Raw genomic sequence first — 52,475 nt, 5'->3', positions numbered from 1 at the left:
CTAGCGGGTCGCCGCAGGCGTGGCCACGAGGGTGGCACCCGCCGGCTCTTGCTCCACCGCTCCAAATCCCAATCCCCCCACATCCACTTCTACAATGCCCAGCCACGCCCACCGGATGCACCGATGACCCAGCCCCGCCCCGGCACGCTCCATGTCGTCGCCACCCCCATCGGTCACCGCGACGATATCGCCGCCCGCGCCATCGAGACGCTGCGGCGGGTGAAGGTCATCGCCGCGGAAGACACCCGGCACACCCGCCCGCTCTTGCAGCACCTCGGCATCGACACGCCACTGGTGGCCCTGCACGACCACAACGAGCGCACCGCCGTCGACGGCCTCGTCGAACGCATGCGAGCCGGAGACGACGTGGCGCTGGTGTCCGATGCGGGCACGCCCCTGATCAGCGACCCGGGCTTCCGCCTGGTGCGTGCCGCCCGCGCGGCCGGACTGAAGGTCAGCCCCGTACCCGGTCCCAGCGCCGTGATCGCCGCGCTGTCGGTGGCCGGCCTGCCCAGCGACCGCTTCGTCTTCGAGGGGTTTCTGGCGGCCAAGGCCGGGGCCCGGCGGGCGCGCCTCGCCGAGCTTGCCGGTGAGTCGCGCACGCTCATCTTCTACGAGTCGTCGCATCGCATCCTCGAATCCCTGGAAGACATGCGGGAGGCGTTCGGTGCCGACCGCGAAGCCGTGGTCGCGCGTGAGCTGACCAAGATGTTCGAAACGGTGCTGGACGGCTCGCTGGCGGCGCTGGTCGAGCGCGTGGCGGCCGACCCGAACCAGCAGCGCGGCGAGTTCGTGGTGATGGTGGCCGGTCGCGAGGCCGGCGAAGACGAGCGCCTGGCGGAGGGACTGCGTGTCTTCGCCATCCTGAAGGACGAACTGCCGCCCGCCCGGGCGGCCAAGCTCGCCGCCGCCATCACCGGCGCGCCACGCAAGGCGCTCTACGGGACGTAAGCTCCGTCCTGCCTCACGCGGGCCTCGCAGGGCGATGGGCTATCATCCGGTCGTTTCGGCGCCGCCAGGGGGCCGACGTGCCCATCAAGGAATCACTAGCGATGCGACCGATTCGTGCCTCGATCCTCGGCCTCCTGATCTGCGCCGGCCTGGCCGGCTGCGTGACCCAGGGCGGCGTCCAGCCACAGGGTGCCGCTCCTTCGGGTGAGGCGACGCAGGCGGCGCAGGCCATGTACATCAAGGGCCAGTTCGACCAGGCCGCCCAGGCCTACCTCGCCCTGGCCGCGCAGGACGGCGATCGCCGCGACTACTACAAGCTGCTGGCTGCCGAGTCGTACCGCCAGGAAGGCGCTCTGGATCGGGCCGCGCCCATCGTGGCCGATATCCGCCGCACGCGGCTGGAAGGCGAAGACTCGCTGCGACTGGACGCGCTGCGCGCCGAAATCGCCCTGAAGAACAACGATCCGGCCACGGCGCTGTCGCTGACTGGCAAGCCCGCGACCCGCGTATCGCCGCAGGTGGCGCAGCGGCTGGCCGAGCTTCGCGCGCGTGCGCAGGCCGCGTCGAACGACCCGTGGAGCGCGGCGCAAACCCGGGTGGAGCTGGACGGCCAGTTGCGCGGCATCGACCGCGAGCAGAACCGCCAGCAGATCCTCGCCCTGCTGACCGGCCTGGGCGCACAGCCGCTGGCCGACCGCAGCGCCGCCCTGTCCGCCAACGACCCCATGAAGCCGTGGGTGGTGGAAGCGCAGTCGCAGCTCGGCAGCGTGTCCCGCTCGCCGGCCGTGCTCGACCAGGCCGTGGGCACGGTCAGCGGCGACAAGGGCGTGAGGGAAGGCTATAAGGTGCCCGGCAAGGTGGCCCTGCTACTGCCGTTGAGTGGCCCGCTCGCCGGTGCCGGCGCCGCCATCCGGGACGGCTTCTTTACCAACTACGTGGATGCCGGTCGCACCGGTGCCGCGCGTCCGGAGGTTGCCGTGTACGACTCGGGCAACGACGCCGCGCACGCGGTGGCTGCCTACGACAAGGCCGTAGCCGAGGGCGCGCGCTTCGTTGTCGGCCCGCTCAACCGTGACGGCGTGTCGGCCATCTTTGCCAAGGGCGCGTTGCCCGCGCCGATGCTCACGCTGAACTATCCCAACGACAACAAGAACCTGCCGCCGTCGGGCGCGAATGAATTCGGCCTGTTGCCGGAGACCGAAGGCGCGCAGGTGGCCGACCACATGGCCGACCGTGGCATGAAGACGGCCACCGTCATCGTGTCCACGGACGATTTCGCCCGTCGTGCTGGCAATGCCTTCAAGGCGGAGTGGCAGGCGCGCGGCGGTACGCTGGCGGCCCAGATCACCCTCGACTCCGGCAGCATCGACTTCGCCTCGCAGCTGTCCGAGCCGGTCGGCCAGGACCCCGACACCAGCGGCGTCTTCATCAGCATGAAGCCGCCCCAGGCACGCCTGCTGATCCCGCAGCTGCGCCTGGCCAAGGACACCCTGCCCGTCTTCGCCACCTCCCATGTCTATGGGGGCAGCGACGATCCGACCGCGGATCGCGACCTGGAAGGCGTGGAATTCTGCGACGCGCCCTGGCTGTTCGACGCCCAGCCGGGTCTCGCCCGGCGCAGCGAGCTGAGCAACGCCATTCCGGCAACGCGCGGCGTCACCGCACGCCTGTTCGCCTTCGGCATGGATGCCTGGGGCCTGGTGCCCTACATCGACTGGATGCGCGGCCACCCGGGCAGCTACCTGCCGGGCGCGACGGGCCAGCTGGTGGCGGATGAGTTCGGCCGGGTACGGCGCGTACTCATCTGGGCGCGCTTCGCCGACGGCGTGGCCCGTCCGGTCGCGGGTAGCCTGGAGCTCGAAGCGCCGGCCACGGCCCCCAGCGTGGAAAGCGGCGGGGCCTGATCCCGCCGGCGCGAACCGGGAGGTTCGCGTGACCGCACCAACGAAGACCGCCACACCGCGCCGCGCCACCGGAGATCGTTTCGAGGGCGCGGCGTTGTCGTTTCTGCGAGCCAGCGGCCTGCGACTGGTGCAGGCCAACTTCCTCTGCCGCCATGGCGAGATCGACCTGATCATGCGCGAAGGCCCGATCCTGGTCTTCGTCGAGGTGCGCTACCGACGCAATGCCCGCTTCGGCGGCGCCGCGGCCTCGGTCACCGCCGCCAAGCGCCGCAAGCTGATCAGCGCCGCACACCTGTGGCTGGGCTGGCATCCGCACGACGCCCATCGTCCGTGTCGTTTCGACGTGCTGGCCTTCGAAGGCGATACCGCGGAGTGGATACGCGGCGCGTTCGACGCGGGGTGAGGGACGCGGGTTCGAGGGTTCGTCGTTGTAGGAGCGCACGCACGTGCGCGAACCCTCAGCGTATATAAGGCGAACGATGCCGTACTCATGCGGGATGCGGGCGGTTTTGGGCGTCTGACGAGCGCACGTCGGATGCACGGAAACGCTGGCTCGTTTAGACGTTTGGCTTCATTCGCCTCGGTTCGGGGCTGAGGGTTCGCGCACGTGCGTGCGCTCCTACCCACCCCAGCCGGATGCCCCCCCCAGCCGGATGCCCCCCGCCGGATGCGCCGTCATGGCGGTCCCGGCGGGTCAGGTGGCGCGGGAAAACCTGTCGGCGGGCATCGAGGCCAGGTCGCCGATGGCGTCGATCGTGATATCCGGCGGAGTGGCTTCGAGGTCGGCGCCGGCCGCCGCCGCGTAGTGGCCCTGCCTGACGAAGACGGTGGTGACCTTGTCGCCCATGAGCTTCTTCATTGCCACGAGGATGCGCGGCTTGTCGTCGACCATGACGTAATGGTCGGCCGGGTAGCGACGTTGCATGTCGTCGAGCATGTCCTCCTTGTGCACGTAGATCAGTACGTCGCCGCGGAAGGCGTCCCACAGGCCGGCGCGGCGAATCTTGCGCGGCTGGAACACCGTGTCGCCATCGGACATGACCACCGGCCGTCCCATCGTGCGTACATGGTCCACGGCCTCCAGCGCGCCGGTGAAACGACGTTCGTCGAACGGGTAATCGAGGAGGAAGAAGGCGAGGTCCATGTACGGCGTGGCGCCGTCGTTGCCGCGCAACCGCTGCAGCGCGCCGAGGTAGTCCGCGTAGCCGACCTGGCTGCGGATCTCCTTGTCGATGGCGTTGTAACGGTCGCGGCCGTCGACACCGACGGCATGCTCGAGGCGCGCCGCGAGGTCGGCGCCGAAGCGGTCGTTGTCGAGCAGCGTGTTGTCGACGTCGAACAGGAAAACGAGGGAATCGTGGGGCACGGGGCATCCTTAGCGCGGGTACGTCGACCGTTGTACATGGGGCCCGGTCATGCCGATGCGAAGCCCCCGATCGATCATGCCCTGCGCGGCGGTACCAGCGACAGCCGCTTGCCGCCGGCCGCCTTGTTCGGCGCCAGCAGCCGTTCGATCTCGTCGGGCGGCAGCGGTCGCGAATAAAGAAAGCCCTGCCCTTCCTGGCAACCGGCACGCAGCAGGAATTCGTGCTGCGCCTCGGTTTCGATGCCTTCGGCGATGGTATGCAGGTCAAGGCTGCGCGCGATGGCCACCATCGCCTCGGTGATCGCCACATCGTTGCCGTTGTCCGGCAGGCCGGTGACGAATGAACGGTCGATCTTGAGATACGCCACCGCGGGCAGCTTGAGGTAGGCCAGCGACGAATAGCCGGTACCGAAGTCGTCGATGGCCACGCCCACACCCAGGTCGTGCAAGGACTGCATCGAGCGCTCGGTGTCTTCACCCAGGCGCAGGATCGCGCTTTCGGTCAATTCCACCAGCAGGCGCTCCGGCGCGATGCCAGCCGTGCGCAGCGCCTCGCTCACGGCCGGCAGGAAGTCCGGATGGCCGAAGGAACTTGCGGACACGTTCACCGCCATGCGCAGCGACGGCAGGTGGGCATCGTCCCAACGCTTCAATTGCGCACACGCGGCACCCAGCACCCAATGGTCGATCTGGCGGATCAGGCCCAGGCTTTCCGCGATGGGAATGAACTCGTCCGGCGGCACGTTGCCGCGGTCGGGGTGGCGCCAGCGGATAAGGGCTTCCACCGCCACGATGCGTCCGGTTTTCATTTCCACGCTGGGCTGGAACACCAGCACGAATTCCTTGCGCGACAGCGCCTGGCGCAGTTCGGACGCCAGCTTGAGGCGGCGTCGCGCATCGGCGTGCATCTTCGGCGTGTAGAACCGAAGCGCGTTGCGTTCCTCGGTCTTGGCCACGTACATGGCGGCGTCGGCATGCGCGATCAGCGTGACCGCGTCGTTGCCGTCCAGCGGGTAACCGGCGATGCCGATGCTGGCGCTGACGAACAGCTCGTAGTCGCCCAGGTCGAACGGCCGGGCGAGCGCGGCAAGGATCGCCTCGGCCACCGTGAGGGCTTCCTCGCGCGAGCGCAGGTCGGCGAGCAGCACGGTGAACTCGTCGCCGCCGATGCGCCCGGCAACATCGTGCGGCGCGAGCTGGGCGCGGATGCGCTCGGCCACACGCATCAGCAGGGCGTCGCCGGTGGCGTGACTGTAGCTGTCGTTCACCACCTTGAAAGCGTCCAGGTCGACGAACAGCACGGCGACCGCCCCGCGCTGGTGGGCGGCCCGCGTGATGCCCTCGGCGCAGCGCCGTTCGAATTCCGAGCGGGTCACCAGGCCCGTCAACGGGTCGTGGTTGACCATGTGCTGCAGGCGCTGGCGGTCGGCCTTACGCGCGGTGATGTCGGAGACGACGGCCACGTAGTGCTGCGGGCGCCCTTCGCTGTCGCGGATGGTGCTGATGCTGAGCATCTCCGGATAGGTGGTGCCGTCGGCGCGCCGGCTCTCCACCTCGCCCAGCCAGTTGCCGCCGGCCGCGATGTCGTCCCAGAGGCTTTGCGGCAGCGGACGGCCGTCGGGCAGGCTGCGGGTCGCGTCGAAGCGTGTGCGACGCAACGCCTGCAGCGGGATGCCGGTGAGCTTGGTGTGCGCCGCGTTGGCCGTCGTCACCCGCCGGTCGGCATCGGCGATGATGACGCCCTCGGCGATGCTGGCCAGCGCTTCGGAGGCGATCTTGCGCTCCTGCTCCATGGCCACCCGGTCGGAAATGTCCCGCACGATAGCCTGCGATACGTGACGCGAGCCCCACACGACGAGGCTGCTCTGGGTCTCCACCGGCCGCACGCTGCCGTCGCCGTTGCGCAGCGAACCCACGCCGGCATACACCGATCCCTCGACGAACAGGCTGGCCAGCCGGATGCCGATCAGCTCACCCGGCTGGCAACCGGCCCACGCGGCGGCGCGATGGTTGGCGTCCAGGATGCGCCCCGAGGCCTCGTCCACCATGTAGATCGCATCCGCGGCGCTGTCGAACAGCAGGCTGTAGCGTTCCTCGGTCCCGCGGATGCTGGCGAGTATCCGCTGGGCCATGCGCAGCCATAGCAGTGACGCCAGCGCCGCCACACCCAGCACGGTGAAGAACAGCACCCGCCCCAGCCACGAGGCGCCGTTGGCGATATACAGCGAGAAGGCCTTCGCGCGCGGTTCGATGTAGCTGTTGAGCGCACCGATGCGTCGGCGCTCGTCATCCAGGAGCTGCTGTGACGGCACGCCGCCGCTGTAGGCGTGCTCCAGGCGGTTGGCGATCTGGTCGATCTCCGCCAGGCTGCTGTCCACCGAGCGCCACTGGGCGATGGCTTCGCGGACATAGGGCATGCCGTCGAAGTGACGAAAAATGAAGACCATGCCGGGAATGGCCTCGGGGATGACACCGCCCTGGGCGAAACCCTCTTCCACGGCCTCCTTGCTGTAGCGGCCGCTGGCAATGGCGTCGCGGGACCCGCGGTCGGCCATCAGCACGGCGAAGTTGCGGCGGAAGTCGGCCAGGTCGCCCGGGCGGCCATGCGCGGCATATTCGTCCAGGTCGATCACCGCCTGTTTCTGCGCCTTGGCCCAAAGACTCTCGCCGTTGAGGAAACCGGCGAGAGCCACCTGGGTCTGCAGGGCAACCCACGTCAACGCGAGAACGAGGCCCACGACGGCCACGAGCGCATAGGCCAGCGGCCTGAGGCGCCTCGACAGCGGTTGGGGGTGAATGGCATCTACACGACGCATCGCTTCCTCGGGTCTCGCACTAACCTGATATTGCGCTATAAGACGCCCAACATGCGAGTTACGCGGCAACCACGTTCGACGTGCGAACCGGGGCCGCGCCATCCATGCAACGGTCGAGCGTGATGCTCATGCCCACGTAACTGCGACGGACACACTCCCTGATGTGCTCGATCCGGTCCACCGGGGGGTTCGATCCCAGCAGGGTACAGACGATCTCGAGCGCTTCCCATGGATGGGTATCGTCATACGCCGCGTGAAGCTGAAGCCAACGCAGGCCGGCTTTACGGCCCGAAATCGGCAGGCTCGCCGCGTAGGCCTGGCTGTCGTAGATGATCTGCGACCAGTCCCCGGTCGCCCCTTCCACGGCGTAGTTGGTAGCCGCGATGCCTGCGGCGAGGGAATCGTCCCGGCTGACCTCCTCGCACCAGTTGGCCAGCACCTGGCTGCCCTTGGGCGGCTCGGCCGTCAGGACGTCCTGGCGCGACACGCCGGCGGACTCGGCCCAGTTGAGCCAGTACTCGGCGTGGTTCTGCTCCACGCGGATATTGCGCACCAGCCAGCGGCGGGCCAGGTCGTCGCCCGGGCTGCGGCCGTACCGCGTCTTGAGCAGGCTGTGCGACATGTAGCCCGGAAACCGCTCGATGACCGGCCACACACCGACCATGAAGTTACGAGTGGTCACCGGATCGAGCGTCGCCGTCTTCATCGCTTCCCACATGTCGTGGCGGACGAGTTGTCGTCGGGCATCCTCGCAAGAGGACACCATGTCCTGGGTCCAGGTGGGGTAGCTGGCGATATCGGTCTGTGGCCCCGTGAGTTCGAAGCGTGCGTTCATAGTGGATCTCCCTAAAGATCTGCTAGCCATGGATGGAAGGTCCGGACAGGCCGGGGTTGACCCGCGGCCCGCCCGTGCCGACCCCCTTGCGGGGCCGGACGATCATTAGGGCACAACCCCGGTTGGGCTTTCCTGCGGGTCGGTGCATGCCGCCTGGCGCATCGGTCATGCACACACGGGACGGTTCCCGGTTTATGGTGGGCGCCCTTTCCTTCGTAGGACTCGTCCATGGCAAACCTCCACCGGATTCTCGCGACCGCCATTTCCTGCGGCCTCGCTTCCGCCGCGGCGATCGCCGCGCAGCCCGTGGGCGTCGATCTCAAGGGCATGGACCGTTCGGTGCAGCCCGGCGACGACTTCGACGGCTTCGCCAACGGCAACTGGCGCAAGACCGCGCAGATCCCGGCCGACCGTGCCAGCACCGGCGTGTTCCTCGAGGTGTTCGAGAAGGCCGAGAAACGCAACGCCGAGCTGATCAAGGCCGCGGGCGGAGGCAATCCGGCGGCGGGCAGCAACCAGCGCCTGATCGCCGATTACTACAAGGCGTACATGGACCAGGCGGCGATCGAGAAGGCCGGCCTGGCCCCGCTCAAACCCGCACTGGACGCGATCGACGCGATCGGGGACAAGGCCGCCCTGTCGACCGCCCTGGGCGCGCAGCTGCGCGCCGACGTCGACCCGATCAACGCGACCAACCTCGACACTGGTCACCTGCTCGGCCTGTTCGTCGCCCAGGGCCTCGAGGATCCGACGCGCAACATGCCCTACCTGCTGCAGGGCGGCCTGGGCATGCCCAATCGCGACTACTACCTGAAAACCGACAAGGACATGGTCGACACACGGACGAAGTACGCCGCCTACGTCGAGGCGGTGCTGAAGCAGTCCGGCACGCCGGACGCCTCCGCCAAGGCGAAGGCCGTCATGGCCCTGGAGACGAAGATCGCCCAGGCGCAGGAATCCATCGTGGACAGCGAGGACATCCACAAGGCGAACAACCCGTGGCCGCGCACCGCCTTCGCCAGCAAGGCGCCCGGCATCGACTGGAACGCGTATTTCAAGGCGGCCGCGCTCGACGACCAGCCGACCTTCATCGTCTGGCAGCCCGGCACGGTGACGAAGTTCGCCGCGCTGGTCGCCAGTGAGCCGCTGGACACCTGGAAGGCCTGGCTGCGTTTCCACACTATCAACGAGAACGCGTCCGGCCTGCTGCCCAAGGTGTACGACGACCTCGCCTTCGGCTTCTACGGCAAGGTACTCACGGGCACGCCACAGCAGCGCGACCGCTGGAAGCGTGGCATCGGCCGCGTCGACAGCGACCTGGGCGATGCCGTGGGCCAGATCTACGTGAAGCAATACTTCCCGGCGTCGTCGCGCAGCGAAGTGCAGGACATGGTGAAGAACATCCTGAAGGCATTCGATGCGCGCGTCGACACGCTCGCCTGGATGTCACCCGCCACCCGGCAGAAGGCCAAGGCCAAGATCGCCACCATCAAGGTCGGCGTGGGCTACCCGGACACCTGGCGCGACTACTCGACGCTGGAGATTCGTCCGGATGATGCGCTGGGCAATCACCAGCGCGCCGAACTGGCCGAATACCGCCACCAGGTGGCCAAGCTGGACAAGCCGGTGGACCGCGACGAATGGTGGATGACACCGCAGACGGTCAACGCGGTGAACCTGCCGCTGCAGAACGCGCTGAACTTCCCGGCAGCCATCCTGGAAGCGCCGTTCTTCGATCCGAAAGCGGACGCCGCATCCAACTACGGATCGATCGGCGCCGTGATCGGGCACGAGATCAGCCACAGCTTCGACAACACCGGTGCCGAGTTCGACGCGCAGGGCCGCCTCGCCAACTGGTGGACCGACGCCGACCAGAAGCACTTCAAGGATGCGGGCCAGCGCCTGGTCGAACAGTTCAACGCCTACGAACCGCTGCCCGGCCTGCACATCAACGGCCAACAGACCCTGGGCGAGAACATCGCCGATCTTTCCGGACTCACCATCGCCTATGCCGCCTACAAGGAAAGCCTCCACGGCAAGCCCGCCCCGGTGATCGACGGCCTGGACGGCGACCAGCGCTTCTTTCTTGCCTTCGCGCAATCGTGGCGCAGCAAGACCCGCGACGCGGCAATGCGCGCCCAGGTGATCGGCGATGGCCACGCACCCGGCGAGTTCCGCGCGCAGACGGTGCGCAACCTCGACCCCTGGTACGACGCGTTCAAGGCGAAGCCCGGGCAGAAGCTGTACCTCGATCCGAAGCAGCGCGTCAAAATCTGGTAAGCAACCGCCGCCGGCGTCCCAACGCGCCGGCGGCGGCACAACGTCAACGCCCTGCACAACGACAAAGCCCTGGACAACGACGACGTCCTGAACAACGACGACGCCATGTAGGAGCGCGCGCATGCGCGCGACATGTGTTCGCGACACCCCCGGAGCTGGCGCGCCACCCCGATGGTCACAGCGAAACGATGTCGCGCGCATGCGCGCGTTCCTACAGCGTTCGAGGCCTACGAGTGAGGCGGCGTTCCAGGGCTTGCAGCGCACCGTCCAGGGTCAGTGCCAGTGCACCGACCAGCAGGGCGCCCTGGATCACGTAAGCGGTGTTGTTGCCGACCAGGCCCTCGACGATGGGCGAGCCCAGCGTCGTGGCACCGACGGTCGAACCGATGGTCGCCGTGCCCACGCCGACGATGGCCGACAGACGTACGCCGGCCATGATCGGCCCGACGGCCAGCGGCAGTTCGATCTCCCGCAGGCGCCGCCAGCGGCCGTAGCCCATGCCGTCGGCGGCATGCAGCGCAGCCGCGGGTACATTGTCCAGCCCCGCGACGGCCTGTCCGAGCACCGGAAGCACGCCGTACAACGCCAGGGCCAGCAAGGTCGGCGCCGCGCCGAAGCCGAGCAGCGGTACGGCGATGGCCAACACCGCCACCGGTGGAAACGTCTGCCCGATCACCGCCACCGCACGCACCGTGGGCAGCAGCGACCGGCCGACCGGACGCGTCACCAGCACACCGAGGGACAGCCCGGCGATCGTCGCGACCGCGGTGGCAACGAGCACCAGCCCCAGGTGGGACAGGGTCAGCATGGCGAACGACGTACGCACGTAGACCGGATGACTCAGCGCCGGCCATCCCGCATGGAACACCGGTGCCGCGTGCGGCAGCACCAGCACCAACGCCAGCAGGACCACGGCGGGCAGCAGCCCCCTCATGCAGGCGGCGCCACGAGGTCGCCCAGGCGGACCACGCCCACCCGGCGGCCGCCCTCGTCCACCGGCAGGCAGTCACGCCCCTGCGCAAGCATGGCCGCCAGCGCGTCCTGCAGCGACGTGTCGATATCCAGCGGGTCACCGTCCACGGACTCACCGCCGCGCAGCACCTCGCGCACCGACCGCACGGCCAGCTCACGCAGGCGCACCCGCGCACCGCCGACGAACGTGCGCACGCGATCGTCCGCCGGCTCGCGGATCAGTTGCAACGGCGTGCCCACCTGGGCCAGCCTGCCCTCCAGCATCAGGCCGATCCGGTCGCCGAGGCCGAACGCCTCGTCCATGTCGTGCGTGACGAACAGCAACGTGGTGCCGCTGTCGCGCTGTATCGCCTTGAGGCTGCGTTGCAGGGATTCACGCGTGAGCGGATCCAGTGCGCCGAACGGCTCGTCCATCAGCACGACCGGGGGGCGGGCAGCCAGGGCGCGCGCCACGCCGACACGCTGTTGCTGCCCACCGGACAGCGTATCGGGATAACGATCCACCATGCCGGGCTCGTCCAGGTGCAGCAGGTCGATCAGTTCGCCGACGCGGGCACGTATGTCGGCATCGCTCCAACCGAGCAGGCGCGGCACCGTGGCGATGTTTTCGCCCACGGTGCGATGGGGAAACAGGCCGACCGACTGGATGGCGTAACCGATGCCCCGGCGCAGCGTTTCCGCATCGACCGTCGCGACATCCTTGCCGTCCACACGCACCCTGCCCGCGTCCACCCGTTCCAGCCGGTTGACGGTGCGCAGCAGCGTGGACTTGCCCGAACCCGATGGCCCGACCAGGACGAAGAACTCGCCCGCTTCGATACGCAGCGAGAGATCGTCGATGACGACCTGCGTACCGTACGACGTGCGAACGTGCTCGAACTCGATCATGCAGGGCGCTCCGTCAGCACGAGCAACGATTGGAAGAAAAGATCGACCGCCAGCGCCAGTGCGATGATGGTCAGCGTACCCAGCAGCACCATGTCCGTCGCACCCTGGCCGATGCCGAGGAAAACGAACCGGCCCAGCCCACCCGCGCCGATCAGGGCGGCAACCGCCGCCAGCCCCACCGTCTGCACCGCCACGATGCGCAAGCCGGCCAGCAGCACAGGCCAGCCCAGCGGCAATTGCACGCGCAGCAGCACCTGCCGCCGGGTCATGCCCAGGCCGCGCGCCGCCTCGCGCGTGTCCGCCGCCGTGGCATCCAGCCCGGCCACGGTGTAGCGGACCACCGGCAACAGCGCATACAGCACCAGCGCGAACACCGCCGGTGCGGCCCCCGTGCCACCGAAACCCAGCGCACCCAGCGCGGGCCACCTGCCGGCCAGCCACGCGAACGGCCCGATCAACAAGGCGAACAAGGCCAGTGAGGGCACCGTCTGCAGGAACGCCAGCACGCCGACCAGCGCCCCGTCGGTACGCCGCGTTCGCCATGCCCACCAGCCCAGCGGCGCACCGATCGGCAGCGCTATCGCCAGCGTGGCGGCCGCGAGCAGCACATGCGTCAGCAGGGCTTCGGCGAACGGCGCGTGTTGCGCCGCGTATTCGCGCAGCAACGCCAGGCTATCGAACGTCCCGGCCATCGCCATACCGGCCAGTGCCACCGGCACGCCGACCCACGCAAGCACTCGCACCGGCCGGGACATCGCGGCCAGCCGGTCCAGCAACAGCAAGGTCGCCGCGAGCCACATCACCCAGAACCCGGTGCCCAGCTGGATACGCGTGCCGGTCGCGGCGCCCTCCAGCAGGGCCCGCGCGTCCATGCCGGCCAGCAGCGGCAAGCCGACCACACCGGCCCACGCCAATACCGCGGTGATGAACGTGCGCCCCGGCACGCGCACCGTGCCCAACGCGCCCGCCAGGAGCCACACCGCCGCCAGCGCCCACACGTGCGGACTGGCCGCGGGACCGCTGAGAAGGCGGTTCGGCGCGACATGCAGGAAGTCGGCGAACACGGCGGCAAGCGCTCCCGCTCCCGTCAGCACGATCACCGGCAACGCCGCACCCCGCACCGTCACAACAGGCCCTGCGTGCGCAAGTAATCCGCCGCCACGGCCGATGCCTGCTCGCCACCGATCTGCGTGCGCGCGTTGAGCCGGCGCAACACCTCGACGGTCAGCGGCCTGAATGCGGCTTCCAGGGAAGCTCGCATGGCCGGGTAGCGCCGTAGCGTCTCGTCGCGCACCACAGCGGCTGGCTGATAGACCATTTCCACATGCTTCGGATCGTCGAGCACGACCAGTCCGGTGACGGCCAGTGCGCCGTCCGTGGAATAGACCATGCTGGCATTGACGCCGGAGGTTCCTTCGGCCGCGGCCTTGATCGTGGCGGACGTGTCGCCGCCGGCCAGTACCAGCAACTGGTCGCCACGCAACGTGAATCCATACGCCGACTGGAACGCCGGCAACGCGGCATCGCTTTCCACGAACTCGGCCGATCCGGCAAGGTAGACATCGCCACCCCCACGCACCCAGCGCGAGAAGTCGTCGAGCGTGCGCAGCCCGCGGGCATGGGCAAGGTCGGCGCGCACGCCGATTGCCCAGTGATTGTCGGCCGGCGCGGGGCGCAGCCAGACCAGCCGGTTCGCCGCCGCATCCAGCGATGCGGCAAGGGCCCACGCCTGCGCCGCGTCACGAAAGGCCGGGTCGCTTTCCCGATGGAAGAAGAAGGCGGCGTTGCCGGTATATTCCGGATAGACGTCCAGATCGCCATTGAGCAGGGCCCGGCGCACGATCGAGGTGGGACCCAGCTGCGTACGATCGATTACGGGAATGCCCGCATGGCGCAGCACCTGCAGCACGATCTGGCCAAGCACCGCGCCTTCGTTGTCCGCCTTGGAACCCACCCGCACGGGCGGCTGTGCCTGTGCCTGCACCGCGAAAACAGCCGCGAAGGCCATCGCGCCCCACAGCAACGGCGACAGCCACGAGCCGCGGCAGAGACGCATGCTCAGCGACCCAGCACGTCGACGAAGCCGCGCTTGAGCGCATCGTCAATCGGCGTTGCCGCCACGCTCGCCGGCAGCGCCGCGTAGCGGGACTCGAACGCGGCCACCGCGGCCATGAAGCGATCGCCACGCCCGGCCTCGTCACCCTGCTCCACCGCATAGGCGAGTACGCGAGACGCCTGGCTGGCAAGGTCCACCTCGTCGGGCAGCGCGGAGATGTCGCCCCATACCTGCTTGAGGTAGAGCACCGCGTCGGCCGCACGGCGCATGCGCCGCAGCAGACCCGACGGCGGCACATGCGCCGGACGGACATGCGCGATGACCTCGTGCGCCTCGTCCATGCTCACCGGGCCGAGATCGATCCGGATGCACAACCATGCCGTGTCGAACAACCACGTGCCCTGCTTCGGCTGCGCGCTGTACGGCAGCACGCGCCCGTCCACTTCCACGCTGTCCGGCATGCCCGCATCGAGGAACTGCACGATGTACGAGCGAACCGGATGCTTGCCTGGGAAGTCGCCTTCGCTGCGGGCGATGTGCAACCGGTGCGAGGTGGCATCCTTGCGGCTTTGCACGCGGATACGCGAGCACTCGCCACGCCGGTAGCCTTGGCTCTCGCCATCGTCGTCGTAAAGTTCGGCGTGACCCTCGGCGCCCGGAAACACCTGCAGGATCAGCTCGTCCGGCACATTGGCCAGGTCGCGCATGCCTTCCGGGTAAAGCGGAACGACGCTGCCTTGACGCACGAACACCGGCGTTTCCTCCAGGGTGTAGCACTGCGCCAGCACACGGCCACCCTCGAACACGTCGGCACCATCGCGGCTGTACCACCGACCCGGCGGTAGCCAGACCGGAAACGGCGCGGTGCCGTCGGCGCCCACGGGCACCGTCACCGGCGCCACCAGCAGGTCGTTGCCGAACATGTATTGCGAGGGGTGGGTGTACGCTTCGTCGTGCTCGGGCCAGTGGTAATACATGGGCCGCACGATGGACAGGCCGGTCTCGTAGGCCTGCCGCGCGGCGGCATAGATATACGGCGCCAGCTGGTAGCGCAGGCGGATGGCCGCGAAGATGGCATCGCCATAGGGCGGCCCGAAATGCCAGGGCTCCTTGTGCAGGCTGGCCTCCTTGGCCGAATGCGTGCGCAGCACCGGACTGAACACGCCCAGCTGCATCCAGCGCGCGTAGAGCTCCGGCTCCAGGTGCCGCTCCGGGCGCGGGATGTGCTTGTGGAAGGTGTGCCCGCCGATGTCGTGGCTCCAGTACCCATACAGCACGTTGGACGCCATGGCGGTGAAGTGCGGCTGGTAGGCCAGTGAGGTCCAGGAGATCACGCTGTCGCCGGAGAACCCGATCGGATAACGATGGTTACCGAGGCCGCCCCAGCGATGGTAGATCAGACCGCGCCGGTCGCCCTCGCGCTGCATCTGGGTAAAGAACACGTGGTTGAGCCACCAGGTGTTGGACAGTCCCGGATGGGCTTTCGACTCGGGCCACTGCTGCCAGTCGAGCCACCAGAAGTCGACACCCTCGTGCTCCAGCGGATGGAGCACCGTGTCGAACAGGGCGCGCATGTACGAACGCGACGTGCCCTCGAAGGGGATGGGCGCCTGCGTGGAGGTATCCCACGACAGCGCATCGGCCATCGCCTGGTACTTTTCCTCGTGGGGCATGACACCCGAGGCGGGGTGCAGGTTGAGCGTCACGCGCAGCTTCTGGCCATGCGCCCACTGCATGAACGCGACCGGGTCCGGAAACAGGCTGCGGTTGAACGTGTAGCCGGTCCAGCCCGACTGTTCGCCGAAGACATCCTTTTCCTCGTGTCCCGGGCGCAACGACAGCCCGGGCGTGGTGTGCCAGTCCATGTCCAGAACCAGCACGTCCAGGGGAATGCGTTCCTTGACGAAGCGCGCACCCAGCGTACGCAGTTCCTGGTCCGAATAATTCCAGTAGCGCGACCACCAGTAGCCGAACACGAACCGTGGCGGCATCGGCTGCGGCCCGGCGATCGCCGCGAAATCGGCCAGGGCCGCCGTGTAGTCGTGCCCGTACCCGAAGAAATACAGATCCTGGCGCTCGCCGGACGGACGCGCCGTCACCCAGTCGTCGTCGTCCAGACCGAAGCTTTCGGTATCGTCGACCACATGCCAACCATCGCGGGCGATCAGGCCCTGCTCCAGCGGCAGCGTGCTGCCGTCCTGCCAGGTGTCGCCGTCGTAACGGTCCAGCGTGCGGTACGTGCCACCCAGGTTGGCGGTCTGCACGTCGCCCGGATGCCAGACGATGTCCGCGTCGTCTTTCCCATGCAGGCGTATCGAGAGATTGCCGGCCTGGAAACGCCCGCCGGCCTTGTCGTAGCGCAGGCTGAGGCGATCGGTGTCGATCTGCAGAGACGTGTCGTCCTCGGTCACCCGAAACGCCGGCACATCGAGGTCACGGTGCACGACCACCTGCGTACGGCCATCGCGGAACCGACCCTCCTCGCTCCATTCCAGCCGCAGCAACCGCGGCGTAAGCACGGTGAAACGGACATGGCCCCGCGTCACGACCGCCGCAGGCCTGGCGGCTGCGCCGAACGAGGACGGCTTGTCTTTTTTCGCTTCCATGGGCGGATGAACCTTTCATCGAACCGGAAGGCCACGATTATGACGCGTCGCCGCATCGGCCCGGTGAATGAACGGAGTCGACGAGGTCTTGTCGCTTCGTGCACTTACGACAAGGCACTGTCGGCCCTCGTCCAACCCACCTGGAGCATAAAACCATGAACGAAGACCAGATCCGCGGCGCCGCCAACACCGTCGGCGGCCGTGTGCAGCGTGCCGCCGGCGCCCTCGTGGGCGATCACGGCATGGAAGGCGAAGGCGCCATCCGTGAGACGGCCGGCCGCGTCCAGGCCAAGGCCGGCGAAGCCGTCGACACCGTCCGTGACGCGGTTGCCCACCGCCCGCTCGGCGCGATCCTGAGCGGCTTCGGCGTCGGCATCCTCGTCGGCATGCTGCTCGCACGCCGCGACTGATCTTCCGTCAGGTTTGTGCGAAAACGGCCGCGCGGGCGGCGGGGAGTTGCTCCCTGTCGCCTGCGCGGCTTTTTTCGTTTTTGCGGGTGGATTTAGAGGCTCGCCTTCGGCATCGTGTTGGGCCTTGGGCCTTGGGCCGTGGAGCAAGAGCCGGCGGGTAGCCCCCTCGGGGCCGGTAGCCGTAGGCGAGGGATTCGAACGGACAAGGCCCGAAGGGGGCCGGCCAGGACGGCCGGCCATTTTCGCTGAGCCATGGATGGCGAATCGAAAATCCCCGTTCGAAGCCCGACCCGGGCCCGTAGGGCCATAGATAAACGGCCGCGCCAGCGGCCCTTCCTTAGCGGGTCGCCGCAGGCGTGGCCCCGAGGGGGCTACCCGCCGGCTCTTGCTCCACGCCACACGGCACACGGCACACGAAAACCTTATCGTGAAAAGATGTCGCGCACATCGTGCGCTCCTACAAACACGTGGTACATCGTGCGGCGTGCGGCGTGCGGCGTGCGGCGTGCGCCAAGGCTGGATCAGCCTGCCTCGCAGCGATTGCGGCCCGCGCGTTTTGCCGAATATAGGGCCCGGTCGGCGCGTTCGAACACCTCGGTGGACGTGTCGTTCAGGCCGAAGCAGGCGACGCCGCCGGACATGGTCACGGTGACCGGCTTGCCGCTGGCATGGAACGCGAGCGAGGCCACGAGGGCGCACAGCCCCTGGGCCGCCTGGAGGGCGGCATCGCGCTCGCTGCCGCTGAATACCACGACGAATTCCTCGCCGCCGTAACGCGCCACGAACGTCGCATCCGCGAGCTCGCGGGTCAGCGTCTGGCCCACGATGCGCAGCACGGCGTCGCCCGCGGCGTGGCCGAGGCTGTCATTGATCGTCTTGAAATGGTCGATGTCGAGCGCCGCTAGGCAGAGCGACGTGCCCGTTTCACGCATCCGCGCCTGGGCCGCTTCGATGTGACGCTCGTAGGCCAGCCGGTTGGGCAGGCCGGTGAGCAGGTCGGTCAGCGCTAGCGCGTGTTCGCGGCGCAACGAATCCTGCAGCGAGCTTGCCTGGGTTTCCAGCTCTTCGACACGGTCGCGCATGCGCTCCGCGCGATCGCGGTAGGCGGCCATGCGGGCGTCCTCGCGTTCGCGGTACTCGCGGAAGTGCGTGTCGATCAGCGACAGGCGCGCGTTCACCTCCGCCTGCAGGGCGCCCAGGTCTGTCGCGGTGAGGGTGCTTTCGCCGAGCGCGCGCATTTCCTCGCGCACCGTGGCATCCAGTTCGCGGCCACCCGCGGCGGCCTCGCCGTAGGCCAGTTCGGCGGCGAGGTAACGGGTCATGTCGCCGAGGCGTGCGCTGACCGCAGCCAGCAGGTCCTGCAGACGGGCGATATCCGTACGCAGCGACGCCACCACCTTGCCGTCTTCCTGCAGGGGTGGCGGTGCTGGGGCCTCGACCGCCGCGACGGCGACAGGGGGCGCGGCCGGGGCGTCGTCGTTCACCGCGGGCGGCAGGCGATCCAGCCCCGCTACGGCTTCCGACAAAGACTCCAGCAGGGTATCCAGCAGGGCGGGCTGGGGGGAATCGCGCAGCGCCTCGTTCAGCCGGTCGAGCAGGCTGTCGATATCGCTGCCCTGGCCACGGGCGAGGGCAGCCAGGCGCACGGCGAGGCGGCGCAGGCCCTCTTCCAGGTCGCGGAAATCGCGCTCGTCGCGCTCCATCCTCTCCAGTGCGAGGTGGTATTTACGCTCCCAGATGTCCTGTTCCACACCCGTACCCATGATCCGGCGTCAGCCCCTTGGTGCCATGGAAGCATATCGGCAGGCCGGCGTGGGACTTGATCCCGACCCGTCGGGCCCGCCAACGGTCGTGCCGCGGATCGCGTAAAATCGCGCCATGCGCATCGGCCCTTACTCTATCGCGCCCCATGTGGTGCTCGCGCCCATGGCGGGCGTGACCGACAAACCGTTCCGGCTCCTGTGCAAGCGCATGGGCGCCGGCCTGGCCGTGTCCGAGATGACCGCGTCCGATCCGCGCCTGTGGAACACCCTCAAATCGCTGCGCCGGATGGACCACGAGGGCGAGCCGGAGCCGGTCAGCGTGCAGATCGCCGGCTACGACCCCGGCATGCTGGCCGAGGCCGCGAAGTACAACGCCGACAACGGCGCCCAGCTGGTCGATATCAACATGGGTTGCCCGGCCAAGAAGGTCTGCAACGTGTGGTCGGGTTCTGCCCTGCTCCAGGACGAGCCCCTGGTGGCGCGCATCCTGCACGCCGTGGTCCGTGCCGTGGACGTGCCGGTCACCCTGAAGATCCGCACCGGCTGGGACCGGGAACACCGCAACGCGCTGACCATCGCGCGCATCGCCGAGGACGCCGGTATCGCGGCGCTGGCCGTGCACGGACGCACGCGTGCCGACAAGTACGAAGGCGAGGCCGAATACGCCACCATCGCCGCCGTCAAGGCGGCGGTTGGCATTCCGGTCATGGCCAACGGCGACATCACCTCGCCGGAGAAAGCGCGGCAGGTGCTGGCCGCCACCGGCGCGGACGCCATCATGGTGGGTCGCGGCGCGCAGGGCCGGCCGTGGATCTTCCGCGAGATCGCTCACCATCTGGAGACCGGCGGTTTTCTTGCCGAGCCGTCACCTGCCGAGGTGCGCGACATCCTCGCCGGCCATCTCGAACAGCTTTATGCGTTCTACGGCGAACGGATGGGCGTGCGCATCGCCCGCAAGCACCTGGGCTGGTACGCGAAGGACCGCCCGGAAAATGCCGCCTTCCGCCACGTGGTCAACCAGGCGGAGGATGCCGCGTCGCAGCTGCGGCTCATGCGCGAGTATTTCGATGCACTGGCCGCCGGCGTGTCGCTGGCGGCGTAACCCGAGCGTCGGCCTTACACGGCCCGTTGCTGCAACGGGGTATCCGGCGAGGTGACCGCCTGGCGCAATCCCTCCGGCAGACCGGCATCGCCATAACGCTCGACATAACGGGCCAGGGTGTCCGCGAAGCCGTCGTCCGAGGCCCAGCTGACCTGGTCCACGGCAGACCGCTGGCCGTGCACGTGGTTCAGCAGGTCGACGCATTCCTGGCGATAACCCAGGTCCAGGAAACGGGCCGCCGCGCGGGAGCATTCCACCAGCGGCGCCGCGGCGAAACCGCCCGTGCCGGGATGTTCACCCACGATGCCGCCGCCGGGCACGCAGCACAGCTTGAGCGCCAGCACCTCGCGCAGCCGCTCCTCGAAGTCGGGACCCTTGTAACGGCAGCGGTCGCTCCACCAGGTCCAGTAATGGATGGTGTCGCCCAGGCCATGCAAGGTATCCGCGATCAGGGCGGCACCGCCGTCCACCGGTGCGGCGGCCAGCACGATGGCCATGCTTTCGCCGGCGGCAAGCCGCACGTGCGTCGCCGCCAGTTCGTCGGCGAAGTCCATCGGCCGCGAACACGCCACGTACCAGCCGTCCACGGTGCGCGCTTCCAAGGCGGGCGCGGCGTCCACCGCCACGGCGCACACAAGCCCAAACGCCACCTCGCCTTCCGTGCAGCTCACCAGGCGAACGAAACGCCCCGCCGGTACCGACTCGCCCTGTCCCGGGCGGCCTTCGGCCAGCGGCATGAAGTCCACCACGCGCACCTCGCCCGTCGCCATGCGTCCGGCGGTTTCGAGCACCTGGGTGCCGGGCACGTACGCGGCCGTCCACTCGACCGGGGCGTCCGTGTGCAGCGCCAGCAGGGCACGGTCGGGGTGCGACGGCTGCAAGGGACCCCGCGCACGGTCGAGGGCCAGACAGGTGATCGATGCATCGTCGCCCACGCGGCCGAAGCCGCGGAGATCGCCGATGGGAAGTCCACGCGGCGCGGGCGCACCATCGTGCAGCACGGTTGCGAGCGGTTGGGCTGGCACGTTCGATTCTTCCTGGCGACGGGGAGGGGCGCCGAGCGGCGCGGAGGTTGGGGCAGCACCCGGCAAGACCGCGTGAATGCCGTCGGTCGCGGTTCAATTTCCTCGCCGATGCAGGCGCGTAGAATGGCGCCAGGCGGGTCAACCTGAGGCACAGGCATGAGCGAGAAAGACATTCCCGGCATCGAGCCCTACGACGGCGCGGCAGGCGGCTGGGGCGCGCTCGGCGCGGTCGCCCGCGCGCTCAGCGGCCAGATGGCCCTTGCCCGCGAGTCCATTGCGCTGCACAAGGTCAACCAGCCCAAGGGCTTCGATTGCCCCGGTTGCGCCTGGCCCGATCCGAAGGAAACCTCCTCGTTCGAGTTCTGCGAGAACGGCGCCAAGGCGGTGTCGTGGGAAGCCACGGCAAAACGGGTCAAGCCGGAGTTCTTCGCGGCCAATACCGTCGCCGACCTGTGGAACCTGACCGACTATGCCCTGGAGGGCCTGGGCCGGCTGACCCATCCCCTGGCCTACGACGCCGACACCGACACGTATCGCCCGATCGCCTGGGACGACGCGTTCGCGCGCATCGGCGCCGCCCTGCGCGCGCTGCCCTCGCCGGACATGGCCGAGTTCTACACGTCGGGGCGCGCCTCCAACGAGGCGGCGTTCCTTTACCAGCTGTTCGTTCGCGAATACGGCACGAACAATTTCCCCGACTGCTCCAACATGTGCCACGAGGCCACCAGCGTGGGCCTGCCGGAGTCGCTGGGCTCGGGCAAGGGCACGGTGACACTCGAGGATTTCGATCACTGCGACGCGATTTTCTGCATCGGCCACAACCCGGGCACCAACCACCCGCGCATGCTTTCGACCTTGCGCGAGGCATCGCTGCGCGGCGTGCCCATCGTCGTGCTCAACCCACTGCCCGAGCGGGGCCTGGAACGTTTCACTTCGCCGCAGCACCCGGTGGAGATGCTCACCAACAGCGCCGTACGCATCGCCTCCACCTATTACAAGCTGAAGATCGGCGGCGACGTGGCGGTGCTCAAGGGCATGATGAAGTACCTGCTCGTCGAAGACGCCAGGGCCCTCGCCGAGGGCATGCCGGGCGTGATCGACCGGGATTTCATCGCCGCGAATACCACCGGTTTCGAGGCACTGGTCGCCGACATCGAGGCGACCGACTGGACGGCCATCGAACGCACCTCCGGCCTGACGCGCGCGGAGGTCGAGCACGCGGCATCCATCTACGCCCGGGCGTCGAAGGTGATCGTCTGCTACGGCATGGGCATCACCCAGCACGCGCACGGCACCGAGAATGTCCAGCAGATCGCCAACCTGTTGCTGATGCGCGGCAACATCGGCCGCGAAGGCGCCGGCATCTGCCCGCTGCGCGGCCACAGCAACGTGCAGGGCGACCGCACGGTGGGCATCACCGAGAAGCCGAACGCCGCGCTCAACGAGGGCCTTCGCGCCACCTATGGCTTCGAGCCACCGGTCGCGCACGGCCACGATGCCGTCGCCGCAGTGATCGCCATACGCGAAGGTCGCTCGAAGGCGCTGGTGGCGCTGGGCGGCAACCTGGCCGTCGCCATGCCCGACACCGAGGAAACCTTCGCCGCCATGCGCGGCCTCGACCTTGCCGTGCACATCGCCACCAAGCTCAACCGCTCGCACCTGATCCTGGCCCGGCAGTCGTTCATCCTGCCCTGCCTGGGCCGCACCGAACTGGACGAGCAGGCCACCGGGCCGCAGGCGGTCACGGTGGAGGATTCCATGTCGATGGTGCATGCGTCCGCCGGCACGCTGAAACCCGCGTCGGAACACCTGCGCTCCGAGCCGTGGATCGTCGGCGGGATCGCCAAGGCCACCCTGCCCGCCACGCGCGTGGACTGGGACCGTCTGGTGGGCGATTACAACCTGATCCGCGACGACATCGAGAAGGTGTTTCCCATCTTCCGCGACTTCAACCGGCGGGTCGGTGCACCCGGTGGTTTCCGCCTGCGCGTCGCCGCCAGCGAGCGCGCCTGGGACACGCCGGACGGCCGCGCGCATTTCCTCCTTGCACGCGGGCTGGACGAGGATGCGCCGCTGGCCGAGGGCGACCTGATGCTCACCACCATCCGCTCGCACGACCAGTACAACACCACCATCTACGGCCTTAACGATCGCTACCGCGGCGTGACCGGTCGGCGTGACGTCATCTTCCTGCACGCCGACGACCTCGCCGCGCGCGGGCTGAAACACGGCGATCGCATCGACGTGTTCGCCACGGGCGCCAACGTGGCCGACGGCAAGGCACGTGCCGTGCGCGGGTTCACGGCAGTGGCCTTCGACATCGCGCCGGGCTCCGTGGCCATGTACTACCCCGAGGGCAACGCACTGATCGCCCTGGAAAGCCACGATCGACGCTCCGGCACGCCGGCTTACAAATCGGTGCCCGTGCGCATCGAGCGCGCGGTGACGCATGCCGTTGCCTGATCGCCCGCCGGCAGCGGGATGGGTGACGCGGCCCGTGCTGCGCTTCGAGCGCGGCGTGGCCACCCAGGACGACGACAGGCTGGCCGAGGAAGTGCCGGTGGCGATGCATGTGGACGGCGAACCGTTCGCGGTCATGATGGCCACGCCGCACGACCTCGAGGATTTCGCCCGCGGTTTCGCCCTGACCGAAGGCAAGGTGGCGTCGATCGACGAGATCACGTCGATCGATATCCACGACGTACTCGAGGGCGTCACGGTGGACGTGCGCACCGTGGGCCATGCGCGGCGCGAGCGACCTGTCGAACCGGCATCACGCACCCTGCCCGGGCGCAGCGGCTGCGGCATCTGCGGCAGCCGCGAACTGGAAGACGTGGTTCGTCATCCGGCGCCGGTCGGCACGGGGCCGTCGATCACGCCCGCCGCCATCGAGCACGCCCTGGACTCCCTGCGCGGGTCGCAACCCATCAACGCGTTCACCGGGTCCGTGCATGCGGCGGCCTGGGCCTTGCCGGACGGCACCCTGCTGAGCGTGCGCGAGGACGTCGGCAGGCACAACGCGCTGGACAAACTGATCGGCGCACTGCTGGCCGCGCGCATCGACACCGACCACGGCTTCGTGGTGCTGACCAGCCGCGCCAGTTACGAGATGGTGACCAAGGCGGCCGTCGCGCGTATCGCGGTGGTAGTGGCTATCTCGGCTCCTACCGCGCTGGCGGTGCACCTGGCCGCCGACTGCGGCGTGACCCTGGTGGGCTTTGCGCGACCGGGACGTTTCAACGTCTATACGCGACCGCAGCGGGTGCTTTAGCGGGCTGGATCAACCGCGCCGCCGACGCAGGCTGTCCTTCACGTCGACATCGAATCGCACCGTGGTGGCCACGGTCTCATGACCGGGTAGTTCGAACATCAGGCCGTCCTTGCTCGGCAGCCGCGCATGCAGTTCCTGCAACGCCTTACGCGGCACTTCCATCCGCCACTCGTGAGCATCGCCGGACAGCACGCATGCCGTGCCATCGGTGGCATCCACCGCGTAGCGCATCGTGAACACCGTGCCGAACGCCGTCGAGCCCAGCAAGGCGACGTCTTCCAGCAGGACAGCCAGCTCGTCCTCGTCGACGCGCACGCGGATGGTGTGGTTCTCCAGCTGCACTCTCATGCCGTCGCCTCGCGCCATTGATCGGGTGTGTTGCAGTTGACCAGTCGCGGCGTCACCGCGTTGTCGAGCGGCAGCGCGGCGACGCCCAGCCGCGACTGCAAGGCCGCGACCGAACACGCCCGCCCGGGTCGGGTCATCAGCTCCGCAAGCGCCGTGCGTGACATCGCATCCAGGCGCAGGCGCATCGGCAGGGGGTGGCCTTGCCAGCAACTCGTGGCATGGGTGCCTGCCGACGCCAGCAAGGGCGCGAGCAGGGACTCGCCCAGGTGCGGCATGTCCACGGGCACCACGAGCAATTCGCCGTTAGGCAGATGGTCGACCACGCTGGCGATACCGCCGACGGGGCCGCTGCGAGGCCAGCGGTCGGGGATGCCACCAGGCCGATCGCCGCTGACCGCGACGATGGCCGCGCCGGCGGCGTGCAGTGCAAGGATCGCTCGCTGCAACAGCGTGGCACCGTCGATCACCAGTGCGGCCTTGTCACGCCCCATGCGCGAGGACAGTCCGCCGGCAAGCACCAGGCCGAGGATCATCGGGCGTCCGCCGGGTCGAGGGGCCACGCATCCACCCTTCCGTTGAACGCATCCGCCGCGGACAGCCATGTGTCCGCCTGCGTATACGGCACGATGCGGTAGGCGGCCTGAGCCGGCATGACGCATACCCTCGTTTCGCCATCGATGTCATCGATGAATCGACCGAGGGCGAAGTGATGCAGGCCCTCGCGCAAGCTGACGCCTTCCGCGACGCGCACGCGCTGCGGGCGTTCGGGAGGCAAGCCCGCCAGCGCGCGTAGCACCGGCGCCACGAAGAAGCGATAGCCGACCGCGACGGCCATGGGGTTGCCCGGCAGGCCCAGCACCAGCGGGCCGGCGTCGAAGCGTGCGGCGAGCAAGGGCTTGCCCGGCCGCATCGCCACCTTGTGGAACAGGGTATGCGCGCCGAGTGCCGAAAGCGTGGTGGGAACGAAGTCGAACCGACCGGCCGACACGGCACCCGTGGTGACGATCAGGTCCACACCGGCCGCAAGAGCGTCGGCGATGGCCTCATGGAAAGCCGTTCCGACATCGGGTACCCGCTGACGGACGACCAGCTCGGCGCCCCAGCGCAACAGGCTGGCGGCGAGAAACGGGCCGTTGGAATCGTGGATGCCACCGGGCGGCAGCGCACCGGCGGGATGCAACTCGCTGCCCGTGGCGATGACGGCCACCCGCGGCCGCCGTACGACATCGACGCCATCGATGCCCAGCGCGGCCAGCAGCATGACGGCCGCCGCATCGATACGCCGGCCGGCGTGCAAGGCGACGCTGCCCGCACGGAGGTCCCCACCGACGGTACGCACGTTCTGGCCCCGCGGTTCGTCCGCAAGAAAATGCACGCGATCGCCGTCGCGTTCACAGCGCTCCAGCGGCACCACGGTGTCGAAGCCTTCCGGCATGCGCGCGCCGGTGGCGATCTCGCAACATTCCGCCTCGGGGTAGGCCAATGCGCCATCGCCCGCGGCATGCATGGCGGCCACGCGGTAGCCGGAACCGGCGGCGACGGACGCGCCGGGGGCACGCAACGCGTAGCCATCCATGGCCGCGTTGTCGAACCCGGGTAGCGACAGCGGGCTGACGACATCGGCGGCGAGGACACGCCCCGCCGCCTTGTCGAGCCCTGGATGCTCACTGCTCAGCGTCCTGCACTCGGCGAGCAACCGCGTCACGGCATCGGGATAGGCAATCATCCGCCAAGACTAACGGCAGCACGCCCCGCGTGCGACACCTCCTGCGCGGACGCCGGACGGTAGGCGTGGAATGCCACCGTGGCCGAGGCGCGCCCCTGGCTCAGGGACCGCAGTGCCGTGCTGTAGCCATCCAGCCGGGCCAGCGGCACGTCGGCTTCGATCGTCGTGCGCGCCTGCGCCTCGGTGAGCTGGACGATATGCCCGCCGCGACGTTGCAGGTCGCCAAGCACATCGCCGACAGCCGTGCCCGGGGTGGTGACCGATACCCGCATCACCGGCTCCAGCAGCACCGTGCCCGTCGCCTCCAACGCGGCTTTCACCGCCATCTGCGCAGCACGATGGAAAGCGGCCTCGTTAGAGTCCACCGCGTGCGCCTGGCCGTCGAGCACCGTCACGCCGGCACCGACCACGGGGTGGCCACGCGGGCCCTCGAGCAGCGCCGACCGCACGCCCTTCTCCACGGCCGACTGGAAGGCCTTCGGAATGACGCCGCCGGTGCTGCGGTCCTCGAAGCGGTTGCCCGCCTCGCCGGTCGGTGCCAGCGACAGTACGACGCGCGCGTACTGCCCGCTGCCACCGGTCTGCTTGGCCAGCTTGCCTTCGACCGGACCGGAGGCCTTCGCCGGGGTTTCCTGGTAGGCCACGCGCGGGAAACCGGTACGTACCGGCACACCCCATTCGCGGCGAAGGCGCTCGACCGTGACCTCCAGGTGCAGCTCGCCCATACCCCAGACCAGCGTCTCACCGGTATCCGGATCGGTGCCCACGCGAAACGACGGGTCCTCCTGCGCCAGTCGCGCCAGCCCGTTGCCGAGCTTGAGCAGGTCGGCGGAGCGTTCCGGCGACAACCGCCACGACAGCACGGCCGGCTGCGCCTGGATCGTCTCCAGCCTTACCGGGCGATGCGGATCGGCCAGCGTTTCGCCCGTGGCGACGTCTTTCCAGCCGGCGACGGCCACGATGTCGCCCGCTTCGGCGAACTCGACGGCGTCGGTTTCGTCGGCGCGCACGACGGCAAGCCGGCCCACGCGCTGGACGCGATCGGTGCCGCTGCGCCACACCGCATCGCCGACGCGCAGGCATCCGGCATAGATACGAACGAACGCCAGCGGGCCATGCGCCTGATGAACCACCTTGAAGACCAGCGCCGCCAGGGGCGCCTGCGCGTCGGGCAGCACCGCGATGTCACCGTCGTCGGTATGCGCGACCACGGGCGGACGATCCAGCGGCGACGGTAGATAGTCGACCATCGCATCGAGCAACGCCTCGATACCGACGTTGCGGAACGCGGAGCCCGGCAACACCGGCGAACCGAGGCCCGCCAACGTGCCCCGGCGCAACGCCGCGCGCAGTTCGTTCGCCGTGATCGGCTCGTCCGCCAGCCAAAGGGCGGCGAGCGTATCGTCGTGATCGGCCACCGCGGCCACGAGGTCTGCACGCGCAGCCGCATGGACGGCGCGCTCGGCGGCATCCCACGCGTGCACGCCCGCCGCGCCGGTGGCATCGAAGCGCCACGTGCGCTCACCGACCAGGTCGACCAGGCCGGTCATGTGTTCGGCCTCGATGACCGGCCGCGCGACGACCCAAGGGCGGGCGCCCAGCGTGTCCCGCATCTGCGCGACCACGGCGTCGAAGTCCGCCCCCGGGCGATCCATCTTGTTGACGAACGCCATGAGCGGCACGCCATGGCGGCGTGCCTGGTGCCACACCGTTTCCGATTGCGGCTGCACGCCCGCCACGCCGGAAAAGACGGTGACCGCGCCATCGAGCACGCGCAACGAACGTTCCACCTCGATCGCGAAATCGATGTGTCCCGGGGTATCGATAAGGGTAAGCCGATGCGGCTCGCCGCCATCCGGCGTCCACTGCGCGCGCACGGCCGCTGCACCGATCGTGATGCCGCGCTCGCGCTCGAGCTCCATGTGGTCGGTGGTGGTCGCGCCGTCGTGCACCTCACCCGTGCGATGGATCGCGCCGGAGGCGTAAAGCAGGCGCTCGGTGAGCGTGGTCTTGCCTGCGTCCACGTGCGCGATGATGCCAAGGTTGCGCCAGCGGTCGACGGGAATGCGGGTATCGCGGTTGACGGTGTTCATGGGTGACAGTGTCCTGAAGGGATCGCCAGGGGCGTGGACGAGGGGGCAAGCGAGGCACTCCCCGATCCGACGACCGCCGCCCCTGGCGGAGCCGGACGGGTCAGGATCGGGGGTCGCGGCGGTTCTTCATGGCACGTGCACTCCGGAGACGACGAAAAAAAATCAAAAAAAAAGCACCCTTGCGGGTGCTTTCGACAGGCAGCTGGCGCCGGCCGCCTAGGACGGCGTGCCGCACCGCACGAAGCGCGCGCACCCGCGACGCGCCCCAGGGGCGATCGATAGGCGGTGCTTCAAATCGTGCTTGCAACGGAACATGGGGTGGCGCTCTTCAAAGGTTGGCAGGGATGACACCATAGCGTCGTGCGCATGACATAGGGGCATGCACGACGCTTTCAAGCGCGCCATCGAAAGATTTCGAAGACTATATTCGGTCGAGCGGCGTCGCGAAGACGCCACAAGCAGCGGCGGTGATGTCACGGGAGCTCTATGCCACGTCCACGTGAAATCCGCCAAGATCGCTGTTTATTTCCATGGAGGCCCTACCCATGCGTTACGTGAAACTCGGCCGTACCGGCCTGGAGATTTCCCCCGTCGTCCTGGGTTGCATGACCTACGGCGTGCCCGACCGCGGCAACCACACATGGACGCTGGATGAAGCGCAGAGCCGCCCCTTCCTGCGCAAGGCGCTGGACCTGGGCATCAATACGTTCGATACCGCCAATGCCTACTCGGACGGCACCTCCGAGGAAATCGTCGGCCGCGCGCTGCGCGACTTCGCACGCCGCGACGAAGTGGTGATCGCCACCAAGACGTTCTTCCGCTGGCACAAGGGGCCGAACGGCGGGGGCCTGTCACGCAAGGCGATCTTCCACTCGGTGGATGATTCGCTTGCCCGCCTGGGAACCGACTATATCGACCTGCTGCAGATCCATCGTTTCGACCCGGATACGCCGATCGAGGAAACGCTCGAAGCCCTGCACGACGTGGTCAAGGCCGGCAAGGCGCGTTATCTCGGCGCGTCGTCGATGTATACGTGGCAGTTCGCGCAGATGATCTACACCGCGCGCCTGCATGGCTGGACCGAATTCGTCAGCATGCAGGACCACTACAACCTGCTGCAGCGCGAGGAAGAGCGCGAGATGATGCCGTTCTGCATCGACGAAGGCATCGCGCTGCTGCCGTGGAGCCCGCTGGCACGCGGACGGCTGACGCGCGACTGGGACGAAGGCAGCACCCGGCAGCAGAGCGACGTGTTCGGCAGCACGCTTTATGGCGGCACGGAAGACGCCGACCGTGCCATCGTGGCGGCGGTGAAGCAGGTGGCGGAAGCGCGCGGCGTACCGCGCGCACAGGTGGCGCTGGCATGGGTCGCGCAGCGCGAAGGCATCACCGCGCCGATCGTGGGCGCGTCGAAGCCACAGCACCTGGACGATGCCGTGACGGCGATCGAGCTTACGCTGACCGCCGACGAGATCGCCACGCTGGAGGGTGGCTATACGCCCAGGGCTATAGCGGGCTTCGAATGAAGCCTGCCTTGCCCAAATGACGCGCAACCGCCGCGCGCCGACGCGTGGCGGTTGCGATCAACTCGCTATCGAAGGGGCAGGTGAATGCCGCCGCGTTTCGATGGCCCTTTCAATAACGTCGGCGGCCCGAGACGCACCCGTTTCCGCCCGGATGGCCGTGGCCGCGTGTTGCGCGCGCAGGGCGACGCCTTCATCGGCAAGCAGCACGCGCAACCTCGCGGCGGCGCGATCCGCGCGATAACGCGACGCTGGCAACACGGCCCCCACGCCGAGTCGAACCACCCGCGCCGCGTTGTCCGGCTGGTCGAACCCATGCGGCACGACCAAGGAGGGGCAGCCAGCGCGGAGGGCTTCCTGCGTGGTGCCTACGCCGCCGTGGTGCACGACGGCCGCGGCACGTTCGAACAGGGCGCCGTGCGGGGCGTATTCGACGGCAAGCACGCCATCGGGCAGCACGGTCGGCAGGCGCGAACGCATTTCCGGTGATCCCGTCAGCAGTACGGCGCGTCGGCCCAGCATCGCGGCGGCGCCCATGCTTTCGCGAAGGAAGCCTTCACCCGCGTGGACCGCCGCCGAGCCCAGCGTGAACACCAGCGGTGGCTCGCCGGCGTCGAGGAACGCCGTCAATGGCGGCGACAGGCTGCCCAAGGAGGGAGAGTAACGGCAGTAGCCCGTCACCAGGGTATGCGCCGGCGCATCGGCCGGCGCCTGCCCGAGTAACGGCGAATACATGGCTAGCACGCCGTCGCGCGCGTGCTGCCCGCGGTGGAAGGGATCACCCCCTGCCGAGACCGGCGCCAGGCCGAGCGATTGGCGGAATCGGCGCACCGGGCGCGTCCACGGTGCCGTGACGTGCTCGGCCATACGACGAAGCCAGGCGCCGCGTCGTGGCGTGATGCGCAGGAAGCGATCGAGGATGGCCAGGCCCGTGGCGGGCGGATCGTACGCCGACAGGAACGCGGCCGGCGACAGCACCGCGGACAGCCAGGCGACATGCGTGGTTTCCCCGAGGATCTGCGCGGCGAAGGCCAGTGTGGTCGTGACGATGGCATCCGCCTCCGTGCAGACGGGCGCCAGGGCCTGGTAGCTTGCCGCCACATCCGCGGCCGCCAGGTCGCGGACGACGAAGCGGGGGCCACGCAGCGGGTGGAACGCGCGCGCGGCGAAGGCGGCCTTGTCCGCCGGCTCGGCGATGCCGCTGGCCAGGAGGAAGCGCAAACCGGCGTCCGCCACCGCCTCGCGATGGATCGCGTGCGCGGCCACGGTGACCCGGTGTCCGCGCGCCGCCAACTCCCGGCCCACTGCCAGGAAGGGAAACAGGTCGCCCTGTGACCCGACCGTCGCCATCACGATGTGTCGTCCCGCCATGTCCCGCCTCCCGCCGATGTCCTGGCGCATCCTCGCGGCCGGCGTGTCGAGGCGATGCATCCCGACGCGTTGACCTGCCCCCACCACGCAGGCTAGTCTTCGCTCGCCAGCGGTCTTTATCTCTCTATTCGAATGGAAAGATAAAAGCTAAGAGGGAAGCCGGTGCGAATCCGGCGCTGCCCCGCAGCGGTATGTGGAGACGAACGCGTCACAGGCACTGGATCGAACAACGATCCGGGAAGCGACGCGCAAGGCGGCACCTGTTCCGGTGCCACATCCACGAGCCCGAAGACCTGCCGCCGGCCTGAGCACGCGTACCGTCATGGGTACGCGCGCTCCGCACGACCTGGACCCACCGCGCCCGCGTGGTGGCCCGGTTCGCCCGCGGGGGCGAAGGTCGACGGTACGCCGCATGACACCCACGACGCCGCGCACCTGCGTGCGGCGGCGCGCGCGTGTCCGGCAGCGGGCCGCCCTTCCCTCCTCTTTGCCACGAAGAGGACGTATCCACATGCCACACGTTACCTACCCCGGTTTTCCCCGCATCGGCAGACGCCGTGAACTCAAGCGCGCCCTCGAAAGCCACTGGCGGGGCGATAGCGACCGCGAGGCCCTGCTCGCCGTCGCCCGCCAGCTGCGCGAGCGGCACTGGCAACTCGCCCGCGAGGCCGGCGCCGACAGCGTGCCGGTCAACGACTTTTCCCTGTACGACCATGTGCTCGATGCCGCCGTCGCGGTGGATGCCATCCCCGAGCGCTACCGCGACCTGCATGCGCGGGACGCCCTGGCGGGCTACTTCGCCATGGCACGCGGTCGCCAGGACGGCACGGTTGACCTGCACGCACTGGAGATGACCAAGTGGTTCGATACCAACTACCACTACATCGTTCCGGAACTGCATGCGGGCCAGGTCTTCGCTACCCGGGCCGACAAGGCGGTGGCGGAATACCGCGAGGCCGTGGCCGCGGGCCATACGGCGCGCCCGGTGCTGCTGGGCCCGCTGAGCTTCCTTCGCCTGGCCAAGACCGTGGACGGCAGCGCCCCCCTGGCCCTGCTGGATGCCCTGTTGCCGGCCTGGAGCGGCTTGCTCGACGCGCTGACGGAAGCCGGCGCCGACTGGGTGCAGGTCGACGAACCGGCCCTCGTGCTGGACCTCGACCCGGCCTGGCAGGCGGCGTACCGGTCGGCGTACGCCGCCATCGGCGAGCGCACGCGCGGACGCATCCTCCTGGCCACCTATTTCGGTGACCTGGGGGCCAATCTGGCCCTGGCCACGTCGTTGCCGGTGGCCGGCCTGCACGTGGACCTGGCCCGTGCTCCGGGGCAACTGGACGCGGTGATCGACGCGCTGCCCGCCGGGCGCGTGTTGTCCGCCGGCGTACTGGACGGCCGCAACATCTGGCTGAGCGACCCGGCCATCATCGGCCCGCGCATCGCCCATGCACGCAAGCGCCTGGGTGACGATCGACTCTGGCTGTCCACCTCGTGCTCGCTGCTGCACGTGCCCATCGACGCCGCCGAGGAAAAGCGCCTGCCCGGCGCGATCGGCGAGTGGCTGTCGTTCGCCCGGCAGAAGATCGTCGAACTGCGCCGCTACGCCGATGCCGCGACCGGCGACGAGGCCGCGCAACGCGTGCTCGCCCGCCAGCACGATACGGTGGAGGCGCGTCGCCGCTCGCCCGACGTGGTGCGCGCCGAGGTGCGTACGCGCGTGCGCGGGCTGACACCGCAGTTCGGCCAGCGCCGTTCGGCCTATGCGTTCCGGGCCAACGTGCAGCGTGAGCGCTTCGGGCTGCCCGACCTGCCCACCACCACCATCGGCTCGTTCCCGCAGACCGCCGACCTGCGGCTCGCGCGTGCCGCGCACCGGTCCGGCAAGCTGGACGACGAGGCCTACCAGGCCGTGCTGCGTGACGAAGTACGCCGCGCGGTGGCCTTCCAGGACGAGATAGGGCTGGATGTCCTCGTGCACGGCGAGCCCGAGCGCAACGACATGGTGGAGTATTTCGGCGAGCAGCTGCAGGGCTATGCGTTCACCTCGCTGGGCTGGGTGCAGAGCTACGGCTCGCGCTGCGTCAAGCCGCCGATCATCTACGGCGACGTGGCCCGGCCGGCGGCGATGACGGTCGCCTGGTCCAGCTACGCGCAATCGCTGACCAACAAGCCCATGAAGGGCATGCTGACGGGCCCGGTGACCATGCTGCAGTGGTCGTTCGTGCGCGACGACCTGCCCCGCGCCGAGGTCTGCCGGCAGATCGCGCTGGCCCTGCGCGACGAGGTGCACGACCTGGAAAAAGCAGGCATCGGCATCGTGCAGATCGACGAGCCCGCGCTGCGCGAGGGCCTGCCGCTGCATCGCGCCGACTGGGCCGATTACCTCGCCTGGGCGGTGGACGCGTTCCGCATCACGGCCGGCGGCGTCAGCGACGCCACCCAGATCCACACCCACATGTGCTATTCGGAGTTCAACGACATCATCGAGGCCGTCGCGGCCATGGATGCGGATGTCATCTCCATCGAGACCAGCCGCTCGCGCATGGAACTGCTGGACGCCTTCACCCGCTTCCGCTATCCGAACGGCATCGGTCCCGGGGTCTATGACATCCACTCGCCCCGCGTGCCGGCCGAGGCCGAGATGGCCGACCTGCTGGACCGGGCACTTAGGGTGCTGCGACCGGACCAGCTGTGGGTCAATCCGGATTGCGGACTGAAGACCCGTGACTGGCCAGAGGTGGCCGAAGCCCTGAAAGGCATGGTCTCGGTAACCCGGACGGCCCGGGAGAGGCTGACGACGGCGGCATAAAAGGGACCGGTAGGAGCCCACGATGTGGGCGAACCGTCCACGTAGCTAGGGGCGAAAAAAGCCGACCTCGTGCCCAGGCGAGCGTTTTTAGACTCGCCTGGTGCGGCTTTAAAACGCTTCAAAAGCCGCTTCGTTCGACTCACGGCAACGCTCGCGTGGATGCGATGTGTGGCTTCATTCGCCGAGCGTGACCTGAGGGTTCGCCCACATCGTGGGCTCCTACCCCCCCAAAAAAGCGTGCGGGTCCGTAGACCGGGTCCCGCCCCTGAACATCCATGCAATCGTCACCATCGAGGCGTACCCTCCCCCGCTGCAAACCGGTGATGGGGGGTGTATCATGGCGCGCCCCATTTATCTCTTTATCCGTAAAGAAGGATATATACCCTCGATGAGCAATTACCTCTTCACCTCCGAGTCGGTCTCCGAAGGCCACCCGGACAAGATCGCCGACCAGATCTCCGACGCCGTCCTGGACGCCATCCTGGCTCAGGACCCGCGTGCACGCGTGGCCTGCGAGACGCTGGTGAAGACCGGTGTCGCCATCGTCGCGGGCGAAATCACCACCAGCGCCTGGATCGACCTGGAAGCGCTGACCCGCAAGGTCATCCTCGACATCGGCTACGACTCCTCGGACGTCGGCTTCGACGGCGAGACCTGCGGCGTGCTCAACCTGATCGGCAAGCAGTCGCCGGACATCAACCAGGGCGTGGACCGCAAGAAGCCGGAAGAACAGGGCGCTGGCGACCAGGGCCTGATGTTCGGCTACGCCACCAACGAGACCGCCGAATACATGCCGGCGGCCATCCATTACGCCCATCGCCTCGTCGAGCAGCAGACCAAGGTCCGCAAGAAGAAGAACTCGCCGCTGCCATGGCTGCGCCCGGATGCCAAGAGCCAGGTCACCCTGCGTTACGAGAACGGCGAAGCGGTCGCCATCGACGCCGTCGTGCTTTCCACCCAGCACGATCCGGACGTGAAGCAGAAGGACCTGATCGAAGGCGTGCGCGAGCTGATCCTCAAGCCGGTGCTGCCGGCCAAGCTGCTGCACAAAGGCACCAAGTTCCACATCAACCCGACCGGCAAGTTCGTGATCGGCGGCCCCGTGGGCGACTGCGGCCTCACCGGTCGCAAGATCATCGTCGACACCTACGGCGGCTGGGCCCGTCACGGTGGCGGTGCGTTCTCGGGCAAGGATCCGTCCAAGGTCGACCGTTCGGCCGCCTACGCCGCGCGTTACGTCGCCAAGAACATCGTGGCCGCCGGCCTGGCCGACCGTTGCGAAATCCAGGTCAGCTACGCCATCGGCGTGGCCGAGCCCACCTCCATCTCGGTCACCACCTTCGGCACGGGCAAGATCGCCGACGACAAGATCGAGAAGCTGATCCGCAAGCACTTCGACCTGCGCCCGTACGGCATCATCCAGATGCTCGACCTGGTGCACCCGATGTACCAGCCGACGGCTTCCAACGGCCACTTCGGCCGCAAGCCCTACGAGATCACCGACAAGAACGGCAACACGTTCACGGCGTTCTCGTGGGAGAAGACCGACAAGGCCGAGATCCTGCGCGAGGCCGCCGGCCTCGGCGCCAAGGTGGCCCGCGTCAAGTAATTTCGAGGCGACACGCGATACGGAACGGGCGCCTTCGGGCGCCCGTTTTCTTTGGCGGCGTGGGCGGCGTGGGCGGTGCGCGGTAGTCCGGGGCACCCGTGCGGGGCGACAAGGTCACGAGCCTTTCATGGCCGGAATGCGACATCTGGGACCTGTTATCGGAGGATCCACCATGTCCCGTACCCTGCCCCGCTTCCTCGCCGCCACGCTGCTCGTAGCCGCCCTGCCCTTCGCCGCCCATGCCCAGGTCAAGGATTCCAAGGGTGGCAGCGCCACCGACGCCGGCTTCGTCACCAACGCCAGCGGCGCGGGCCTGACCGAGGTCGAACTGGGCAAGCTGGCCCAGACCAACGCCGGCTCGGCGAAGGTCAAGGCGTTCGGCCAGAAGATGATCGACGACCACACCAAGGCGGGCGAGGAACTGAAAAGCCTCGCCGCGGGCGATCGCGGTTATGCCACCGCGGAAGCACCGCCGCCGGCCAACCAGAAGGACATCGATGCGCTGAAGCGCATGAATGGTGCGGCCTTCGACAAGGAGTTCGCCAAGGTGATGGTGGCCGAACACGAAAAGGCCGTGGCGATCTTCGAGGTGGAAGCCGAGAAGGGGTCCAACAAGGACTTGCAGGCGTTCGCGAAGAAGACCCTGCCGACGCTGAAGCAGCACCTGAAGATGGCCCGCAACCTCGACAAATAACAAGCCACAGCCAACCCACGTAGGAGCGCACGATGTGCGCGAGCGGGTAATGCGGAAGGTTTATATATTCCGACACCCCCCATCGCGCACATCGTGCGCTCCTACAGGGTCGTTTTTGGTGATCAGCCGTTGCGGTTGGAGCCGGACAGGACGTCGACCCACACGGCGAGGACCAGGATGGCGCCCTTGATGATCATCTGCCAGGAATTGTCCACGTCCATCAGCTGCATGCCGCTGTCCAGACTGGCCATGACCAGGGCGCCGATCAGCGCGCCGTAGACCGTGCCGGAACCGCCGCGCATGGACGTGCCGCCGATGAAACAGGCCGAGATGGCGTCCAGTTCGCCACCGGTACCGGCGGAAGGTGAGCCGGAGCCCGTGCGCGCCACCGTGATGATGCCGGCGAAGGCGCACATCAGGCCCATCAGCGCGAACACCACCAGCTTGACCCGGGCCACGTTGACGCCGGACAGGCGCGTGGCTTCCATGTTGCCGCCCACGGCGTAGATGTGGCGGCCGAACACGGTCTGCGTCGACACGTAGGTGAACACCGCCAGCAGCCCGAGCAGGATCATCACCGGAATGGGGATGCCGTTGGCGTCGTTGAGTGTGCGCACGAAGGCGAAGATGACCGCACCGATCGCGACCAGCTTGACCACGTCGATCCACGTCGCGGCCTGCTGGAGGCCCAGCTTCGACCGGCGCAGCCGACGGCGGACGGTCAACGCGACCATGGCGAGGAAGATGACGCCGCCGATCCAGCGCGACATCTCCACGGGCACGAAGCCCTGGCCCAGCTGGATCAGGTCGTCCGGTGCCGGCGCGATGGTGGAGCTGCCGGTGATGTAGAGCACGATGCCGCGGAACGCCAGCATGCCGCCCAGGCCGACGATGAACGACGGCACGCGCATCTTCGTGACCACGAAGCCGTTGAACGCGCCGATGGCCAGGCCCAGCAGCATGACCACGCCGATGGACGGCCATGTGCCCCAGCCCTGGTTGACCGTGAGGATGGCGACGACGCCTCCCAGCAGGCCGAGCTGCGAGCCGATCGAGAGGTCGATCTCGCCCGCGATGATGACGAATACCATGCCGCAGGCAAGCATGCCGGTGATGGCCATTTGCCGGAACAGGTTGGACAGGTTGCCGGGCGTGATGAACGCCGCGTCGGTCTTGACGTGGAAGAACACCCAGATGAGCGCGACGGCGATGAGCAGCGCGAGGATCTTGTAGCGGACGAACAGTTGCTGGATTTGCTGGGCCTGCATGGAGGAGCTTCCGTGGTGGCGCGTGAAAGGGTTCGAAGGATCAGGCCGCGTGAGCGGGGCCTTCGGCGGCATGGGAAATCGCAGCCTCGAGGACCTGTTCCTGGGTGAGGCCGACGTTCTTGAAATCGCCGCGAAGCTTGCCCTCGCCGACGACGAGCACGCGATCGCTCACACCGAGCACCTCGGGCATTTCCGAGGACACCATGATGATGGCGACGCCTTTCGCGGCCAGCTCGAACATCAGCTTGTAGATGTCGTACTTGGAGCCGACGTCCACGCCGCGCGTGGGCTCGTCGAGGATCAGCACCTTCGGCCCGGGCAGCAGCATCTTGGTCAGCACCGCCTTCTGCTGGTTGCCGCCGGACAGGCCGACGATGGCCAGTTCGGGGCTGGCGGTCTTCACCCGCAGCCGCTTGATCTCGGCGTCGACCACCTGCAGCTCGGCCTGGCGGTCGATCTGGCCGGCGTGCGCGTAATGCGCCAGCGTGGCCAGGGTGATGTTGTCGCCGACGCCCAGCAGCGGCACGATGCCCTGGCGCTTGCGATCTTCCGGCACCAGCGACAGGCCGGCCTTGATCGCCTGCTCGGGCGAGCGGATCTTCACCGGCTTGCCTTCCAGCACCAGTTCCGCTTCGTAGCGGCCCGGGTAGGCACCGAAGATGGCCGAGACCAGCTCCGTGCGGCCTGCACCCACCAGCCCCGCGATGCCGAGGATCTCGCCGCGACGCACGGCGAAGGAGATGTCGTCGACCCGCTTTCGGTTCGGGTTGGCCACGTCCCAGCAGGTGACGTGCTTCGCCTCGAAGATCACCTCGCCGATGTCGTGGTCCATCTTCGGGAACAGGTTCTCGATCTCGCGCCCCACCATCGCGGTGATGATGGAGTGCGTGGTCATCTCGCTCATGGGCTTCGTGACGATGTGCTTGCCGTCGCGGATGACCGTGACCGTATCGCAGACCCGCGCCACTTCATCCAGCTTGTGGGAGATGTAGACGCAGGCCACGCCGTCGCGCTTCAGGTCCTCGATGATCGACAGCAACGTGTCGGTCTCGGACGAGGTGAGCGACGAGGAAGGTTCGTCGAGAATCAGCAGGCGCGCATTCTTGGCCAGCGCCTTGGCGATCTCGAACAATTGCTGGTAGCCGCCACCGTAGTTCATGACCGGGGCCGCCACGTTGACATCCTTCAGCTTCAGCCGGGCCAGCAGGGCTTCGGCCTTGGCGTACATGGCGTCATAGTCCATCACGCCGCCGAACTTGCGGATCTCGTTGCCAAGGAAGATGTTCTCGGCGACGGAGAGCTGCGGTACCAGCATCAGCTCCTGGTGGATGATGACGATGCCGGCGTGTTCGCTGTCGCGCACGGACTGCGCCTGCAGCGGCTTGCCGTCGAACAGGATCTCGCCTTCCCAGGTGCCGTAGGGATACACGCCGGAAAGCACTTTCATCAAGGTGGACTTACCGGCGCCGTTCTCGCCGCACAGGCCGACGCACTCGCCGGGCCGCACGGCCAGGTCGATGCCATTGAGCGCGCGCACGCCGGAAAACTCCTTGACGATCTGGCGCATCTCGAACAGGTATTCGCTCACGGTGTTCCTCTCTCATGGCGACGCCCCGCACCAAGGCGGGGCGGGGCGTCCCGATCTTACGCTTTAACGCCCTGCGCCTGACGCCTTACTGGCCGACCTGCGCCTGGGTGTAGAAGCCGTCCTTGACCACCAGGTCGACATTGGCCTTGGTCAGCGCCGTCGGCGACAGCAGGATGGTGTTGATGTCGCCGGTGCCGTTGTTCATCTTCGAAGTGAAGTTGGGCGTCTTGCCCTGGGCGAGGTCGACGGCGAGGTTGGCGGCGTCCGTGGCGATCGTCTTGATCGGCTTGTACACCGTCATGGTCTGCGTACCGGCCTTGATCCGCTTGATCGCGGCGAGGTCGGCATCCTGGCCCGACACGGCCACCTTGCCGGCCAGCTTCTGGCCGTTCAGCGCGGCGATGGCACCACCCGCGGTGCCGTCGTTGGAGGCGACGATGCCCTGGATGTCGTTCTTGCTGGCGGTGAGCGCGTTCTCGATGATCTTCTGCGCATTGGCGGCCAGCCACTCGTTGGTCCACTGCGAACCGACGATCTTCACCGCGCCGCTCTTGACCAGCGGGTCGATGACCTTCATCTGGCCCTCGCGGAGGATCTTGGCATTGTTGTCGGTCGGCGCGCCGCCAAGCAGGAAGTAGTTGCCCTTGCCGCCGGTGGCGTCGACCACGCCCTGTGCCTGCATCTGGCCGACCTTGTCGTTGTCGAACGAGATATAGGCGTCCACGGGCGCACCCAGGATCAGGCGGTCGTACGAGATGACCTTGATGCCGGCCGCCTTGGCCGACTTGACCACGTTGGTCAGCGTCTTGGCGTTGAACGGCACGATGACGATGACGTCGACCTTGCGTGCGATCAGGCCCTCGATCTGCTGGATCTGCTTCTGCTCGTTGGCATCGGCGGACTGCACGGACACGGTGGCGCCCTTGGCTTCGGCCGCGGCCTTGAAGTAGTCGCGATCCTTGGTCCAGCGCTCCACGCGCAGGTCGTCGATGGAGAAGCCGATCACCGGCTTCTCCTTGCTGGCGTGCGCCTGCGGCGCGCCGAAGATGCCGGCGCCGACCATTGAAACGGCGAGTAGGGTGTATAGGGCCTTCTGCTTCATGCTCATCTCCATGCTTGGGTACACCCCCGTTCGGGGTGGAAAAAACGCGCCTCAGGGGGCGTCGGAATACAGCGGCTTCAAACGCTCGTACGAGCGGCGGAACAGAGGGTGACGCGTTTGCAGGAAATATGCATGACGCGCTGCATCGGGCTCCCGCACGGCGGTCACCTCGGGCATCGGGCAGACCTCGTCCAGCGTGGCGTCGGTATCGACGGCCAGCCGGGCCAGGCGCGCCGCGCCCAGGGCCGGACCCACCTCGCCACCGCTGCGAAGCACCAGCTTCTTGCCGAGTATGTCGGCCAGCATCTGGGTCCAGTAGGCGCTGCGCGAACCGCCACCGATCACCGTGACCTCGTCGGCCACCAGGCCGGTGGACTCCACGGCGAGCAGGCCGTCGAGCAGGCCCAGGCCAACGCCCTCCAGGGTGGCGTTAGCCAGGTCGGCGCGCGACGTGCCAGGCACCAGGTGCGTAAACGAACCGCGGGCGTGGGCGTCGTTGTGCGGCGTGCGTTCGCCGGTGAGGTAAGGCAGGAACATCGGGCCGTCCGGCTTGAGACCGGAAGCCTCCGCCTCGGCGAGCAGGGCCGGCACGTCGGTGAAGCCGGTGAGCCGCGCGGTGAAGTCCAGGCAGCTGGCCGCGTTGAGCATCACCGACATCAGGTGCCAGGTATCGGGCAGGGCGTGGCAGAAGCTGTGCACCGCCTGTTCGGGACTGGCCCGGAAACCGTCGGAAACAGCGAAGTACACACCCGACGTACCCAGCGATAGCATCGCCTGCCCGCTGCGCACGATGCCGACGCCCACGGCGCCGGCGGCGTTGTCACCGCCGCCTGCGGCCACTGGCACCGTATCCATGCCCCAGCGGTCGGCCAGGGCCTGGCTCAGCCGGCCGGCCGGCTGGCTGCCTTCGAACACCGCCGGCATGTGCGAGCGATCCAGGCCGGTGGCGGCCAGCATCGCGTCGCTCCACTGGCGCTTGCGCACGTCCAGCCAGAGGGTACCGGCGGCATCCGATGCATCGGTCATGTACTGACCGGTCAACCGGAGCCGCAGGTAATCCTTCGGCAGCAGCACCTTCGCCACCCGGGCGAAGACATCCGGCTCGTGCTTGCGCACCCAGGCCAGCTTGGGCGCGGTGAACCCGGGGAACGCCACGTTGCCGGTGATCTCGCGGAACCCGGGCACGTTCTCCAGCTCGAGGCATTCGCGATCGGCGCGGGTGTCGTTCCAGAGGATCGCCGGACGCAGGACGGCATCGTCCGCATCCAGCAGCGTGGCCCCGTGCATCTGCCCGGACAGGCCAATGGCGGCCACGCGGCGGGCATCGGTGCCCTCGAGCACCTCGGCCACGGCCGCTTCGGTCGCGCTCCACCAGGTGGCCGGGTCCTGCTCGGACCAGCGCGGTTTGGGATGGGATACCTCCAGCGGGCTGGAGGCACTGGCCCGCACCGCCCCGGTATCGTCGATGAGCACCGCCTTGACCGATGAGGTGCCGAGGTCGATGCCTAGGTACATGCGTTCCTGTGCGTCCATCACGGGTTCCCTGTCAGCCGTAGATATAGCGGTTGACGATGTTCTCGAGCAACTCCTGGCCGCCGGAGACATGCTTCGGCTGGATGTCCCGCGTCATGGCTTCATCCGACAGCGATGCGAGGGTAAACCCGCCGTTGAGGATCTTCGCACCCAGCTCGGCATCCCAGCCCGCGTAGCGCTTCGCCTTGAAATCGGCGATGGCATCGCGCTCGATCATCTTCGTCGCACGCTCGAGGCTGAGCGCCAGCGCATCGATGCCGCCGATGTGGCCGTGGAAGAGGTCTTCCGCCGCGCTGCTCTGGCGACGCACCTTGGTGTCGAAGTTGTAGCCGCCCGTGGTGAAGCCGCCGGCCTTGAGGATCTCGTAGGTCACCAGCGTGAGTTCCTCGACGCTGTTGGGGAACTGGTCGGTATCCCAGCCGTTCTGCGGATCGCCACGGTTGGCGTCGATGGAGCCGAACAGGCCCAGCGCGATGGAGGTGGCCACCTCGTGCTGGAACGAATGCCCCGCCAGCGTGGCGTGGTTGGCTTCGAGGTTGGTCTTGATCTCGTTTTCCAGCCCGAAATCCTTGAGGAAGCCGTAGACCGTGGCGCTGTCGTAATCGTACTGGTGCTTGGTCGGCTCCTGCGGCTTGGGCTCGATCAGGATCGTGCCCTTGAAGCCCAGCTTGTGCTTGTGTTCCACCACCATCTGGAGAAAACGGCCCAGCTGTGCGCGCTCGCGTTTCAGATCGGTGTTGAGCAGGGTCTCGTAGCCCTCGCGGCCGCCCCACAGCACGTAGTTCTCACCCTTAAGGCGGTGCGTGGCTTCCATCGCGTGGCGCACCTGGGTAGCCGCATAGGCGAACACTTCCGGCTGCGGGTTGGTCGCGGCGCCGGCGGCATAACGCGGGTTGCTGAACACGTTGGCGGTGCCCCAGAGCAGCTTGACGCCGGTCTCGGCCTGCTTCTTTTCCAGCACATCGACCATGGCGGCGAAGTTGTTGCGGTACTCGGCCAGGTTGGCGCCTTCCGGTGCCACGTCGGTGTCGTGGAAGGTGTAGAACGGCGTGCCCAGGCGCGAGAAGAAATCGAAGGCGGCGTCGGCTTTCTCGCGGGCCTTGCTCATCGGATCGCCGGCGGCCTGCCAGGGACGCTCGAACGTGCCCGCGCCGAATACGTCGGAGCCCGGCCATACGAACGTGTGCCAGTAGCAGACGGCCAGGCGCAGGTGCTCGGCCATGCTCTTGCCCAGGATCTGCTTCTTCGCATCGTAGTGATGGAACGCCAGCGGGTTGTCCGAGCCGGGGCCCTCGAAGGCGATGTTGGGAATATGGGAAAAGTACGACATAACGAATCCTTGACAAACGTGGGGACGAATCGTGTCGATGCTGACTAGCCCGGGGCATCCGGCGCAATTGCGATTTCCCTCGCCACCCCGGTACTTTTCTTTGCCGCGCTGCGTCATGGCCGGAAACGGCGATTCCTGCTAGTTTTCGCGGCCATGGCACCGCACCGCATCGCCCTGCTCTTCAATGCCAACAAGGTGTACGACCGCCAGGTCATCGCCGGCATCGGGCATTACCTCAACAGCACGCGGGTGGAATGGGACCTCTTCATGGAAGAAGACTTCCGCAGCCGCATGCGCGACATCCACCTGTTCCGCGGCGACGGCGTCATCGCCGACTTCGACGACCCCGAAGCCCCGGATGCCCTGCGCGACCTGCACATCCCCGTGGTGGCAGTGGGCGGCTCGTACCGCGATGCCGCCGATTACCCGGTCGGCGTGCCTTACATCGCCACCGACAACGTCCGCCTCGTGCGCCTGGCCTACGATCACCTGATCGAGCAGGGGCTGACGCGATTCGCCTTCTATGGCATTCCCCGCAGCCCCGGCAGCCGCTGGGCGCAGGAGCGCGAGCACGCCTTCCAGGCCATGGTCGACGAGGAATCGGTGGAGGGCGTGGTGTACGAGGGCTCACCCACCAGCGCGGGCGGCTGGGGCCATGCGGTCGAGGAACTGGTCACCTGGCTGGCGGAGCTGCCCAAGCCGATCGGCATCATCGCGGTCACCGACGCGCGCGCGCGCCAGCTGTTGCAGGCCTGCGTGATGGGCGGTTTCGCCGTGCCCGAACAGATCGCCATCGTCGGCATCGACAACGACCCCATGGCGCAGCTGCTCACGCGCATTCCGCTGACCTCGGTGATCCAGGGCGCGGAGGAAATGGGTCGCACCGCCGCCCACCTGCTGCACCAGATGCTGCGCGGCGTGGACTGCTCGGCCTCGCGCGTGCTGGTGCCCCCGGTGGGCATCAACGTGCAGGTGTCCAGCCGGTTCCAGCCGATGCGCAGCCCGCACGTCATGCGCGCCAGCCACTACATCCGCCAGTACGGTTGCCTGGGCATCAAGACCGAACAGGTGGCCGACTACGTGGGCGTGTCCCGCACCGTGCTCGAGGAACACTTCAAGCGCGAGCTGAAGCAGACCGTCCACCAGGTGATCCTCAAGCACAAGCTGGACACCGCCTGCGACCTGATCGCGCACTCCGAGGTACCGCTGGGCGACATCGCGCTGCGCTGCGGTTTCACGTCGCTGCAATACATGTATGCGGTATTCCGTCGCGAGTACGACTGCACGCCACGCCAATACCTCGACCTCCATCGCAAGACGGCGGCCACCTGACCGCCTTCCGCAGGGAACGCTTCATCCATGCCCGTATCCAACGCCACCGCCTGGGGCCACCTCCCCGACGGCCGCCCGCTCCATCGCTGGACCCTGCGCAACGCCCGCGGCGCCCAGGTCGACATCGCCGACCTGGGCGGCACCCTGCTCTCCTGGCAGTCGCCGGATCGCCAGGGCCGGATGGGCGAGGTGCTGCTCGGCCACGCCGACGCGGCCCAATACCTCGCCTCCGACGCCTACATGGGCGCCATCGTGGGCCGATGGGCCAACCGCATCCGTGGCGGCCGGTTCCGGCTGGACGGCATCGACTACCGCGTGGACCGCAACGATGGCGGCAACCACCTGCACGGCGGCCAAGAGGGCTTCCACGTGCAGCGCTGGGATGTCGAACCGGACGGCGATTCGCTGGTGTTGCGACTGGTCTCCCCCGAAGGCGACGGCGGCTTCCCCGGCGAGGTGCGCGTGGAACTGCAGGTACACCTGGACGATGAGGGCACGCTGGACCTGGCCTATCTGGCCACCAGCGACGCACCCACGCCGCTCAGCCTCACCGCGCATCCTTATTTCAATCTCAACGACCGCCGGCCGGATATCCGCGACCATATGCTGCGGATCGACGCCGACGAGTTCCTGGCGATCGATGCCGGCGCCATCCCCGTGGGACGCCAGCATGTTGCCGGCACGGCCTTCGATTTCCGCGAGGCCGCCCCGATCGGCTCACGCCTGCACTGGCCCGATCCCCAGCTGCGCCTGGTCGGCGGGTTCGACCATTGCTACGTGCCGCAGGGCCCGGCCGGCGCGACTCCGCGCACGGTGGCCGTGGTCAGCGAACCCTCCAGCGGCCGCCGACTGACCGTGGCGACCGATCGCCCCGGGCTGCAGTTCTACAGCGGGCAGAAGCTTACCGGCCAACCCGGTCGCCACGGCGAGGCCTACGGGCCGTTCGCCGGCTTCGCCCTGGAAACCCAGGCCTTTCCCGACCAGATCAACAGCCCCGAGGCCGAGGCGGTCGTGCTGCGCCCCGGCACCCCCTGGCGCCAGCACACCCGCTATACCCTCGATCTGGGGTGAGCCCGACGGCCGGCGACGGCTCCCCGTAGGAGCGCACGATGTGCGCGATGGGGGTGCCGCGTGGCCTCGTGGCCGCGAGGCCTCGTCGCCGGGTCGCCTCGTCGCCACGCCGCCGCGTCGCCGCCCGCCTTGTGGGCTTTTCGCGCACATCGTGCGCTCCTACGCCTCCCTCATGCCGCGTTCTCGTACACCACCGCCGTCCACCCCGTGCCCCGCGACCCGGTTACAATCGCGGGTATGTCTCTTATCCAATTGCTCAATGTCGACTACAGCGTCGGCGGTCCGCTCCTGCTCGAACAGGTGAACCTCTCCCTCGACGCGGGCGAGCGCGTCTGCGTGGTCGGGCGCAACGGCGCGGGCAAGTCCACGCTGATGAAGCTCATCGCCGGCGAGATCCATGCCGAGGACGGCGAGATCCGCCTGCAGGGCGGTACGCGCATCGCGCGGCTGACGCAGGAAGTGCCGCAAGACACCACCGGCAGTGTCTTCGACGTGGTGGCCGAGGGCCTGGGCGAACTGGGCCACCTGCTTGCGCGGTACCACCACCTGCTGGAAGAAGGCGACATGGATGCCCTGGGCGACGTCCAGGCGCAGATCGAGGCCCACAACGCGTGGGACCTGGACTCCCGCGTGCAGCAGGTCATCGAGCGGCTGGAACTGCCGGCCGAGACCGACTTCGCCGACCTCTCCGGCGGCATGAAGCGCCGCGTGCTGCTTGGCCAGGCGCTGGTCCGCGACCCGAACCTGCTGTTGCTGGACGAGCCGACCAACCACCTGGACATCGAGGCGATCGCCTGGCTGGAAACGTTCCTCAAGGGCTTCGCCGGCAGCATCGTCTTCATCACCCATGACCGCAGCTTCCTGCGCGCACTGGCCACCCGCATCGTCGAGATCGACCGCGGCAACGTCACCAGCTGGCCGGGCGACTACGACAACTACCTGCGCCGCCGCGAGGAACGCCTGCACGCCGAGGCACAGGCCACCGCACATTTCGACCGCAAGCTGGCCCAGGAAGAAGTGTGGATCCGCCAGGGCATCAAGGCGCGCCGCACCCGCAACGAAGGCCGCGTCCGCGCGCTGAAGGCCCTGCGCCGCGAGCGCGCCGAGCGTCGCGAGCAGACCGGCACGGCCAAGATCACCCTGGGCAGTGCGCAGGCTTCGGGCCGCAAGGTGGTCGACCTCAAGCACGTCACCCATGGCTACGCCGGCCGCACGCTGCTACGCGACCTGTCCACCACCATCATGCGCGGCGACCGCGTCGGCATCATGGGACCCAACGGTGCGGGCAAGTCCACGCTGCTGAAGATCCTGCTGGGCGAGCTGAAGCCGCAAACCGGCGAATCCACGCTGGGCACCAGCCTGCAGATCGCCTATTTCGACCAGCACCGCTCCACGCTGGACGACACCGCGAACGCGCTGGACAACGTGGCCGAGGGGCGCGAATACATCGAGCTCAACGGGCAGCGCAAGCACATCATCGGCTACCTGCAGGACTTCCTGTTCTCGCCCGAGCGCGCACGCGCGCCGATCACCCGTCTGTCCGGTGGCGAGCGCAACCGCCTGCTGCTGGCCAAGCTGTTCGCGCAGCCGTCCAACCTGCTGGTGATGGACGAACCGACCAACGACCTCGACGTCGAGACGCTGGAACTGCTGGAAGAATTGCTCAACGAATACACCGGCACGCTGTTGCTGGTGTCGCACGATCGCGACTTCATCGACAACGTGGTTACCAGCACGCTGGTGCTGGAAGGCGACGGCGAAGTCGGCGAGTACATCGGCGGCTACAGCGACTGGCTGCGCCAGAAGCCGGCCATCGAGGCGGCCCGTGCCGCCAGCGCGAAGGCCTCCGCACCGGCACCCGCCGCGGCAACGCCTCCCCCGGCCGCGCCGAAGAAGAAACTGTCGTTCAAGGAGCAGCGTGAACTGGACCTGCTGCCGGCAAAGCTCGAGCAGCTCGAGACCGAGATCGCGAAGCGCACCGAGGCGATGAACGACCCGAAGTATTACCAGCAGGATGCCGCCGCCATCACCCGCGCCAACGAGGAGCTGGCGAAGCTGCAGGCCGAATTGGATGTGGCGTTCGCGCGGTGGGAAGAGCTCGAGGGTTGAGGGGATCGGGTTAAGCGGCGTTAAAAGCATCGCCCACATCGTGGGCTCCTACCCGGCCTCGCCCCGGTAGGAGCGCACGATGTGCGCGAAAAGCCAACAAAGCGACGACGCGGCAAGCCCCACCGTCGCCACCGGTAGGAGCGCACGATGTGCGCGAAAAGCCAACAAGGCGGCAACGCGGCACCCCCCTCCGTTGCCGCGTCCCACCCCACCCTCACCCCGTATTCTGCAACCCCTGCGACACGCCATTGACGCAAGCCACCAGGGCATTGAGCAGCGCCTCGTCCTTACCCTCCGTCGCGCGCCAGCGACGCAGCAGGTCGACCTGGAGCAGGCTCATCGGGTCCACGTACGGGTTGCGCAGGCGGATGGACGTAGCCAGCCGCGGGTCACCGGCCAGCAGTTCGCTGGCGCCCTTCAGCTTCAGCACCCAGGCCACCGTGCGCTCGAATTCGGCGCGGATCATCGGGAAGAACCGCTCGTGCAGCGGTCCGGCCAGGCGGGAGAACGCCTCCGCGATGTCGATGTCGGCCTTGGCCAGCACCATCTCCACATCGTCGAGCATCGTCGAGAAGAACGGCCACTCATGGGCCATGCGGACCAGGTCGTCTTCGCCACACTCCTTCGCCACGGCGTCCAGCGCGCTGCCCAGACCGTACCAGCCGGTGAGCACGGCACGGCACTGCGTCCACGAGAACACCCAGGGAATGGCGCGCAGATCTTCCACGCCCTTCATGCTGCGCCGACGCGCAGGGCGAGAGCCGAGGGTCATGCGCTCGATCACGTCGATCGGCGTGGCGCCGCGGAAATAGTCGACGAAACCCTCCGTATCGACGAAGGCGCGATAGGCCTTGCGGCTTTCGTCGGACAGGCGGGCCATGACGTCCTTCCAGCCGGCCTCACGGGTCTCGGTCTCGCGCGGACGCAACGAGGCGCGCATCACGGCGCCCAGGGTCTGCTCCAGGTTGCGCACGGCCAATGCGCGGATACCGTATTTGCGATGGATCACCTCGCCCTGCTCGGTCACCCGCAGCACACCGCCGACCGAGCCCCGCGGCGAGGCCATCAGCGCGGGGGTGATCCGCGAGCCGCCTCGGCTGGCCGAGCCACCGCGGCCGTGGAAGAAGGCGACACGGATGCCGGCCTTCGCGGCTACGTCGAGCAATTCGGCCTGGGCGCGCTGCAGGCTCCATTTGGAAGCGACCGTGCCGCCATCCTTGCCGCTGTCGGAATAGCCGAGCATCACCCACTGGCGATCGCCGCGAGCCTTCAGGTGCTCGCGATAGACCGGGTCGTCCAGCAGCGCCTGCAAGGTCGCCGCGCCGCCGGCAAGGTCGTCGATGGTCTCGAACAGCGGGGCCACGTCGAGCGGCACGCGACCGTCGTCGACCAGGCCGCCCCGACGCGCCAGCGCCAGCACGGCCAGCACGTCGGCCGCGGTTTCGGCCATGCTGATGATGTAGAGGCCGGTGGCCTCGGTGCCGTAGCGCTGCCGCGCGTCCGCCAGCGTCGCGAACACGGCGCGAAGCATCTCCGCCGCCTCATGGCCGTCGCCGGCCGCGAAGGCGCGCTCGCCGGAGGCATACGGCCGCAGGGCCTCCACCCGTGCCCCCGTGTCGCGCTGCGCCCACTCGGCATCGTCGAGCAGCGCACCCAGCGCCTCGTCGTGCACGCGGGCGTCCTGACGCACGTCCAGGCGGGCCAGGTGGAAGCCGAACGTGCGTGCGCGCCATAGCAGGCGACCGACCGCATAGGCGCCGGCATGGCGACCGTCGTGATCGAGCAGGCTTCGCTCGATCAGCGCGATGTCGTCGATGAACGCATCGGCATCCGGGTAGGCCTGCGCCGTCTCGTGCAGCGTCGCCTCCAGGCGGGCCGCGACGAACGCCAGGAAGGTGCGGTAGGGCATATCGGCGTGACGGGGGCGGATGCGCGCCGCCGCCTCGGGAAGATCGTCGCGGTAGGTCTGCAGGCGCCGCGCCAGCGTATCGTCCAGGGTCACGCGATCGTCGGTCTGGCTGAGCAGGCGGCCCAGCGCCGTGACGTCTTCGAGGTAACGCTCCAGCACCAGTGCGCGCTGTGCGGACAGCGTGGCAGCGACGGTATCGGCGTTGACGTTGGGATTGCCGTCCATGTCGCCACCCACCCAGGTGGCGAAGCGGAGCAGGCGGGGGATCGTGACGCCTTCGCCGTAGGTCTCGTCGATCGCCTGCTGCAGCGACTCGTAAAGGGCCGGCAACACACGGTAGATAGGCCTGGCGATATAGAAACTGATGTGGTCGAACTCGTCCTGGACGCTGGGGCGCACCGGCGACGCCTCGGCAGTCTGCCATCCGGAGGACAGCGCCATGAGGATGCGCGCGTCGTCGTCGCGGCGTTCCTGAGGTGTACGCGTGGGATCGAACTCGTCGACCAGCGCGCGGACGATTTCCTGTTCCTTCTCCAGCAACGACCGGCGTACGGCCTCGGTGGGATGCGCCGTGAACACCGGCTCCACGTCGAGCCGGTCCAGCAGCGAGGCCAGTTCCTCACGACCGACCCCGTCCTTTTTCAGCCGCGCCAATACGGCGGCCAGCGACTCGGGCTGGGCCGCCCCGCCCTCGCGCTGGTAGTCACGGCGGCGGCGGATGCGATGCACGCGCTCGGCGGTGTTCACCGCCTGGAAGTAGGTGGCAAAGGCGCGGGCCAGGGACTCCGCATCGGCGGCCTCCAGTCCGGTCAGGGTGTCGGCCAGGGCGTCCACGGCGGCCCCGCTGCGTCGGCGGTGGATGGCCGCGGTGCGCACATGCTCCACCCGTTCGAAGAAGGGCTGACCGCCCTGCTCGGCCAGCATCTGGCCCACCAGGGCACCGAGGCGGCGCACGTCCTCGCGCAGGGGGCCGTCGTGGGGCAGGAATTCGGGATCGCGCGCAGCTTCCATCGGACTCTCACGTAGGACGAAACCCCGAGAGTACCGAAAAACGTGTTCATCCTTGCATCCGGATTCCGCGATATAATCGCCGGACCGTTTTGCCCGTCGAGGGGCGCTGCGACCATGGGCATCGTCCCCTGGCCAGGCTCGACGCGGCGTCCCACCAAACGGCGCCCCCGTGAACTTCCGGAGCTACGCCAGATGAACGCCGTTACCAAAGACCAAGCCTTCGACGATTTCAAGGTCCGCGATATCTCGCAGGCCGCCCTCGGCCGCCGCCGCATCCGCATGGCGGAAGAGGAAATGCCGGGCCTGATGCAGATCCGCGCCCGCTACGCCAACGAAAAGCCGCTCAAGGGCGTGCGCCTGTCGGGCTCGCTGCACGTGACCAAGGAAACGGCCGTGCTCGCCGAGACCCTGCGCGAGCTGGGCGCCTCCGTGCGCTGGGCGTCCTGCAACATCTTCTCCACCCAGGACGACGTCGCCGCGGCACTGGCCGCCGACAGCCTGCCGGTATTCGCCTGGAAGGGCGAGTCGCTGGAGGAGTACTGGGAGTGCACGCTGGACATGCTGACCCACCCGGGTGAGCTGGGCCCGCAGCTGATCGTGGACGACGGCGGCGACGCCACCCTGTTCATCCACAAGGGCGTGGAGCTGGAAGACGGCAGCGACTGGGTCAACACCCCCAGCGGCAGCCACGAGGAGCAGGTCATCAAGGACCTGGTCAAGAAGACGGCCGCCGCGCGTCCGGGCTGGTTCAAGAAGGTGGCCGCCGAGTGGAAGGGCGTCTCCGAGGAAACCACCACCGGCGTGCATCGCCTCTACCAGCTGGCCGAAGCCGGCAAGCTGCTGATCCCGGCGATCAACGTCAACGATTCGGTTACCAAGAGCAAGTTCGACAACCTCTACGGTTGCCGTGAGTCGCTGGCCGACGGCATCAAGCGCGCCACCGATCTCATGGTGGCCGGCAAGGTCGCCGTGGTCTGCGGTTACGGCGACGTCGGCAAGGGTTGCGCCCATTCGCTCAAGGGCTTCGGCGCCCGCGTGATCGTCACCGAGATCGACCCGATCAACGCCCTGCAGGCCGCGATGGAAGGTTTCCAGGTCACCACGATCGAAGAGACCCTTGGCCTGGGCGACATCTACGTCACCACCACGGGCAACAAGGACATCATCACGCTCGAGCACATGGCGGCGATGAAGAACAATGCCCTGGTCTGCAACATCGGCCACTTCGACAACGAGATCCAGATCGATCGCCTGAACGGCGCGAAGGATGTCACTCGCGAGACGATCAAGCCGCAGGTGGATCGCTACACTTTCGCTACGGGCAACAGCATCTACATGCTGGCCGAAGGTCGTCTGGTCAACCTCGGTTGCGCCCACGGCCACCCGAGCTTCGTCATGTCGAACAGCTTCTCCAACCAGACGCTGGCGCAGATCGACCTGTGGAAGAACAAGGACACCTACGAGAAGAAGGTTTACCGCCTGTCGAAGAAGCTGGACGAAGAAGTGGCCCGCCTGCATCTCGCGCAGATCGGCGTGAAGCTGACCGTGCTGACCAAGGATCAGGCCGACTACATCGGCGTGCCGGTGGAAGGCCCGTACAAGCCGGATCACTACCGCTACTGATCGACGGTTCGTATCGTTGAAAAGAAAGGCGCCCTCGGGCGCCTTTTTTTGGTTCTACACGCATGACCGGGGCCGTACCGAAGCCGAAGCCGAAGCCAGAGCCAGAGCGCGTCGCTCGTATGGCGCGGCGATGAGGCGCTGGGTGGTCACACTCTGCGCTCGAGCAGCGGCCGCAAGCGGCCGAACT

General features: G+C 68.0%; 37 protein-coding genes and 2 riboswitches. Of the genes, 16 read left to right on the top strand and 21 right to left on the bottom strand.

The window, feature by feature from the left end; translation table 11 throughout:
- Positions 1-123 precede the first annotated feature (123 nt).
- From rsmI to QRN34_RS14815, 3 genes are all read left to right on the top strand, one after another.
- Complete coding sequence (gene rsmI / locus QRN34_RS14825) at positions 124-951, top strand: 16S rRNA (cytidine(1402)-2'-O)-methyltransferase (protein WP_285405575.1); 828 nt, start codon at positions 124-126, stop codon at positions 949-951.
- Positions 952-1,052: 101 nt separating this feature from the next.
- A complete protein-coding gene (locus QRN34_RS14820; RefSeq protein WP_285405573.1) occupies positions 1,053-2,855 on the top strand; it encodes a penicillin-binding protein activator in 1,803 nt (600 codons plus the stop codon).
- Positions 2,856-2,883: 28 nt separating this feature from the next.
- Positions 2,884-3,258 carry a YraN family protein gene (locus QRN34_RS14815; RefSeq protein ID WP_285405571.1) on the top strand — a complete coding sequence of 125 codons (375 nt, stop codon included), beginning with the start codon at positions 2,884-2,886 and terminating at the stop codon, positions 3,256-3,258.
- 291 nt (positions 3,259-3,549) lie between these two features.
- On the opposite strand, the gene QRN34_RS14810 is transcribed toward QRN34_RS14815, so the two are convergent.
- From QRN34_RS14810 to QRN34_RS14800, 3 genes are all read right to left on the bottom strand, one after another.
- A complete protein-coding gene (locus tag QRN34_RS14810) occupies positions 3,550-4,221 on the bottom strand; it encodes an HAD family hydrolase (protein ID WP_285405569.1) in 672 nt (223 codons plus the stop codon).
- Positions 4,222-4,295: 74 nt separating this feature from the next.
- Entirely contained in the window at positions 4,296-7,037 is a 2,742-nt protein-coding gene (locus tag QRN34_RS14805) for an EAL domain-containing protein (RefSeq protein ID WP_285405566.1), read from the bottom strand.
- A gap of 58 nt (positions 7,038-7,095) precedes the next feature.
- A complete protein-coding gene (locus QRN34_RS14800) occupies positions 7,096-7,872 on the bottom strand; it encodes an iron-containing redox enzyme family protein (RefSeq protein WP_285405564.1) in 777 nt (258 codons plus the stop codon).
- 228 nt (positions 7,873-8,100) lie between these two features.
- On the opposite strand from QRN34_RS14800, the gene QRN34_RS14795 reads away from it, so the two are divergent.
- Positions 8,101-10,152: a M13 family metallopeptidase gene (locus QRN34_RS14795; protein WP_285405562.1), complete on the top strand. Its 2,052-nt coding sequence runs from the start codon at positions 8,101-8,103 to the stop codon at positions 10,150-10,152.
- A gap of 211 nt (positions 10,153-10,363) precedes the next feature.
- Here QRN34_RS14795 and QRN34_RS14790 read toward each other — a convergent pair whose 3' ends face one another.
- From QRN34_RS14790 to QRN34_RS14770, 5 genes are read right to left on the bottom strand one after another with little or no spacing between them, the layout of a single operon-like run.
- Complete coding sequence (locus QRN34_RS14790) at positions 10,364-11,086, bottom strand: ABC transporter permease (RefSeq protein WP_285405560.1); 723 nt, start codon at positions 11,084-11,086, stop codon at positions 10,364-10,366.
- Positions 11,083-12,012: an ABC transporter ATP-binding protein gene (locus QRN34_RS14785; RefSeq protein WP_285405558.1), complete on the bottom strand. Its 930-nt coding sequence runs from the start codon at positions 12,010-12,012 to the stop codon at positions 11,083-11,085. The genes QRN34_RS14790 and QRN34_RS14785 overlap by 4 nt, the downstream gene beginning before the upstream one ends.
- On the bottom strand, positions 12,009-13,139 hold the full coding sequence (locus QRN34_RS14780) for an ABC transporter permease subunit (RefSeq protein WP_285405556.1): 1,131 nt from the start codon (positions 13,137-13,139) through the stop codon (positions 12,009-12,011). Before QRN34_RS14780 ends, QRN34_RS14785 begins: the two co-directional genes overlap by 4 nt.
- A complete protein-coding gene (locus QRN34_RS14775; protein WP_285405554.1) occupies positions 13,136-14,068 on the bottom strand; it encodes a glycine betaine ABC transporter substrate-binding protein in 933 nt (310 codons plus the stop codon). Before QRN34_RS14775 ends, QRN34_RS14780 begins: the two co-directional genes overlap by 4 nt.
- 2 nt (positions 14,069-14,070) lie before the next feature.
- Entirely contained in the window at positions 14,071-16,674 is a 2,604-nt protein-coding gene (locus QRN34_RS14770; RefSeq protein ID WP_285405552.1) for a glycoside hydrolase family 31 protein, read from the bottom strand.
- A gap of 155 nt (positions 16,675-16,829) precedes the next feature.
- On the opposite strand from QRN34_RS14770, the gene QRN34_RS14765 reads away from it, so the two are divergent.
- Positions 16,830-17,084, top strand: a complete 255-nt coding sequence (locus QRN34_RS14765) for a CsbD family protein (protein ID WP_036137703.1) — start codon at positions 16,830-16,832, stop codon at positions 17,082-17,084.
- A gap of 521 nt (positions 17,085-17,605) precedes the next feature.
- On the opposite strand, the gene QRN34_RS14760 is transcribed toward QRN34_RS14765, so the two are convergent.
- Positions 17,606-18,847, bottom strand: a complete 1,242-nt coding sequence (locus QRN34_RS14760) for a GGDEF domain-containing protein (RefSeq protein ID WP_285405550.1) — start codon at positions 18,845-18,847, stop codon at positions 17,606-17,608.
- A 115-nt stretch (positions 18,848-18,962) separates the two neighbouring features.
- Between QRN34_RS14760 and dusB the strand changes: the two genes are divergently transcribed.
- Positions 18,963-19,949 (top strand): tRNA dihydrouridine synthase DusB, encoded by a 987-nt coding sequence (gene dusB / locus QRN34_RS14755; RefSeq protein ID WP_285405548.1) that lies wholly within the window; start codon positions 18,963-18,965, stop codon positions 19,947-19,949.
- 14 nt (positions 19,950-19,963) lie between these two features.
- On the opposite strand, the gene QRN34_RS14750 is transcribed toward dusB, so the two are convergent.
- Entirely contained in the window at positions 19,964-20,974 is a 1,011-nt protein-coding gene (locus tag QRN34_RS14750) for a hypothetical protein (RefSeq protein WP_285405546.1), read from the bottom strand.
- Between the two features lie 156 nt (positions 20,975-21,130).
- Between QRN34_RS14750 and QRN34_RS14745 the strand changes: the two genes are divergently transcribed.
- Together QRN34_RS14745 and fdhD are read left to right on the top strand one after the other, a co-directional pair.
- Positions 21,131-23,437 (top strand): FdhF/YdeP family oxidoreductase, encoded by a 2,307-nt coding sequence (locus QRN34_RS14745; RefSeq protein WP_285405544.1) that lies wholly within the window; start codon positions 21,131-21,133, stop codon positions 23,435-23,437.
- Entirely contained in the window at positions 23,424-24,245 is an 822-nt protein-coding gene (gene fdhD / locus QRN34_RS14740) for a formate dehydrogenase accessory sulfurtransferase FdhD (RefSeq protein ID WP_036137717.1), read from the top strand. Before QRN34_RS14745 ends, fdhD begins: the two co-directional genes overlap by 14 nt.
- A gap of 9 nt (positions 24,246-24,254) precedes the next feature.
- On the opposite strand, the gene QRN34_RS14735 is transcribed toward fdhD, so the two are convergent.
- Genes QRN34_RS14735 through fusA form a run of 4 tightly spaced genes read right to left on the bottom strand, consistent with a single transcriptional unit; the run spans position 24,255 to position 28,412 of the window.
- The gene (locus QRN34_RS14735; RefSeq protein ID WP_285405542.1) at positions 24,255-24,593 is read right to left on the bottom strand and encodes a hypothetical protein; all 339 of its coding nucleotides are present in this window, start codon (positions 24,591-24,593) and stop codon (positions 24,255-24,257) included.
- Positions 24,590-25,153: a molybdenum cofactor guanylyltransferase gene (locus tag QRN34_RS14730; RefSeq protein WP_285405540.1), complete on the bottom strand. Its 564-nt coding sequence runs from the start codon at positions 25,151-25,153 to the stop codon at positions 24,590-24,592. The genes QRN34_RS14735 and QRN34_RS14730 overlap by 4 nt, the downstream gene beginning before the upstream one ends.
- Positions 25,123-26,319, bottom strand: coding sequence for a molybdopterin molybdotransferase MoeA (locus QRN34_RS14725; RefSeq protein WP_285405538.1), 1,197 nt, complete (start codon positions 26,317-26,319; stop codon positions 25,123-25,125). The genes QRN34_RS14730 and QRN34_RS14725 overlap by 31 nt, the downstream gene beginning before the upstream one ends.
- Complete coding sequence (fusA, locus tag QRN34_RS14720; protein WP_285405536.1) at positions 26,316-28,412, bottom strand: elongation factor G; 2,097 nt, start codon at positions 28,410-28,412, stop codon at positions 26,316-26,318. Before fusA ends, QRN34_RS14725 begins: the two co-directional genes overlap by 4 nt.
- Positions 28,413-28,957: 545 nt before the next feature.
- On the opposite strand from fusA, the gene QRN34_RS14715 reads away from it, so the two are divergent.
- A complete protein-coding gene (locus tag QRN34_RS14715; RefSeq protein ID WP_285405534.1) occupies positions 28,958-29,938 on the top strand; it encodes an aldo/keto reductase in 981 nt (326 codons plus the stop codon).
- Positions 29,939-29,995: 57 nt separating this feature from the next.
- Here QRN34_RS14715 and QRN34_RS14710 read toward each other — a convergent pair whose 3' ends face one another.
- Positions 29,996-31,306, bottom strand: a complete 1,311-nt coding sequence (locus QRN34_RS14710) for a glycosyltransferase (protein ID WP_285405532.1) — start codon at positions 31,304-31,306, stop codon at positions 29,996-29,998.
- Positions 31,307-31,399: 93 nt separating this feature from the next.
- Positions 31,400-31,622, top strand: a riboswitch (cobalamin riboswitch).
- A 195-nt stretch (positions 31,623-31,817) separates the two neighbouring features.
- On the opposite strand from QRN34_RS14710, the gene metE reads away from it, so the two are divergent.
- From metE to QRN34_RS14695, 3 genes are all read left to right on the top strand, one after another.
- Complete coding sequence (metE, locus tag QRN34_RS14705) at positions 31,818-34,109, top strand: 5-methyltetrahydropteroyltriglutamate--homocysteine S-methyltransferase (protein WP_285405530.1); 2,292 nt, start codon at positions 31,818-31,820, stop codon at positions 34,107-34,109.
- A 388-nt stretch (positions 34,110-34,497) separates the two neighbouring features.
- Positions 34,498-35,718: a methionine adenosyltransferase gene (gene metK / locus QRN34_RS14700; RefSeq protein ID WP_285405528.1), complete on the top strand. Its 1,221-nt coding sequence runs from the start codon at positions 34,498-34,500 to the stop codon at positions 35,716-35,718.
- 172 nt (positions 35,719-35,890) lie between these two features.
- Entirely contained in the window at positions 35,891-36,412 is a 522-nt protein-coding gene (locus tag QRN34_RS14695; protein WP_285405526.1) for a DUF4142 domain-containing protein, read from the top strand.
- Between the two features lie 122 nt (positions 36,413-36,534).
- On the opposite strand, the gene QRN34_RS14690 is transcribed toward QRN34_RS14695, so the two are convergent.
- The 5 genes from QRN34_RS14690 to xylA form a co-directional block, all read right to left on the bottom strand.
- Entirely contained in the window at positions 36,535-37,680 is a 1,146-nt protein-coding gene (locus tag QRN34_RS14690) for a sugar ABC transporter permease (RefSeq protein ID WP_051938464.1), read from the bottom strand.
- A gap of 40 nt (positions 37,681-37,720) precedes the next feature.
- A complete protein-coding gene (locus tag QRN34_RS14685; protein ID WP_285405523.1) occupies positions 37,721-39,268 on the bottom strand; it encodes a xylose ABC transporter ATP-binding protein in 1,548 nt (515 codons plus the stop codon).
- Positions 39,269-39,353: 85 nt separating this feature from the next.
- On the bottom strand, positions 39,354-40,370 hold the full coding sequence (gene xylF, locus QRN34_RS14680; protein WP_221174271.1) for a D-xylose ABC transporter substrate-binding protein: 1,017 nt from the start codon (positions 40,368-40,370) through the stop codon (positions 39,354-39,356).
- Positions 40,371-40,421: 51 nt separating this feature from the next.
- Positions 40,422-41,903 (bottom strand): xylulokinase, encoded by a 1,482-nt coding sequence (gene xylB / locus QRN34_RS14675; protein WP_345782907.1) that lies wholly within the window; start codon positions 41,901-41,903, stop codon positions 40,422-40,424.
- A 13-nt stretch (positions 41,904-41,916) separates the two neighbouring features.
- Positions 41,917-43,233: a xylose isomerase gene (xylA, locus tag QRN34_RS14670; RefSeq protein WP_285405519.1), complete on the bottom strand. Its 1,317-nt coding sequence runs from the start codon at positions 43,231-43,233 to the stop codon at positions 41,917-41,919.
- A gap of 153 nt (positions 43,234-43,386) precedes the next feature.
- Between xylA and QRN34_RS14665 the strand changes: the two genes are divergently transcribed.
- From QRN34_RS14665 to QRN34_RS14655, 3 genes are all read left to right on the top strand, one after another.
- On the top strand, positions 43,387-44,565 hold the full coding sequence (locus QRN34_RS14665) for a XylR family transcriptional regulator (RefSeq protein ID WP_036137735.1): 1,179 nt from the start codon (positions 43,387-43,389) through the stop codon (positions 44,563-44,565).
- 27 nt (positions 44,566-44,592) lie between these two features.
- Positions 44,593-45,636: an aldose epimerase family protein gene (locus tag QRN34_RS14660; RefSeq protein WP_285405516.1), complete on the top strand. Its 1,044-nt coding sequence runs from the start codon at positions 44,593-44,595 to the stop codon at positions 45,634-45,636.
- 237 nt (positions 45,637-45,873) lie between these two features.
- A complete protein-coding gene (locus QRN34_RS14655; protein ID WP_036137740.1) occupies positions 45,874-47,745 on the top strand; it encodes an ATP-binding cassette domain-containing protein in 1,872 nt (623 codons plus the stop codon).
- Positions 47,746-47,959: 214 nt separating this feature from the next.
- On the opposite strand, the gene ppc is transcribed toward QRN34_RS14655, so the two are convergent.
- Positions 47,960-50,665 carry a phosphoenolpyruvate carboxylase gene (gene ppc, locus QRN34_RS14650; RefSeq protein ID WP_285405513.1) on the bottom strand — a complete coding sequence of 902 codons (2,706 nt, stop codon included), beginning with the start codon at positions 50,663-50,665 and terminating at the stop codon, positions 47,960-47,962.
- 92 nt (positions 50,666-50,757) lie between these two features.
- Positions 50,758-50,839, top strand: a riboswitch (S-adenosyl-L-homocysteine riboswitch).
- An 18-nt stretch (positions 50,840-50,857) separates the two neighbouring features.
- Between ppc and ahcY the strand changes: the two genes are divergently transcribed.
- Complete coding sequence (ahcY, locus tag QRN34_RS14645; protein ID WP_285405511.1) at positions 50,858-52,288, top strand: adenosylhomocysteinase; 1,431 nt, start codon at positions 50,858-50,860, stop codon at positions 52,286-52,288.
- Positions 52,289-52,475 lie beyond the last annotated feature (187 nt).

This window comes from Luteibacter sp. ME-Dv--P-043b, from assembly GCF_030209605.1.
Lineage (GTDB): Bacteria > Pseudomonadota > Gammaproteobacteria > Xanthomonadales > Rhodanobacteraceae > Luteibacter.
Note: the sequence above shows the minus strand (reverse complement) of the source record. Positions and strands in the feature narration are given on the sequence as shown.

What these genes read in the sequence shown, in the direction of transcription:
- rsmI (WP_285405575.1), top strand. Translation starts at nt 124, where the DNA reads ATGACCCAGCCCCGCCCCGGCACGCTCCATGTCGTCGCCACCCCCATC.
- QRN34_RS14820 (WP_285405573.1), top strand. Translation starts at nt 1,053, where the DNA reads ATGCGACCGATTCGTGCCTCGATCCTCGGCCTCCTGATCTGCGCCGGC.
- QRN34_RS14805 (WP_285405566.1), bottom strand. Translation starts at nt 7,037, where the DNA reads ATGCGTCGTGTAGATGCCATTCACCCCCAACCGCTGTCGAGGCGCCTC.
- QRN34_RS14800 (WP_285405564.1), bottom strand. Translation starts at nt 7,872, where the DNA reads ATGAACGCACGCTTCGAACTCACGGGGCCACAGACCGATATCGCCAGC.
- QRN34_RS14795 (WP_285405562.1), top strand. Translation starts at nt 8,101, where the DNA reads ATGGCAAACCTCCACCGGATTCTCGCGACCGCCATTTCCTGCGGCCTC.
- QRN34_RS14790 (WP_285405560.1), bottom strand. Translation starts at nt 11,086, where the DNA reads ATGAGGGGGCTGCTGCCCGCCGTGGTCCTGCTGGCGTTGGTGCTGGTG.
- QRN34_RS14785 (WP_285405558.1), bottom strand. Translation starts at nt 12,012, where the DNA reads ATGATCGAGTTCGAGCACGTTCGCACGTCGTACGGTACGCAGGTCGTC.
- QRN34_RS14775 (WP_285405554.1), bottom strand. Translation starts at nt 14,068, where the DNA reads ATGCGTCTCTGCCGCGGCTCGTGGCTGTCGCCGTTGCTGTGGGGCGCG.
- QRN34_RS14770 (WP_285405552.1), bottom strand. Translation starts at nt 16,674, where the DNA reads ATGGAAGCGAAAAAAGACAAGCCGTCCTCGTTCGGCGCAGCCGCCAGG.
- QRN34_RS14765 (WP_036137703.1), top strand. Translation starts at nt 16,830, where the DNA reads ATGAACGAAGACCAGATCCGCGGCGCCGCCAACACCGTCGGCGGCCGT.
- QRN34_RS14760 (WP_285405550.1), bottom strand. Translation starts at nt 18,847, where the DNA reads ATGGGTACGGGTGTGGAACAGGACATCTGGGAGCGTAAATACCACCTC.
- dusB (WP_285405548.1), top strand. Translation starts at nt 18,963, where the DNA reads ATGCGCATCGGCCCTTACTCTATCGCGCCCCATGTGGTGCTCGCGCCC.
- QRN34_RS14745 (WP_285405544.1), top strand. Translation starts at nt 21,131, where the DNA reads ATGAGCGAGAAAGACATTCCCGGCATCGAGCCCTACGACGGCGCGGCA.
- fdhD (WP_036137717.1), top strand. Translation starts at nt 23,424, where the DNA reads ATGCCGTTGCCTGATCGCCCGCCGGCAGCGGGATGGGTGACGCGGCCC.
- QRN34_RS14735 (WP_285405542.1), bottom strand. Translation starts at nt 24,593, where the DNA reads ATGAGAGTGCAGCTGGAGAACCACACCATCCGCGTGCGCGTCGACGAG.
- QRN34_RS14725 (WP_285405538.1), bottom strand. Translation starts at nt 26,319, where the DNA reads ATGATTGCCTATCCCGATGCCGTGACGCGGTTGCTCGCCGAGTGCAGG.
- fusA (WP_285405536.1), bottom strand. Translation starts at nt 28,412, where the DNA reads ATGAACACCGTCAACCGCGATACCCGCATTCCCGTCGACCGCTGGCGC.
- QRN34_RS14715 (WP_285405534.1), top strand. Translation starts at nt 28,958, where the DNA reads ATGCGTTACGTGAAACTCGGCCGTACCGGCCTGGAGATTTCCCCCGTC.
- QRN34_RS14710 (WP_285405532.1), bottom strand. Translation starts at nt 31,306, where the DNA reads ATGGCGGGACGACACATCGTGATGGCGACGGTCGGGTCACAGGGCGAC.
- metE (WP_285405530.1), top strand. Translation starts at nt 31,818, where the DNA reads ATGCCACACGTTACCTACCCCGGTTTTCCCCGCATCGGCAGACGCCGT.
- metK (WP_285405528.1), top strand. Translation starts at nt 34,498, where the DNA reads ATGAGCAATTACCTCTTCACCTCCGAGTCGGTCTCCGAAGGCCACCCG.
- QRN34_RS14695 (WP_285405526.1), top strand. Translation starts at nt 35,891, where the DNA reads ATGTCCCGTACCCTGCCCCGCTTCCTCGCCGCCACGCTGCTCGTAGCC.
- QRN34_RS14690 (WP_051938464.1), bottom strand. Translation starts at nt 37,680, where the DNA reads ATGCAGGCCCAGCAAATCCAGCAACTGTTCGTCCGCTACAAGATCCTC.
- xylF (WP_221174271.1), bottom strand. Translation starts at nt 40,370, where the DNA reads ATGAAGCAGAAGGCCCTATACACCCTACTCGCCGTTTCAATGGTCGGC.
- xylB (WP_345782907.1), bottom strand. Translation starts at nt 41,903, where the DNA reads ATGGACGCACAGGAACGCATGTACCTAGGCATCGACCTCGGCACCTCA.
- xylA (WP_285405519.1), bottom strand. Translation starts at nt 43,233, where the DNA reads ATGTCGTACTTTTCCCATATTCCCAACATCGCCTTCGAGGGCCCCGGC.
- QRN34_RS14665 (WP_036137735.1), top strand. Translation starts at nt 43,387, where the DNA reads ATGGCACCGCACCGCATCGCCCTGCTCTTCAATGCCAACAAGGTGTAC.
- QRN34_RS14660 (WP_285405516.1), top strand. Translation starts at nt 44,593, where the DNA reads ATGCCCGTATCCAACGCCACCGCCTGGGGCCACCTCCCCGACGGCCGC.
- QRN34_RS14655 (WP_036137740.1), top strand. Translation starts at nt 45,874, where the DNA reads ATGTCTCTTATCCAATTGCTCAATGTCGACTACAGCGTCGGCGGTCCG.
- ppc (WP_285405513.1), bottom strand. Translation starts at nt 50,665, where the DNA reads ATGGAAGCTGCGCGCGATCCCGAATTCCTGCCCCACGACGGCCCCCTG.
- ahcY (WP_285405511.1), top strand. Translation starts at nt 50,858, where the DNA reads ATGAACGCCGTTACCAAAGACCAAGCCTTCGACGATTTCAAGGTCCGC.